The 57671-nt window shown below is 73.2% G+C and carries 50 protein-coding genes and 3 tRNA genes (1 of these 53 only partly in view); 45 read left to right on the top strand and 8 right to left on the bottom strand.

The window, feature by feature from the left end; genetic code table 11:
* From ACFW1I_RS08075 to ACFW1I_RS08060, 4 genes are all read left to right on the top strand, one after another.
* Positions 1 to 319, top strand: the 3' portion of a protein-coding gene (locus tag ACFW1I_RS08075; RefSeq protein WP_384667288.1) for a hypothetical protein. The gene continues 188 nt to the left of window position 1, outside the view; the window shows 319 of its 507 coding nt (coding positions 189-507); the start codon falls outside the window, past its left edge; its stop codon occupies positions 317 to 319.
* A 130-nt stretch (positions 320 to 449) separates the two neighbouring features.
* Positions 450 to 1733 (top strand): glutamate-5-semialdehyde dehydrogenase, encoded by a 1284-nt coding sequence (locus ACFW1I_RS08070; protein WP_384667285.1) that lies wholly within the window; start codon positions 450 to 452, stop codon positions 1731 to 1733.
* Positions 1734 to 1821: 88 nt separating this feature from the next.
* On the top strand, positions 1822 to 2466 hold the full coding sequence (locus tag ACFW1I_RS08065) for a hypothetical protein (protein ID WP_384667284.1): 645 nt from the start codon (positions 1822 to 1824) through the stop codon (positions 2464 to 2466).
* Between the two features lie 106 nt (positions 2467 to 2572).
* Positions 2573 to 3652, top strand: a complete 1080-nt coding sequence (locus ACFW1I_RS08060) for a hypothetical protein (RefSeq protein ID WP_384667282.1) — start codon at positions 2573 to 2575, stop codon at positions 3650 to 3652.
* A 7-nt stretch (positions 3653 to 3659) separates the two neighbouring features.
* On the opposite strand, the gene ACFW1I_RS08055 is transcribed toward ACFW1I_RS08060, so the two are convergent.
* The gene (locus ACFW1I_RS08055) at positions 3660 to 4793 is read right to left on the bottom strand and encodes a M48 family metallopeptidase (RefSeq protein WP_384667280.1); all 1134 of its coding nucleotides are present in this window, start codon (positions 4791 to 4793) and stop codon (positions 3660 to 3662) included.
* 132 nt (positions 4794 to 4925) lie between these two features.
* Here ACFW1I_RS08055 and ACFW1I_RS08050 point away from each other — a divergent pair, with 132 nt between their 5' ends.
* The 8 genes from ACFW1I_RS08050 (at position 4926) to ACFW1I_RS08015 (ending at position 9617) form a co-directional block, all read left to right on the top strand.
* Positions 4926 to 5246 carry a hypothetical protein gene (locus tag ACFW1I_RS08050; protein WP_384667331.1) on the top strand — a complete coding sequence of 107 codons (321 nt, stop codon included), beginning with the start codon at positions 4926 to 4928 and terminating at the stop codon, positions 5244 to 5246.
* Between the two features lie 84 nt (positions 5247 to 5330).
* Entirely contained in the window at positions 5331 to 5495 is a 165-nt protein-coding gene (locus tag ACFW1I_RS08045) for a hypothetical protein (protein ID WP_030494103.1), read from the top strand.
* Between the two features lie 64 nt (positions 5496 to 5559).
* Positions 5560 to 6180 carry a nicotinate-nucleotide adenylyltransferase gene (gene nadD, locus ACFW1I_RS08040; RefSeq protein ID WP_319013876.1) on the top strand — a complete coding sequence of 207 codons (621 nt, stop codon included), beginning with the start codon at positions 5560 to 5562 and terminating at the stop codon, positions 6178 to 6180.
* Positions 6181 to 6201: 21 nt separating this feature from the next.
* A complete protein-coding gene (locus tag ACFW1I_RS08035; protein WP_384667277.1) occupies positions 6202 to 7929 on the top strand; it encodes an LCP family protein in 1728 nt (575 codons plus the stop codon).
* 69 nt (positions 7930 to 7998) lie between these two features.
* On the top strand, positions 7999 to 8439 hold the full coding sequence (gene rsfS / locus ACFW1I_RS08030) for a ribosome silencing factor (RefSeq protein WP_031005117.1): 441 nt from the start codon (positions 7999 to 8001) through the stop codon (positions 8437 to 8439).
* Entirely contained in the window at positions 8436 to 9089 is a 654-nt protein-coding gene (locus tag ACFW1I_RS08025) for a histidine phosphatase family protein (RefSeq protein WP_384667325.1), read from the top strand. Before rsfS ends, ACFW1I_RS08025 begins: the two co-directional genes overlap by 4 nt.
* A 94-nt stretch (positions 9090 to 9183) precedes the next feature.
* Positions 9184 to 9256: transfer RNA gene (locus ACFW1I_RS08020), tRNA-Ala, on the top strand.
* Between the two features lie 127 nt (positions 9257 to 9383).
* Entirely contained in the window at positions 9384 to 9617 is a 234-nt protein-coding gene (locus ACFW1I_RS08015; protein WP_026277450.1) for a hypothetical protein, read from the top strand.
* Here ACFW1I_RS08015 and ACFW1I_RS08010 read toward each other — a convergent pair.
* On the bottom strand, positions 9596 to 10888 hold the full coding sequence (locus ACFW1I_RS08010; protein WP_384667274.1) for a glycosyltransferase 87 family protein: 1293 nt from the start codon (positions 10886 to 10888) through the stop codon (positions 9596 to 9598). The genes ACFW1I_RS08015 and ACFW1I_RS08010 overlap by 22 nt on opposite strands.
* A 132-nt stretch (positions 10889 to 11020) precedes the next feature.
* Between ACFW1I_RS08010 and ACFW1I_RS08005 the strand changes: the two genes are divergently transcribed.
* From ACFW1I_RS08005 to ACFW1I_RS07955, 11 genes are all read left to right on the top strand, one after another.
* Positions 11021 to 11093 (top strand) — tRNA-Ala (locus ACFW1I_RS08005).
* A gap of 71 nt (positions 11094 to 11164) precedes the next feature.
* A tRNA-Ala gene (locus tag ACFW1I_RS08000) sits at positions 11165 to 11237 on the top strand.
* 280 nt (positions 11238 to 11517) lie between these two features.
* A complete protein-coding gene (gene leuS / locus ACFW1I_RS07995) occupies positions 11518 to 14382 on the top strand; it encodes a leucine--tRNA ligase (RefSeq protein ID WP_384667272.1) in 2865 nt (954 codons plus the stop codon).
* A gap of 132 nt (positions 14383 to 14514) precedes the next feature.
* On the top strand, positions 14515 to 15303 hold the full coding sequence (locus tag ACFW1I_RS07990) for a hypothetical protein (protein WP_384667269.1): 789 nt from the start codon (positions 14515 to 14517) through the stop codon (positions 15301 to 15303).
* Positions 15304 to 15403: 100 nt separating this feature from the next.
* Positions 15404 to 16249, top strand: a complete 846-nt coding sequence (locus ACFW1I_RS07985) for a DegV family protein (RefSeq protein ID WP_384667266.1) — start codon at positions 15404 to 15406, stop codon at positions 16247 to 16249.
* A 371-nt stretch (positions 16250 to 16620) separates the two neighbouring features.
* The gene (locus tag ACFW1I_RS07980) at positions 16621 to 17346 is read left to right on the top strand and encodes a helix-hairpin-helix domain-containing protein (protein WP_384667264.1); all 726 of its coding nucleotides are present in this window, start codon (positions 16621 to 16623) and stop codon (positions 17344 to 17346) included.
* Positions 17343 to 19820: a ComEC/Rec2 family competence protein gene (locus tag ACFW1I_RS07975; RefSeq protein WP_384667261.1), complete on the top strand. Its 2478-nt coding sequence runs from the start codon at positions 17343 to 17345 to the stop codon at positions 19818 to 19820. Before ACFW1I_RS07980 ends, ACFW1I_RS07975 begins: the two co-directional genes overlap by 4 nt.
* 80 nt (positions 19821 to 19900) lie before the next feature.
* A complete protein-coding gene (locus ACFW1I_RS07970) occupies positions 19901 to 20527 on the top strand; it encodes a winged helix-turn-helix domain-containing protein (protein WP_384667258.1) in 627 nt (208 codons plus the stop codon).
* Positions 20524 to 21789 (top strand): MFS transporter, encoded by a 1266-nt coding sequence (locus tag ACFW1I_RS07965; RefSeq protein WP_384667255.1) that lies wholly within the window; start codon positions 20524 to 20526, stop codon positions 21787 to 21789. Before ACFW1I_RS07970 ends, ACFW1I_RS07965 begins: the two co-directional genes overlap by 4 nt.
* A 27-nt stretch (positions 21790 to 21816) precedes the next feature.
* A complete protein-coding gene (locus tag ACFW1I_RS07960; protein ID WP_384667252.1) occupies positions 21817 to 22644 on the top strand; it encodes an arylamine N-acetyltransferase in 828 nt (275 codons plus the stop codon).
* Positions 22645 to 22748: 104 nt separating this feature from the next.
* Positions 22749 to 23639 (top strand): YceI family protein, encoded by an 891-nt coding sequence (locus tag ACFW1I_RS07955; RefSeq protein WP_384667249.1) that lies wholly within the window; start codon positions 22749 to 22751, stop codon positions 23637 to 23639.
* Between the two features lie 12 nt (positions 23640 to 23651).
* Here the strand turns inward: ACFW1I_RS07955 and ACFW1I_RS07950 are convergent, their stop codons facing one another.
* Positions 23652 to 23894 carry a hypothetical protein gene (locus tag ACFW1I_RS07950; protein WP_319013888.1) on the bottom strand — a complete coding sequence of 81 codons (243 nt, stop codon included), beginning with the start codon at positions 23892 to 23894 and terminating at the stop codon, positions 23652 to 23654.
* A gap of 130 nt (positions 23895 to 24024) precedes the next feature.
* Between ACFW1I_RS07950 and holA the strand changes: the two genes are divergently transcribed.
* Entirely contained in the window at positions 24025 to 25020 is a 996-nt protein-coding gene (gene holA / locus ACFW1I_RS07945) for a DNA polymerase III subunit delta (protein ID WP_384667246.1), read from the top strand.
* 309 nt (positions 25021 to 25329) lie between these two features.
* Here the strand turns inward: holA and rpsT are convergent, their stop codons facing one another.
* Positions 25330 to 25596 (bottom strand): 30S ribosomal protein S20, encoded by a 267-nt coding sequence (gene rpsT / locus ACFW1I_RS07940; protein WP_030494120.1) that lies wholly within the window; start codon positions 25594 to 25596, stop codon positions 25330 to 25332.
* A 207-nt stretch (positions 25597 to 25803) separates the two neighbouring features.
* On the opposite strand from rpsT, the gene lepA reads away from it, so the two are divergent.
* The 4 genes from lepA (at position 25804) to hemW (ending at position 36792) form a co-directional block, all read left to right on the top strand.
* Complete coding sequence (gene lepA / locus ACFW1I_RS07935; protein WP_384667242.1) at positions 25804 to 27672, top strand: translation elongation factor 4; 1869 nt, start codon at positions 25804 to 25806, stop codon at positions 27670 to 27672.
* Positions 27673 to 27852: 180 nt separating this feature from the next.
* Entirely contained in the window at positions 27853 to 29730 is a 1878-nt protein-coding gene (locus tag ACFW1I_RS07930) for an AMP-dependent synthetase/ligase (protein ID WP_384667239.1), read from the top strand.
* Positions 29731 to 29856: 126 nt separating this feature from the next.
* Entirely contained in the window at positions 29857 to 35502 is a 5646-nt protein-coding gene (locus ACFW1I_RS07925; protein ID WP_384667236.1) for an AAA domain-containing protein, read from the top strand.
* Positions 35503 to 35559: 57 nt separating this feature from the next.
* Positions 35560 to 36792, top strand: a complete 1233-nt coding sequence (gene hemW, locus ACFW1I_RS07920) for a radical SAM family heme chaperone HemW (RefSeq protein WP_384667233.1) — start codon at positions 35560 to 35562, stop codon at positions 36790 to 36792.
* A 54-nt stretch (positions 36793 to 36846) separates the two neighbouring features.
* On the opposite strand, the gene ACFW1I_RS07915 is transcribed toward hemW, so the two are convergent.
* Both ACFW1I_RS07915 and ACFW1I_RS07910 read right to left on the bottom strand, forming a co-directional pair.
* Positions 36847 to 37653: a DUF3097 domain-containing protein gene (locus ACFW1I_RS07915; protein ID WP_384667230.1), complete on the bottom strand. Its 807-nt coding sequence runs from the start codon at positions 37651 to 37653 to the stop codon at positions 36847 to 36849.
* 95 nt (positions 37654 to 37748) lie between these two features.
* A complete protein-coding gene (locus ACFW1I_RS07910; RefSeq protein WP_384667227.1) occupies positions 37749 to 38486 on the bottom strand; it encodes an MBL fold metallo-hydrolase in 738 nt (245 codons plus the stop codon).
* 138 nt (positions 38487 to 38624) lie between these two features.
* Here ACFW1I_RS07910 and hrcA point away from each other — a divergent pair, with 138 nt between their 5' ends.
* The 9 genes from hrcA (at position 38625) to ACFW1I_RS07865 (ending at position 47554) form a co-directional block, all read left to right on the top strand.
* The gene (gene hrcA / locus ACFW1I_RS07905; protein ID WP_031005078.1) at positions 38625 to 39644 is read left to right on the top strand and encodes a heat-inducible transcriptional repressor HrcA; all 1020 of its coding nucleotides are present in this window, start codon (positions 38625 to 38627) and stop codon (positions 39642 to 39644) included.
* Positions 39645 to 40781: a molecular chaperone DnaJ gene (dnaJ, locus tag ACFW1I_RS07900; RefSeq protein ID WP_384667223.1), complete on the top strand. Its 1137-nt coding sequence runs from the start codon at positions 39645 to 39647 to the stop codon at positions 40779 to 40781. It abuts the gene before it with no gap.
* 105 nt (positions 40782 to 40886) lie between these two features.
* Positions 40887 to 41975 (top strand): nitronate monooxygenase, encoded by a 1089-nt coding sequence (locus ACFW1I_RS07895; protein ID WP_384667220.1) that lies wholly within the window; start codon positions 40887 to 40889, stop codon positions 41973 to 41975.
* Entirely contained in the window at positions 41972 to 42715 is a 744-nt protein-coding gene (locus tag ACFW1I_RS07890; RefSeq protein ID WP_384667217.1) for a 16S rRNA (uracil(1498)-N(3))-methyltransferase, read from the top strand. The genes ACFW1I_RS07895 and ACFW1I_RS07890 overlap by 4 nt, the downstream gene beginning before the upstream one ends.
* A 57-nt stretch (positions 42716 to 42772) precedes the next feature.
* The gene (locus ACFW1I_RS07885) at positions 42773 to 44107 is read left to right on the top strand and encodes an AAA family ATPase (protein ID WP_384667214.1); all 1335 of its coding nucleotides are present in this window, start codon (positions 42773 to 42775) and stop codon (positions 44105 to 44107) included.
* Complete coding sequence (locus tag ACFW1I_RS07880) at positions 44104 to 45222, top strand: tetratricopeptide repeat protein (RefSeq protein WP_384667211.1); 1119 nt, start codon at positions 44104 to 44106, stop codon at positions 45220 to 45222. Before ACFW1I_RS07885 ends, ACFW1I_RS07880 begins: the two co-directional genes overlap by 4 nt.
* 59 nt (positions 45223 to 45281) lie before the next feature.
* Positions 45282 to 45641, top strand: coding sequence for a histidine triad nucleotide-binding protein (locus ACFW1I_RS07875; RefSeq protein WP_384667208.1), 360 nt, complete (start codon positions 45282 to 45284; stop codon positions 45639 to 45641).
* A gap of 10 nt (positions 45642 to 45651) precedes the next feature.
* On the top strand, positions 45652 to 46554 hold the full coding sequence (locus ACFW1I_RS07870) for a ribonuclease Z (protein WP_384667205.1): 903 nt from the start codon (positions 45652 to 45654) through the stop codon (positions 46552 to 46554).
* A gap of 10 nt (positions 46555 to 46564) precedes the next feature.
* Complete coding sequence (locus ACFW1I_RS07865) at positions 46565 to 47554, top strand: adenosine deaminase (protein WP_384667202.1); 990 nt, start codon at positions 46565 to 46567, stop codon at positions 47552 to 47554.
* A gap of 448 nt (positions 47555 to 48002) precedes the next feature.
* On the opposite strand, the gene ACFW1I_RS07860 is transcribed toward ACFW1I_RS07865, so the two are convergent.
* Entirely contained in the window at positions 48003 to 49343 is a 1341-nt protein-coding gene (locus ACFW1I_RS07860; RefSeq protein ID WP_384667199.1) for an MFS transporter, read from the bottom strand.
* Positions 49344 to 49695: 352 nt separating this feature from the next.
* On the opposite strand from ACFW1I_RS07860, the gene ACFW1I_RS07855 reads away from it, so the two are divergent.
* From ACFW1I_RS07855 to ACFW1I_RS07835, 5 genes are all read left to right on the top strand, one after another.
* On the top strand, positions 49696 to 50760 hold the full coding sequence (locus ACFW1I_RS07855) for a PfkB family carbohydrate kinase (RefSeq protein WP_384667322.1): 1065 nt from the start codon (positions 49696 to 49698) through the stop codon (positions 50758 to 50760).
* A gap of 104 nt (positions 50761 to 50864) precedes the next feature.
* Positions 50865 to 51902 (top strand): PhoH family protein, encoded by a 1038-nt coding sequence (locus tag ACFW1I_RS07850; protein ID WP_384667196.1) that lies wholly within the window; start codon positions 50865 to 50867, stop codon positions 51900 to 51902.
* Between the two features lie 11 nt (positions 51903 to 51913).
* Entirely contained in the window at positions 51914 to 52411 is a 498-nt protein-coding gene (ybeY, locus tag ACFW1I_RS07845) for an rRNA maturation RNase YbeY (RefSeq protein ID WP_030494138.1), read from the top strand.
* A gap of 13 nt (positions 52412 to 52424) precedes the next feature.
* Entirely contained in the window at positions 52425 to 53732 is a 1308-nt protein-coding gene (locus ACFW1I_RS07840) for a hemolysin family protein (RefSeq protein WP_384667192.1), read from the top strand.
* Positions 53729 to 54082 (top strand): MmcQ/YjbR family DNA-binding protein, encoded by a 354-nt coding sequence (locus ACFW1I_RS07835; protein WP_031005054.1) that lies wholly within the window; start codon positions 53729 to 53731, stop codon positions 54080 to 54082. The genes ACFW1I_RS07840 and ACFW1I_RS07835 overlap by 4 nt, the downstream gene beginning before the upstream one ends.
* A gap of 1 nt (position 54083) precedes the next feature.
* Here ACFW1I_RS07835 and ACFW1I_RS07830 read toward each other — a convergent pair whose 3' ends face one another.
* On the bottom strand, positions 54084 to 55484 hold the full coding sequence (locus tag ACFW1I_RS07830) for an MFS transporter (RefSeq protein ID WP_384667188.1): 1401 nt from the start codon (positions 55482 to 55484) through the stop codon (positions 54084 to 54086).
* Between the two features lie 155 nt (positions 55485 to 55639).
* Between ACFW1I_RS07830 and ACFW1I_RS07825 the strand changes: the two genes are divergently transcribed.
* The 3 genes from ACFW1I_RS07825 to ACFW1I_RS07815 all read left to right on the top strand — a co-directional run bounded on the left by ACFW1I_RS07825 (position 55640) and on the right by ACFW1I_RS07815 (position 57533).
* Positions 55640 to 56461 (top strand): helix-turn-helix transcriptional regulator, encoded by an 822-nt coding sequence (locus tag ACFW1I_RS07825; RefSeq protein WP_384667320.1) that lies wholly within the window; start codon positions 55640 to 55642, stop codon positions 56459 to 56461.
* Between the two features lie 27 nt (positions 56462 to 56488).
* Positions 56489 to 56851 (top strand): cytidine deaminase, encoded by a 363-nt coding sequence (locus ACFW1I_RS07820; RefSeq protein WP_384667185.1) that lies wholly within the window; start codon positions 56489 to 56491, stop codon positions 56849 to 56851.
* A gap of 199 nt (positions 56852 to 57050) precedes the next feature.
* Complete coding sequence (locus tag ACFW1I_RS07815) at positions 57051 to 57533, top strand: hypothetical protein (protein ID WP_384667182.1); 483 nt, start codon at positions 57051 to 57053, stop codon at positions 57531 to 57533.
* The last annotated feature ends 138 nt before the right edge of the window (positions 57534 to 57671 follow it).

Here is a 57671-nt window from a genome sequence, read left to right as displayed (position 1 = left end):
CCTCAGCGTCTCCGGCGTCGAGTCACCGCTGAAGGAGGTGCGGCGCGGGCTCGAACAGCTGGCCCACGACCACCCCTTCCTGCTGACCAGCCGCTATGCCAACGACCACGCCGAGATCCGGTACTGGGAGGAGGCCCGCGACCTGCACGACGCGGCCGCCGTCGCCCTCCGGCTCTGGGGCGAGCACCGGCAGACCGCCAAGCTCCCCCCGTGGGAGATCGTCGGCCTGGAGGTCATCGACCGGGAGACCTACCACCAGCGGATCGCGGAGGGCTACGGCCCGCCGCCCGCCGCCCCCGTCGGAGTCCACCCCTACTGACCGGCCGGGGTCCCGGGCCCCGACGGACCGGGCCCCCGCCATCCGCACGCCGGCACGGGCGCGTCTCGCACTGCGGGATGCGCCCGTCGTACGTGCCGGGTCGACCCGCCCGTGCCAGTACCCTGCGGGCATGACCTCGCTCACGCCCCTCGACAACCTCTCCCCGGTCACCCGGGCCGCCTACCGGGCCCGTGGCGCCGCCGCACAGATCGCGCCACTGCCGCGCTCGGCCAAGGACGACGCCCTCCTCGCCATCGCGGACGCCCTCGAAGTCCGTACCGCGGAGATCGTCGAGGCGAACGCCGAGGACATCGCCAAGGCCCGCGAGGCCGGCACCAGCGAGTCGATCATCGACCGGCTCACCCTCACCCCCGAGCGGGTCCGCGCCATCGCCGCCGACGTCCGCCACGTCGCCGCCCTGCCCGACCCGGTCGGCGAGGTCGTCCGCGGCTCGACCCTCCCCAACGGCCTCGACCTCCGCCAGGTCCGCGTCCCCCTCGGCGTCGTCGGCATCATCTACGAGGCCCGGCCCAACGTCACCGTGGACGCCGCCGCCCTCTGCCTCAAGGCCGGCAACGCCGTGCTGCTCCGCGGCTCCTCCTCCGCCTACGCCTCCAACACCGCCCTCGTCACCGTCCTCCGCGACGCCGTCGGCGGCGCCGGGCTGCCCGCCGACGCCATCCAGCTCGTCCCCGGCGAGTCCCGCGACTCCGTCCGCGAGCTGATGCGCGCCCGCGGCCTCGTCGACGTCCTCATCCCGCGCGGCGGCGCCTCCCTGATCAAGACGGTCGTCGAGGAGTCCACCGTCCCGGTCATCGAGACCGGCACCGGCAACTGCCACGTCTACGTCGACGCCCAGGCCGACCTCGACATGGCCGTCGACATCCTGATCAACTCCAAGGCCCAGCGGGTCAGTGTCTGCAACGCCGCCGAGACCCTCCTGGTCCACCAGGACATCGCCGCCGCCTTCCTGCCCCGCGCCCTCGACGCGCTGGCCGAGGCCGGCGTCACCGTCCACGCCGACGAGCGGGTCCTCGCCCACACCGAGGGCACCAAGGCCACCGTCGTCCCGGCCACCCCCGAGGACTGGGAGACCGAGTACCTCTCCCACGACATCGCCGCCGCGGTCGTCGACTCCCTCGACAAGGCCGTCGAGCACATCCGCATGTGGACCTCCGGCCATACCGAGGCCATCGTCACCACCTCGCAGGCCGCGGCCCGCCGCTTCACCCAGCTGGTCGACTCCACCACGGTCGCCGTGAACGCCTCCACCCGCTTCACGGACGGCGGACAGTTCGGCTTCGGCGCGGAGATCGGCATCTCCACCCAGAAGCTCCACGCCCGGGGCCCCATGGGCCTTCCGGAGCTCACCTCCACCAAGTACATCGTGACCGGCGACGGTCACATCCGGTAACACCACCTCGCACACCTCCTTTCGGTACGGGCGGGGAGACTTCGCACTCTCCCTGCCCAAAACCACATCCCCGGTCTACTCTGAGACCGTGCCGGACGACGTGGGGGGCAGGCCGTCCCCGAACGGCTGGGAGCCCGACGACGAGCGCGGAGGCGCCGCCGAGGGCCGCTGGGACGTGGTCTTCGACGAGGAGTTCGTCAGGGCCGCCGCCATCCACGAGCCGACGGCCGTCGAACGCCTCCTCGCCGCCGCCCAGGCCCGCGCCGAGGCCGAATCGGCCCGCGCCCGCGCCCTCCGCGCCGCGGGCGACGACGACCTCTACGACGACGGCCGCGACCCCGTCGGCCTCACCTACGAACCCGACGACATCGGCGACGACGCCAGCCCCTACGGCCGCCACGGCGGCGCCCTGCGCCCCTACCGGGGCAGCGCCCGCTGGCACCGGCCCGTCGCCTGGCTCCTCGCCCTCCTGATGGGCATCGGCATGGTGGCCCTCGCCTTCACCGCCGTCTACCGCGGCGCCGCCGCCAACCGCCAGGACCAGGTCCCCCCGGCCTCCACCGGCGTCGACCAGCCCAACCCGGCCCCACCGGCCGCCTCCCCGGCCGCCGCGCCCCCGGTACCGGTGCTCACCGGCACCCCGGCCACCGCCGCCGCCCCGCCGGCCACCGGCAGCCCGGCGACCGCCGACCGGACGCCGCCCGCGGCCTCCGTCGCGCCCCGCACACCCTGACACCACCCGGACGGCCGTCCCGGCCACCACCCCGACGGCGGAAAACTTCCGAACTTGTCGTGTACCTGGGCGTTTACCGAAGCCCCCGCCGACCTACCCTGAAGGTATGGCAGGGCGTGGCGACCCGCCTGAGGGGACTCCCGAGGGACTCCCCGGCGGTGAGGACGAGTACCGATCCGTCGTCTTCGACGAGGCGTTCGTCCGCGCTGCCCACCTCCAGGAGTACTCGGCCCGGGAACGGATGGGCGAGCACGCGCTCGCCGTCCGCAACCGCCCCGGCCCCATCGGCCGCCGCGGCTCCGGCCAGGCCCTCCTCCTGGTCCTGCTGATCCTCCTCGCCTTCGGCACGGCCGTCTATCTCGGCCTGCGCAACCCCTACCAGCCGCCGCCCGACCAGCGCGCCGAGCCGCTCCGCACCACCGTCGTCCCGCTCGCCCCCCAGGGACCCGTCCCCGGCGGCGACCCCGCCCGGCTCCTCGCCCGCAGCCCCGCCGCCGAGTACCGCACCGGCGCCGCCGGCATCAACCTCCCCGTCGCCGCCCGCACCACCCACTTCTCCGAGGGCCAGGTCGTCACCGCCCTCAGCATCGCCAAGGACTACCTCGTGGCCTCCTCCCTGGAGCCCGACGTCCTCGCGAGCCAGACCGTCCGGCCCGCCCGGCTACTGCTCGACCCCGACCAACTGGCCCAGTTCGACCGCAGCGTCTCCGCCCCCGCCGACGACGGCCGGCACGCCGTCGCCGCCTGGGTGGTCCGCTTCGACCCCCGGCAGGTCACCGTGGCCGACGCCGCGCCCCGCGTCCAGGGCACCCTCCGCTTCGCCGAGACCACCCCCGACACCCTCGACGTCACCGCCGACCACACCTTCACCTACGCGCTGCGCCCCGCCGTCCAGGGCCCGGGCACCGACGCCGCCGCCTCCCTCTTCACGGTCCACCGCACCCTGCACTTCCGCTTCGACCGCGAGGACCTGCGCATGCACCGCGCCGAACTGCTGGTCAGCACCGTCGAGGCCGGGCCGCAGGCATGCGGAGCCGACACCGGAGGCGCACTCAGGCCGCTGCTGGCCGGGGCCGAGGTCCCGGCGGACGCCGGACCGGCCCTCACCGACCCCTACGCCGTCGACCGCCCGACGGCCCCGGCGCTCTGCGGAGCCCTCGCCCCGGCCGCCCAGCCCAAGCCCTGACGCCCGACTACTCCTGGGAGCCCCTGGCCTCGCCGCCACCCGTGCCGGAGTCCTTGCCCGGATCCCCGCCGGAGTCCTTGCCCGGCCCCTTCGGGGCGCCGCCGCCGAACACCGTCCGCAGCCGTCCGCCCAGGTCGCCCGCGAGCTCCCCGGCCCCGCCGGCTATGTCCCCGACGAGCTTGACCAGCGGATCCTTGCTGTCCTTCACGGTCTGCGCGTAGTGCCCGGCCGACTCCCGGAAGGAGTCCGTGACCGAGGTGTCCTTGTCCTCCGAACGCTTCGGGTAGTGGCCGTCCATCAGCCGCTGGTAGTCGCGGCTCTCCGACCACTTCTTCAGCTCGGCCGCCCGCACGGTGGTGAACGGGTGCGAGCGCGGCAGCACGTTGAGGATCTTCAGGACCGAGTCCCGCAGGTCACCGGCCTTCTCGTACTCGTCCGCCTGGGCGAGGAACGCGTCCACGTTCATCTCGTGCAGATGGTTGCCACCGGCGATCTTCATCAGACCCCGCATCGAGGCCCGCAGGTCCTGCCCCACGAGCAGCCCCGCCCGGTCGGCCGACAGCTCCGACTTGCGGAACCACTCGCGCAGCGCGGTCACGATCGCCATCACCGCCACGTTCCCCAGCGGGATCCAGGCGACCTTCAGCGCCACGTTCGTCAGGAAGAGCAGCACCGTCCGGTACACCGCGTGCCCCGACAGGGCGTGCCCGACCTCGTGGCCGACGACCGCCCGCATCTCCTCCTCGTCGAGCAGCTCGACGAGCCCCGTCGTCAGCACGATCACCGGCTCGTCCAGGCCCACGCACATCGCGTTCGGCACCGGGTTCTGCGTGACGTACATCGGCGGGACCTTGTCCAGGTCGAGGATGTAACAGGCGTCCCGCAGCATGTCGTTGAGGTGCGAGAACTGCGCGTCGCTCACCCGGACGGAGTCCGAGAGGTAGAGGAGCCGCAGACTGCGCTCCGGCAGCAGTCCGCTGAGCGCCTTGAACACCGTGTCGAAACCGCTCAGCTTCCGCAGCGCCACCAGCGCCGAGCGGTCCGCCGGGTGCTCGTAGGCCCGCGAGGAGATCCCGGGGAACCGCTTGCGCTGCCTGCTCGGCACGCTTTCCCGCTGGTTCCCGCCGTGGTTGTCGGTCATGAACGCCCCCTGTCCATCCGTACGAGTCGGTACTCGTCCCCCTGACACGACCCACCCTAGGCGAGGGCGCTATTTTGGGCGGAGGGCCTGTGGACAACTCGGGCCCTGTGGACAACGAGGGAGTACGACCGCATGCCGGACACCGCCGCAGCCACCACCGCCCTCACCGGGATCGCCGCGGCGGCGGAGCAGGGACCGGGCGACACGCTCCGCATCGTCCTGCTGGTCTCCATGGTCGGCGGCGCCCTCCTCGCCTGGTTCCTGCTCCGCGGCTACCGCAGCGACGCCACCACGGACGGCCCCACGCCCGACACCACGGACGGCACCACGCCCGACACCACGGACGGCACCACGCCCGACACCACGGACGCCACCACCGCCGGGACCGCGGACCGGTCCGCCGACACCCCCGCCCGAGGGGCGTCCGGGGACGCCGAGGACGCCAACGCCTGAGTCGGCGTGAGAGAGCCGCGACCGCCCGCATACGATGTGCGCGAAGTCTCCGCTCCCACCCCCGATCTGATAGGTCTGCCGAAGATGAGCCTCCACAGCACCGCCGCCAACCTCGTCACGCTTGCTTCCGAGGGCGCCGAGCACGGTGGCAACCACGACAGCCTCAACCCGTACGTCACCGGCGGTGGCGCCTTCCTCGCGCTGATGCTGCTGCTCTGGATCACCACCCGCTTCAACCGCGACCGCTGAGCCGGACGCGGACCGGGAGGCCGCTGAGCCGGCGTCCGCCGCCGTGCCAGTAGGCTCTGCACGCATGGGAGAGCAGGAAGTGCCTACTGGCGGCCGCGGCAAGCGCCGCCTCGGCGTGATGGGCGGGACGTTCGACCCGATCCACCACGGACACCTGGTGGCGGCCAGCGAGGTCGCCGCCCTGTTCCACCTGGACGAGGTGGTGTTCGTACCGACCGGTGAGCCGTGGCAGAAGAGCCACAAGGCGGTGTCGCCCGCCGAGGACCGCTATCTGATGACGGTCATCGCCACGGCCTCCAACCCGCAGTTCTCGGTCAGCCGCATCGACATCGACCGCGGCGGCGCGACCTACACGATCGACACCCTGAGGGAGCTGCGCTCCCTCAACAGCGACGCCGACCTCTTCTTCATCACCGGTGCCGACGCGCTCTCGCAGATCCTCACCTGGCGCGACGCGGAGGAGCTCTTCGCCCTCGCCCACTTCATCGGCGTCACCCGGCCGGGCCACGACCTCACCGACGACGGACTGCCCGAGGGCGGCGTCTCCCTCGTCGAGGTCCCCGCCCTCGCCATCTCGTCCACCGACTGCCGCGCACGGGTCGCCGAGGGCGACCCCGTCTGGTATCTCGTCCCGGACGGCGTCGTCCGCTACATCGACAAGCGCCAGCTGTACCGCGGCGAGTGACAGTCCCGGGGAGGGGCACCGGTGAACGATCAGCAGAACCCGTACGACCCGTACTACCCGCAGCCGCAGATCATCGGCTACGACGCGTACGGGCAGCCGGTGTACCAGCAGCAGGCCGAGCCCCCGCAGCAGTCCGCGTACGACCCGTACGCCGGACAGCAGCAGACGTACGGCTACGACCCCTACGCCCAGCCCCAGCAGCCGCAGGCCCCGCAGCAGCCCCAGGCGCCCCAGCAGCCCTCGTACGACCCCTACGCCGGCCCGTCGGGACACGGCCAGGCCCAGGGCGGCTACGCCCAGCCCGCGTACGACCCGTACGAGACCTACGGCGGCGCAGGACAGCAGTGGCAGGCCGCCGAGCCCGCCGCGCCCGTCGCCGCCGCCCCGGCCGGTGTCCCCGGCCAGCGGCCCGCCCCCGAGCCGCCCGCCGCCCCCGCGCCCCCCAGGGCCCCCCGCCGGGCCGACGCCGACGAGGACCGGGAGTACCGCACCGAGCAGTTCTCCTTCATCGAGGAGCCCGACGAGGACTCCGAGGACGTCATCGACTGGCTCAAGTTCACCGAGAGCCGGTCCGAGCGGCGCGAGGAGGCCCGTCGGCGCGGCCGCAACCGGGTGATCGCCCTGGTCGTCGTCCTCGTCCTCGCCGCCGTCGGCGGCGTCGGCTACCTGTGGTCGGCCGGTCTGCTCCCCGGTACCGGCGGCTCCGAGCAGACGCAGCAGGGCACCGCCACCGGCCCGCAGCAGCGCGACACGATCGTCCTCCACCTCCACGACATCCAGGGCGGCGGCACCTCCACCGCCCTCCTCGTGGACAACGCCACCACCAAGCAGGGCACCACCGTCCTGCTGCCCAACGCCCTCGCCGTCGCCGACACCGAGGGCGCCGCCACCACCCTCGGCAAGTCCGTCGAGGACGACGGCTCCAGCGGCACCCGCGAAGCCCTCGACACCCTCCTCGGCGCCAAGATCGCCGGCACCTGGCGGCTGGACAGCCCGTACCTGGAGAACCTCGTCGAGTACCTCGGCGGCATCGAGGTCGACACCGACGCCACCGTCCCCGACCCCAAGGCCAAGAAGGGCTCCGACCCGCTCGTCACCAAGGGCGAGAAGCAGACCCTCACCGGCCGCGCCGCCGTCGCCTACGCCACCTACCGGGCCTCCGGCGAGGCCGAGGCCAAGCAGCTCCAGCGCTTCGGCCAGGTCGTCAACGGCATGCTGCGCAAGATGCCCAGCGACGCCGCGAACGCCACGACCGCCATCGAGTACCTCCAGCAGATCGCCGACCCGTCCCTCCCCGAGAAGGACCTCGGCGCCTCCCTCGCGAAGCTCGCCGAGCACGCCAAGACCGGCGCCTACAAGACCGCGATGCTGCCCGTCGGCGAGGACGGCGCGCTCGCCGAGGGCGCCGGCGACAGCGTGGTCAAGGACATCCTCGGCGGCAAGGTCACCGCCCTCGACGCCGGCGGGGTGCCGCGCGTCTCGATCAAGGACGCGACCGGCGAGGACGCCGTCGAGGCGGCCAAGATCGTCCTGATCAACGGCGGCTACGCCTTCGTCGGCGGGACCAAGGCCGACAGCCAGGCGACGTCCGAGGTCGTCTACAAGGACGACGCCCAGAAGGCCACGGCCGTCGAGGTCGCCAAGACCCTCGGCCTGCCCGACGACTCCGTCACCAAGGGCAAGCCCTCCGGCACCGCCGCGATCACCGTCGTCCTCGGCCGGGACTACGAGATTCCGGGCGCCTCGTAATCGTTTGCGGGGTCGTCGGCGGTCCGTGAGACCCTGGAGGGGTACTGGACCGCCGACGAAAGCCTGCTTGTGACCGCCACGGATCGCTCCATCGAGCTCGTCAACGCTGCCGCCCAGGCGGCGGCCGACCGGCTCGCTCACGACATCATCGCGTACGACGTCAGCGACGTGCTGTCGATCACCGACGCCTTCCTGCTCGCCTCCGCGCCCAACGACCGCCAGGTCAAGTCGATCGTCGACGAGATCGAGGAGCGGCTCCAGAAGGAGCTCGGCGCCAAGCCGGTGCGCCGCGAGGGCGACCGCGACGCCCGCTGGATCCTCCTCGACTACGTCGACATCGTCGTCCACGTGCAGCACAGCGAGGAGCGGGTCTTCTACGCCCTGGAGCGGCTGTGGAAGGACTGCCCCGAGCTTCCGCTCCCCGAGGACGCCGTCAAGACCCGCGGCAAGGCCGCCGAGCACGCCGCGCTGACCGGCGCCGACACGGCGGCGGACGGTGAGCTGAGCTGAGCGCCGCCAAGGGCGGCACCGGCCGCCGTATCGTCCTGTGGCGCCACGGCCAGACCTCCTGGAACCTGGAGCGCCGCTTCCAGGGCTCGACCGACATCGAGCTCACGGAAGCCGGCGTCCACCAGGCCCGCCGGGCCGCCCGGCTGCTCGCCGCCCTGCGTCCCGACGCGATCGTCGCCTCCGACCTGAAGCGGACGGCGGCCACGGCCGCCGAGCTGGCCGCGCTGACCGGACTCTCCGTCGCCCACGACTCCGCGCTGCGCGAGACGTACGCAGGGGAGTGGCAGGGGCTCACGCACGACGAGATCGTCGCGCGGTTCGGCGAGCAGTACGCCGCCTGGAAGCGCGGCGAGCCGGTGCGCCGGGGCGGCGGCGAGCTGGAGACCGAGGTGGCCGACCGGGCCGCCCCGGTGATCCTGGAGCACGCCGACAAGCTCCCGCAGGACGGCACCCTGGTCGTGGTCAGCCACGGCGGCACCATCCGTACCGCCATCGGCCGGCTGCTCGGCCTGGAGCCGCACCACTGGGAGAGCCTGGGCGGCGTCTCGAACTGCTGCTGGTCCGTCCTCGGCCAGGGCGCGCGCGGCTGGCGCCTCCTCGAGCACAACGCCGGCTCGCTGCCCGAGCCGGTCCTCGGCGACGACACCTGACGGTCCGGACCGGGCCCCGCGCCCGGATTTCACTTTCCGGCAGGTCACAGGCTAAAGTTCTTCTTGTTCGCAGCGCTGAGCGTGAAGAACACGAGGGGCTATAGCTCAGTTGGTAGAGCGCCTGCATGGCATGCAGGAGGTCAGGAGTTCAATTCTCCTTAGCTCCACAGTCACCGGATCCCGTCCTCTGCAAAGGGGGGCGGGATCTGTCGTTTTGTCACTTCTGGGCCGCCGCCCGGCCATGGCAGAATCGGACGGCCGGAGGGGGACCAGGTCCGGACGGGAGGGTGGCCTTTGGGTGCGCACAGGCGGAAGTGCGACTGGTGCGGCAGCGGCACGCCCATCGTGCGGGACATGGACCCCGTCAACCCCGAGTACCAGTACTGGTGCGAGGAGTGCGCGCGGGCGCTGATCATAAAGGGCGACCCGATCGAGACCTACCGCGAACTGGAGGGGGAGCCGATCTACGGCCGGCTCCTCGACGAGCACTGCACCCTCAAACGGTTCTACTCCTTCGCCACGGCCTGAGGCTCCCGCACCACGACGGCCTCCTTCCGGGCCCCCGGGATCCGCGGCCGGCGCGGCGTCCGCCACACCAGCAGCGCGTACCCGGCGAAGACCGCCGTCGCCGTCAGCGGATAGACCGCCGACAGCAGCATCTGACCCGCGTTCTGGTCGAGTTCGGGACGGCCCGGGTCGTGCGGCACCCACCACAGTGCGAACGAGGCGAAGGCCAGTGCCACCGCGCCCGTCGTGAGCCACGCGCGCGTGGCGCGGTCGTACAGCAGGATCAGCAGGGGCACGCACCAGACCCAGTGGTGGGACCAGGAGATCGGGGAGACCATCAGCGCCGTGAAGGCGGTGACGACCACGGCCACCGCCCGGTCGCCGCGCACCGCCGCCCGTATCGCGAGCGCCATCGCCGCGCCGCCGAGCAGGACCGCCGCCGCCAGCCACCACAGGCCGGGCGCGTCCGTGTGCATCAGCCGCGCCAGGACCCCGCTGAGGGACTGGTTGGCGGTCTCCTCCGCGTGCCCGACCCGGCCCGTCTCGAACAGCGTCCGCGTCCAGAAGGTCCGCGAATCCGCCGGCAGCGCCACCACCATCGCCAGTGTCGTCGCCAGGAAGACCCCGGTCGCCGTCAGCGCCGTGCGCAGCCACTGGTTCATCCCCCGGTTCCGGCGCCACAGCAGCAGGCCGGCGGCGAGGAGCAGCACCACGAAGAGTCCGGGTGTGAGTTTCACCGCGGTCGCCAGGCCGATGCCGAGGCCGGCCCAGCGGTTGCCCTCGCGGCGCGTGAAGTCCCACAGCACGGCCACCGCGACCAGCAGGTTGATCTGCCCGTACCGGAGGGTCGTCCACACCGGCTCGGCCCAGACCACGGCCGCCGCGACCCACAGCGTCGTACGCCACAGGTCGGCCCGTCGTCCGGGCGCGGCCAGGGCCGGCCGGACCAGCTGGAGCGAGAGCCGGACCAGCGCCAGCACCAGCAGCAGGTTCCCCGCGGTGGAGAGCGTCCGCATCAGCGGGACGCCGACCAGCGTCAGCGGCAGGAACAGCACGGCGGCGAACGGCGGATAGGTCATCGCCAGGTTCGCCGAGGTGGCGCGCATCGCGTACAGGTCGCCGCCGGCCCGCAGGGTCTCGGCCTCGGCCCGGTAGACCATCACGTCGAGCATGTTCACGTGGGCGACGCGCTGCGCCACCCAGAAGGCCGCGAACGAGATCAGGCAGGTGACCGCGGCGGCGACCAGGGGCCACGGCCGGGTGCGGGACGGGGAAGGTGCGGAGGGGGACACAGGGGGCGACCCTACCCGGAGCCTCCGACAGTGCCGGAGAAACGGATTTGGAGTTCTGCCCGGCGGCCGGTTACTGTTCTGTCCGTCGCCGCGAGGAAGACCCGCCAGGGAGCCGGACGGAGACGATCACGAGGGGCTATAGCTCAGTTGGTAGAGCGCCTGCATGGCATGCAGGAGGTCAGGAGTTCAATTCTCCTTAGCTCCACAGAAGGCAGACGGGCCATCCACACCGGATGGCTCTCCGCACTTCTGCGGTACGCTGATATGCCGCAATGAGGGGCTATAGCTCAGTTGGTAGAGCGCCTGCATGGCATGCAGGAGGTCAGGAGTTCAATTCTCCTTAGCTCCACAGAAGAGAAGCGGGTCATCCGGATCGGATGGCCCGCTTCTTCGTGTCCCGGAAGACCGGTGTCGCCCCGTGGACATCGATGCGGCCCCTGTGGGCGCTGCGGTACCCTGGCGCCATGCGTGCCGTACGCCTCCTGCTTATCGAGCCGCGCTGATCAGTCCCGACGGGCGGAAGAGATCCCGTCGGAGTCGGCGCGGCGTCCCCTCCTGTGCGAGGGGATTTTTCATTTCGTGGCAGTTCGTGGCAGTGGGCAGAGACGATCGATGGAGCTTCTAGGACCATGACCGAGATCAACACGGCTGCCGAGACGGCGGCCCCGCATCGCTACACGGCGGCCATGGCCGCCGACATCGAGGCACGCTGGCAGGACGTCTGGGACGCCGAGGGCACCTACGAGGCGCCGAACCCCTCCGGTGACCTGGCGGGCGACCCCGCGGTCGCCGCCCGGCCCAAGAAGTTCATCATGGACATGTTCCCGTACCCCTCGGGTGCGGGCCTCCACGTCGGCCACCCGCTCGGCTACATCGCCACGGACGTCTTCGCCCGCCACGCGCGCATGAGCGGCCACAACGTGCTCCACACCCTGGGCTTCGACGCCTTCGGCCTGCCCGCGGAGCAGTACGCCGTGCAGACCGGCACGCACCCGCGCGTGTCCACCGAGGCCAACATGGAGAACATGAAGGCCCAGCTGCGCCGGCTGGGCCTGGGCCACGACAAGCGGCGGTCGTTCGCCACGATCGACCCCGAGTACTACAAGTGGACCCAGTGGATCTTCCTGCAGATCTACAACTCCTGGTACGACACCGAGGCCGCCAAGGCCCGCCCGATCGCCGAGCTGATCGAGCAGTTCGAGAACGGCACCCGCGAGGTCCCCGGCACGCGCGCGTGGGCCGACCTGACCGCCGCCGAGCGCGCCGACGTCCTGGGCGAGTACCGCCTGGCGTACGCCTCCGACGCGCCGGTCAACTGGTGCCCCGGCCTGGGCACCGTCCTCGCCAACGAGGAGGTCACCGCCGACGGCCGCTCCGAGCGCGGCAACTTCCCGGTCTTCAAGGCCAAGCTGCGCCAGTGGAACATGCGCATCACCGCCTACGCGGACCGCCTGCTGGACGACCTCGACGGCCTGGACTGGCCCGAGGCGATCAAGCTGCAGCAGCGCAACTGGATCGGCCGCTCCGAGGGCGCCCGCGTCGACTTCCAGGTCGGCGACACCGGCGCCATCACCGTCTTCACCACCCGCCAGGACACCCTGTTCGGCGCCACCTACATGGTCCTGGCCCCCGAGCACGACCTGGTCGAGAAGATCGTGCCGGCCGCCTGGCCCGAGGGCACGCACGCGGTGTGGACCGGCGGTCACGCCACCCCCGCCGAGGCCGTCGACGCCTACCGCAAGCAGGCCGCCTCCAAGTCCGACGTCGAGCGGCAGGCCGACGCCAAGGAGAAGACCGGCGTCTTCACCGGCGCGTACGCGACCAACCCGGTCAGCGGCGAGCAGGTCCCCGTCTTCATCGCCGACTACGTCCTCATGGGCTACGGCACCGGCGCCATCATGGCCGTCCCCGCGCACGACAGCCGCGACTTCGCCTTCGCGCGTGCCTTCGAGCTGCCGATGCGCTGCGTCGTCGAGCCGAGCGACGACCGCGGCACCGACCCCTCCACCTGGGACGACGCCTTCGGCTCGTACGAGGCGAAGCTGGTCAATTCCGCCAACGACGAGATCTCCCTGGACGGCCTGGGCGTCGTCGACGCCAAGGCGAAGATCACCGCCTGGCTGGCCGACCGCGGCATCGGCGAGGGCACCGTCAACTTCCGCCTGCGCGACTGGCTGTTCAGCCGCCAGCGGTACTGGGGCGAGCCCTTCCCGATCGTCTACGACGAGGACGGCGTCGCCCACGCGCTGCCCGAGTCGATGCTCCCGCTGGAGCTGCCCGAGGTCGAGGACTACTCGCCGCGGACCTTCGACCCGGACGACGCCGACACCCAGCCCGAGACCCCGCTCTCCCGCAACGAGGAGTGGGTCAACGTCACCCTCGACCTGGGCGACGGGCCGAAGAAGTACCGCCGCGAGACCAACACCATGCCCAACTGGGCCGGTTCCTGCTGGTACGAGCTGCGCTACCTGGACCCGCACAACAGCGAGAAGCTCGTCGACCCGGCCATCGAGCAGTACTGGATGGGTCCGCGCGAGGGCATGCCCACCGGCGGTGTCGACCTGTACGTCGGCGGCGCTGAGCACGCCGTGCTCCACCTGCTGTACGCCCGCTTCTGGTCGAAGATCCTCTTCGACCTGGGCCACATCTCCTCGGCCGAGCCGTTCCACAAGCTCTACAACCAGGGCATGATCCAGGCGTTCGTCTACCGCGACGCCCGCGGCATCGCCGTGCCGGCCGCCGAGGTCGAGGAGCGCGACGGCGCGTACTGGTACGAGGGCGAGAAGGTCAGCCGCGTCCTCGGCAAGATGGGCAAGTCCCTGAAGAACGCCGTCACGCCGGACGAGATCTGCGCCGAGTTCGGCGCCGACACCCTGCGCCTGTACGAGATGGCGATGGGCCCGCTGGACGTCTCCCGGCCGTGGGACACCCGCGCCGTGGTCGGCCAGTACCGCCTGCTCCAGCGGCTGTGGCGCAACATCGTCGACGAGGCGACCGGCGAGGCCACCGTCGTCGACGCCGCGCCCGACGAGGACACCCTGCGCGCCCTGCACAAGGCGATCGACGGCGTCGCCCAGGACATGGCCGGGATGCGCTTCAACACGGCCATCGCCAAGATCACCGAGCTGAACAACCACCTCACCAAGGGCGGCGGCGCGATCTCCCGCGCGGTCGCCGAGCAGCTGGTGCTGCTGGTCGCCCCGCTCGCCCCGCACATCGCGGAGGAGCTGTGGCACCGCCTCGGCCACACCGACTCGGTCGTCCACCAGGACTTCCCGGTCGCCGACCCGGCGTACGTGGTGGACGAGACCGTGACCTGCGTCGTGCAGATCAAGGGCAAGGTCCGGGCCCGCCTGGAGGTCTCCCCGTCGATCTCCGACGCCGACCTGGAGAAGCTGGCCCTGGCCGACCCGCACGTCGTCGCGGCCCTCGGCGGCGCCGAGATCCGCAAGGTGATCGTGCGCGCGCCGAAGCTGGTGAACATCGTGGCCTGAGTGCCACGGCAGGACTAGGGGTTTCCCCTACGGGCAGGTTGGGGGTTCCGATGGAACCTCCGGCCTGCCCGTTCCGTTTACCGTGGAAGAACCACACCCGTGGGACGCCGACGGAGCCGAGGAGCGACGCACATGGAAGCCACGATTGTCACGATCCTGGCGCTGCTCTTCCTTTCGTTCGTGGCGCTCGGGGTCTACGCCACGGTGAAGGTGGTCAAGGCGGCCAAGCGCGGCGTCGACCGCACCCTCGACCAGGCCCGCCGCACCGTCGAGGACACCACCCTGCGGGCCAAGAGCTTCGGCCAGGCCGGGGTCGCCGCCGAGCTGGCCAGGCTGCGGCTCTCGCTGCGCACCTCGATGCGCGCCACCCAGGACGCGCTCCAGGCGGGGGTCGCGGAGGACGCCTCGCTGAGGGAGTCGCTCGACCTGTTCGGCCGGCTCAGCGCGCACGGCCGTGAGCTGGACGAGGACCTCAAGCGCCTGGAGCGGGAGCCCGACAAGGCGTACGTGGCCGGGCAGCTGCCCGCGCTCACCGAGCGGACCGAGCGGATCACCGGCTCCGCCGACGCGCTGCGCCAGGCCGCCCGCGACCGCGCCCGGCGGTTCGCCGACGACGACCTGGACACGCTGAGCGCCCAGATCGACGTCGAGACGGGCGCGCTGCGCCACTGGACCACCACCGACCAGGGCACGGCCGCGCCGGGGGCCGCGCAGCCGGCCTGGTACGAGACGACGCCCGGGCCGCAGGGGCAGGGCCGGCCGCAGGCCCCGCACGGGCAGTCGCAGCCCTCGCACGGGCAGCAGCAGGCGCCGCAGGGGCAGTCGCCGGCCGCGGAGACGCCGCAGGCGATCACCGCGCCCGACCCCCGGACGACCGCCTACCCGTGGGAGAAGACGGCCCGTCCCGAGTCCGCCGGCTGACCCTCCGGGCGCACCGGCAGGGCTTCCTGTGGGATCGTCGGACCGGCTGTGAGCGGGGTCGGGCTGCCGAGCGGCGGTCGCGGCGGGTAACCTCCCGCTCATGTCCCGGCATGTCGCGATCGTCACCGATTCAACGGCCTACCTGCCACCCCAGACGATGGAGCGGCACGCCATCACCGCAGTCCCGCTGACCGTCGTCATCGGCGACCGCGCCCTCCTGGAGGGCACCGAGATCTCCGCCAGATCGCTCGCCGAGGCGCTGCAGAAGCGGCGGTCCGTCACCACCTCCCGGCCCAGCCCCGAGGTCTTCGCCGCCACCTACCGCGAGGCCGCGGAGGCGGGTGCGCGCGGGATCGTCTCCCTCCACCTCTCCGCCGAGGTCTCCGGCACCTACGACGCCGCCGTGCTCGCCGCGAAGGACGCCCCCATCCCCGTACGGGTCGTGGACACGCGCATGATCGGCATGGCCCTCGGCTTCTGCGCCCTCGCGGCGGCGGAGGTCGTGGAGGCCGGCGGCTCGCTCGACGAGGCGGTCGCGGCGGCCGAGAAGCGCGCCGGGGACACCTCCGCCTACTTCTACGTCGACACGCTGGACTATCTGCGCCGGGGCGGGCGGATCGGGACCGCGCAGGCGCTGCTGGGCTCCGCGCTCGCGGTGAAGCCGCTCCTCGAACTCGACGGCGGCCGCATCGAGCTGCGGGAGAAGGTGCGGACCGCTTCCAAGGCGATCGCACGGCTGGAGGAGCTGGCCGTCGCGCAGGCCGGCTCCGGCCCCGTCGACATCGCCGTCCACCACCTCTCCGCGCCGGAGCGGGCCGACGCGCTGGCCGAACGCCTGGGGGAGCGGCTGCCGGGCATCGCCGAGCTGCACGTCAGCGAGGTCGGCGCGGTCATCGGCGCGCACACGGGACCGGGGCTGCTCGCGGTGGTCGTCTCGCCGCGCTGAGACGGGGTCGCTCACCCTTGTGGGTGAGCGAGTTGTCCACAAGGCCGCGGCTGTCCACGGAAGTCGAAGGGCGACGGCACCGGGCGGTGGCGGACCCTACCGTCGCAGGTATGGATCTTCGTACGCATTCCTCGCTTTCCTCGTCCGCCGTCTCCGTTCCTTCCTCGTCCGCTCGTTCTTCGGGCGCCTCGGCCGGGCTCACCGGGCCGCGTCGGGGTGCGCCGCCCGGGCGTGCCCGTCGGCGGGCGCGGGTGCGGCGGGTGCTCGCGCCGCCGGGTCCGGGCGGGGGCGGGACGGGGGTCGTCCGGGAGCGGGGGGACGCGCTGTTTCCGCCGCCGGTTCCCGATCCGCCGCCGGTCGCGGAGCCGGTGGTGGTCGAGGAGGCCGTGGCCGCCGGCGCGGGGGAGCGGCGGTGGCGGCAGGCGGTGCGGGAGCGGCTGCCGTTGTGGGTGCAGACGCGGTGCGGGCTCGAACCGCGGTCGCTGGCGGCGCTGGCCGTGGTGCTGGGGGTGGCCGCCTGCGCGGCCGGGGGGTTCTTCTGGGCGGGACGGCCGGAGCAGGTCCGCGCGCCGGAGGCCGTCCGGGTCGCTCCGGCGGTGGCCTCGCCTCCGTCGGTGTCGGCGTCGCCGTCCGCCGCGGGGGGTGGCGCCTCGGCGAAGGTGGTCGTGGACGTGGGAGGGAAGGTGCGTCGGCCGGGGGTGCTGACGCTGCCGGCCGGGTCGCGGGTCGCGGACGCGCTGCGGGCCGCCGGAGGGGTGCGGGCGGGGGCGGATCTGACCGGGCTCAACCGGGCCCGCGTCCTCTTCGACGGTGAGCAGGTGCTCGTCGGGGTGCCCGGAACGGCGGCCGGTGGAGGGACGGCCGGTGGAGGGACGGGCGCGGGTGCGGGGGCGAGCGGGGGTGGTGTGCCGCTGAGCCTCAACACGGCGACGGTCGAGCAGTTCGACGGGCTGCCGGGGGTGGGGCCGGTGCTCGCCCGGCGCCTGGTCGACCACCGGACGGAGCACGGCGGGTTCCGTTCGGTGGAGGAGTTGCGCGAGGTCGACGGGATCGGCGAGCGGCGTTACGCGGACCTCCAGCCGCTGGTGCGGCCGTGAACCGGGGCGAGCGGGAGACCGCCGATCTGCGGCTGGTCCCGCCGGCGCTGGCCGCCTGGGCGGCCGCCGCCGTGGCGCTGGGCGTGGCGGGTTGGTGGGTCGTCGCCGGGGTGGGGCTCTGTCTCGCCGGGGCGGCGGCGCTGCTGACGCCGGCGGTGGCGCGGCGGCTGACCAGCGGGCGGGATCCCGTGCCGGGCGGTGGTGCCGGCGGGGCGGCGAGGTCGCCGGGATGGCGGCTGAGGGCCACGGCCTGGGGCGGGGTGCTGCTGTGCGCCGCGGCGGGGGCGGCGTCGGCGGGGCTGCACGCGGCGGACCTGCGGCGCGGTCCGGTGCCCGTGCTGGCGCAGGAGTACGGCAGGGCCTGGGCCGAGGTGACGGTCACCTCGGATCCCCGGCTCACCCGGCCCCGGGTGAGCGGGCGGGCGATGGTGCCGGTGTCGGTGGTGATGGACGCCGAGGTGGTGCGGGTGGAGCGGGCGGGCGGTGCGGCCGTGCGGACCCGGGCGCCGGTGCTGCTGATCGTGCCGCCGGGGGAGGGGCGGGACGCGTGGCTCGGGCTGCTGCCGTCGACGCGGCTGCGGGTCGGTGCGCGTTTCGCGCCGCCGAGGGAGTCCGGGGATCCGTACGCGGCCGTGCTCAAGGCCGGGGCGGGGCCGCCGAGGATCGTGGGGCCGCCGAGCGCGCTCCAGCGGACCGCCGGCGATCTCCGGGCGGGGCTGCGCGCGGCGACCGACGGGCTCGCCCCGGACGCGCGGGCGCTGCTTCCGGGCCTGGTCGTCGGGGACACCTCCCGGATCGGCACCGAGTTGCGGGACGCCTTCGAGGCGACCGATCTCACGCACCTGCTGGCCGTCTCAGGGAGCAATCTGTCGATCGTGCTGCTGCTGCTCGTCGGGCGGCCGGGGCGGGCGCGGCAGGTGGAGCGGGGTGGGCTCGCTCCCCGGATCGGGCTCTCGCTGCGCGGGACGGCGCTGGCGGGGGCGGGGCTCACGCTGGCGTTCGTGGTGGTGTGCCGGCCGGAGCCGAGCGTGCTGCGGGCGGCGGCCTGCGGGCTGGTCGCGCTGCTGGCCGTCGCGACCGGCCGCAGGAGGTCGCTGATTCCGGCGCTGGCCGCGGTCGTGCTGCTGCTGGTGCTGTACGACCCCTGGCTGGCGCGGAGTTACGGGTTCCTGCTGTCCGTGCTGGCCACCGGGGCGCTGTTGGTGGTGGCGCCGGGATGGAGCGAGGCGCTGCGGCGGCGCGGGGTGCCGGGGCGGCTCGCGGAGGCGCTGGCGGCCGCGCTCGCGGCGCAGGCGGTGACGGCGCCGGTGGTGGTGGTCTTCGCGGGCCGGATGAGTCTGGTGGCGATTCCGGCGAACCTCTTCGCGGAGCTGGCGGTGGCGCCCGCGACGGTGTTCGGGTTCGCGGCGCTCGCGCTGGCGCCGGTGTGGGCGGCGGGCGCGGCAGGGGCGGCGTGGGTGGCGGGGTGGCCGGCCGGGTGGATCGCCCGGGTGGCCCGGACGGGTGCGGAGCTGCCCGGCGCGGAGCTGGCCTGGCCCGGCGGCTGGTGGGGCGGGGCGGCGCTGGCGCTCGTCACGGCTGCGGTGGTGGCCGGGGTGCGGCGGGTGCGGCACCGGCGCCGGCTGGTGGTCGGGGTGGTCGTGGCGCTGCTGCTCGTGGTGGTGCGGCCGGTGCCGCTGGTGCGCTGGGTCACCGGATGGCCGCCGCCGGGCTGGCTGTTCGCGATGTGCCAGGTGGGGCAGGGGGACGCCCTGGTGCTCGCGGCGGGCGAGGGCGCGGGGGTGGTGGTGGACGCGGGACCGGATCCGGCGGCGGTGGACCGCTGTCTGCGGGAACTGGAGGTGAGACAGGTGCCGTTGCTGGTGCTGACCCACTTCCACGCCGACCATGTGGCCGGTCTGCCGGGGGTGTTGAAGGGGCGGGCCGTGGGGGCGGTGCAGGTGACGGGGCTCGACGAGCCGCCCGGGCAGGCGGAGTTCGTCCGGCGGGTGGCCGGGGCCGCGGGGGTGCCGGTGGTGCGGGCGGAGCCGGGGGAGCGGCGGCGGGCCGGGGCGCTGGAGTGGCGGGTGCTGTGGCCGCCGGCCGGGCCGGGGCCACCGGACGGCGGGCCGAACGACGCCAGCGTCACGCTGCTGGTCCGGGGGCCGGGCGGGGTGACGCTGCTGCTCCTCGGCGATCTGGAGCCGCCGGCCCAGCGGGCGCTGTGGCGGGCGCATCCGGAGCTGGGGGCGGTGGACGTGCTGAAGGTGGCGCACCACGGGTCCGCGCACCAGGACCCGGGGCTGACGGCGGCGGTGCGGCCGCGGCTGGCGCTGGTGTCGGCGGGGAGGCAGAACCCGTACGGGCATCCGCACCCGAGGACCCTGGCGGCGCTGCGGGCGGGCGGGGCGCGGGTGCTGCGGACCGACCGGGACGGGGCGATCGCCGTGGCGGGAGCGGGGAGGGAGCTGGTGGCCGTGGCGCGGGGGTGGTGAGGCCGACGCGGGACGGCTTGTAGAGAAACACTTGTAAAGAAACGCTTGTAAAGGAGTCTTTCTATAGATAGCTTTACATCATGCCGGAGAGCAGCGCACCACCCCCCGAGGGCGAGCAGCCCCGCAGCATCCAGCTGACCGACCCGCTGGCCCTGCGGGCCTACGCCCACCCGCTGCGGATGACCCTGGTCGGGCTGCTCCGCCGGCACGGGCCCTTCACCGCCACCCGGGCCGCCGAGCTGACCGGCGAATCGGTGGCCAGCTGCTCGTACCACCTGCGGATACTCGCCAAGTACGGGCTGGTGGAGGAGGCGCCGGGCGGGCGCGGCCGGGAGAAGCCCTGGCGGGCCACCGCCCGGTACACCGAGTGGCCCGGCTACAGCGACGACCCGTCGGTCGCGCAGGCGGCCGACGAGCTCAACGTGGCCGTCGCCGAGCGCTACTTCGGACGGTTCGCCCAGGTGCTGGAGAACCGGGCGGGCGTGTCGAAGGAGTGGCGGGAGGCCGAGCTGTTCGGGGACGCCCTGGTCTACCTCACCCCCGAGGAGCTCGCCTCCCTCGGGAAGCGGATCGATGAGCTGCTCGGGGCCTACGCGGACCGCGAGGAGGATCCCGCGCTCCGCCCTCCGGGCGCCCAGCCCGTCAGCTTCCTGAAGATCGCCTATCTGGACCCGGACACCGACGAGAACGGGGAACGACAGAGATGAGCCTCACCGCACGGGTTCCGGCGCTGCTGCGCGAGCGGACCTTCCGCCGCTACTGGACGGGACAGAGCGTCTCGCTCGTCGGCGACCAGATCTCCCTCATGGCGCTGCCGCTCGCCGCCGTGCTCGTGCTCGGGGCCGACGCGGCCCAGATGGGCTGGCTCAAGACCCTCGAACTCCTCCCGGCCCTCCTGCTCAACCTGCCCTTCGGGGCCTGGGCCGACCGCCGGGCGAACCGCCGCCGGATCATGATCGCCACGGATCTGGGCCGGGCCGCCCTGCTGGTCACCCTCCCCGTCGCGTACGCCCTCGACATGCTGACCCTCGGTCAGCTCTACGTCGTCGCCCTCGGCGTGGGCTCGCTGTCGGTGCTCTTCGAGGTCTGCAACTCCACGATCTTCGCGACCCTCGTCCCCACCGATCGCTTCGTGCAGGCCAACTCGCTGGTCAACGGCAGCCGTTCGATGGCCTGGCTCGCCGGGCCCAGCATCGGCGGCATGCTGGTGCAGGTGCTCACCGCCCCGCTGGCGCTGCTCGCCGACGCCGTCACCTACCTGGTGTCGGCCGGCTACCTGGCGAAGATCCGGCCGGTCGAGCCCGCCCCGGCGCCCGTGACCAAGGGCCACTTCAGCGAGGGGATGCGCTGGGTGGTGCGGGAGCCGTCGATGCGGGCGCTCTTCGCCGCCTCCGGCACCGTGCAGTTCTTCAACTACATGTTCCACACCCTCTTCGTCCTCTACGTGACCAAGGACCTCGGCCTCGGCGCCGGACTGCTCGGCCTGGTGCTCGGCACCGGGGCCGTCGGCGGTCTGATCGGAGCGGCGGTCAGCGGTGCGGTCGTCCGCCGGATCGGCATCGGCGGCTCCCTCGTCGCCGGCTTCATCGGCTTCACCCTGCCGCTGGTCCTCATACCCGCCGCCGACGGGCCGCTGCCGCTCGTCGTGGGCGTGCTCTTCGTCGCCGAGTTCCTGTCCTGCGCCGGCGTGATGATCGTCGACGTGGCCGCCGGCTCGTTCCAGATGGCCCTCATACCCGAGACCATGCGGGCCCGGGTCATGGGCGCCTTCCGCACCCTCAACCACGGATTCCGTCCGGTCGGCGCCCTCGTCGGCGGGGTGCTGGGCACCGCGATCGGCGTCCGCCCCACCCTCTGGGTCGCCACCGTGGGCGCGGTCTTCGCGGTCCTGTGGCTGCTGCCCTCACCGCTCCCGCGCATGCGCGAACTGCCCACCCAGGAGCGGGAAGAGGCCGCCGCCACCCCGTGACGCCGGGCGAGCGGGCAGACTGCCCCCATGACCGATCATGAAAAGCCGTCCGCGCTGCCGGAGGCCGTCGTGGAGCGGTACCTGGAGCGCATCGGCGCCGGACGGCCGGACCGGGCCGACGCCGGGGCGCTGCGGGAGCTGCACCTGCGGCACCTGCTGACCGTGCCCTTCGAGAACCTGTCCCTGCACCTCGGGGAGGACGTCGTCCTCGACGAGAAGGCGCTGGTCGACAAGGTGACCGTGGCCCGGCGGGGCGGGTTCTGTTACGAGCTGAACACCGCGTTCGCCGCGCTGCTGCGGGCGCTCGGCTACCGGGCCGAACTGCTCCAGGCACGGGTCTTCGGCCCGGACGGGCGGGTGGGGATCCCGTACGACCACATGGCGCTGCTGGTGGAGGCCGAGGACGGGGGCCGCTGGCTGGCCGACGTGGGGTTCGGGGACCACAGCCACCATCCGCTCGCCTTCGACGAGCGCGGGGAGCAGGCCGATCCCTCGGGGGTCTTCCTGATCCAGGAGGCCCCGGGGGCCGACGGGGACCTCGACGTGGTGCGGGACGGCAGGCCGCGGTACCGGCTGGAGCCGCGGCCACGGGCGCTCGCGGACTTCGAGGCCGGTGCCTGGTACCACCGGACGTCGCCGGAGTCGCACTTCACCCGCGGGGTGATCTGCTCGCTGCTCACCGAGGACGGCCGGGTCAGCATCGGCGGCCGGAAGCTGTACCGGACCGTCGCCGGCGAGCGCACCGAGCGGGAGCTCGGCACGGACGAGGAGCTGTGCGAGGCGTACCGGGAGCTGTTCGGGATCGTTCTGGACGCGCTGCCGGCCGTACCGGAGGCGGGAAAGCGGAATCCGTAATTCGGACTCGTCGGTAATAAGGGCGCGTTTGCCTCGAACACCTCAGGGATGATCGAATGCCGACTCGTTGCATAGTGAACGAGTCGCACGGGGGTGCGTTGAGGATGTTCGGTGGTCTCTTCGGGAAGCGCGGGAACGGCGCGGCCGGCGGCCGGGGCGGTGCCCTCGCCGGCGTCGCCGTGCCGGCCTCGGCCGGGGTGCTGAGCTGCCGGGTGCTCGACCCCGTGCACGAGCCGCTGCGGCAGGCGGAGTTCGCCCTCACCGACACGGCGGGCCGCCGGGTGCTGGGCGGGGAGACCGACCCGTACGGCACTCTCCTCGCCACCGTCCCGGCCGGCGAGTACCGGATCGCCGTCACCTCCGACGGGTACACCCCCCACCACGCCACCGCCGTGGTGGCCCAGGGTGCCCACGCCGACCTCGGGGACGTCATGCTGCAGGTCGCCCCGCAGCCGCCGCTGCCCGAGCCCGGCGACTGGGAGATCGACCCCGCCCACTCCCAGATCGGCTTCACCGCCCGGCACATCGGGCTGGCGCGGATCCACGGACGGTTCAACAGCTTCGCCGGCGCGATCCGGATCGCCGACCGCATGGAGCACTCCGCGATGCACGTCGTCATCGACGCGGCCTCCATCGACACCGGCGTCCAGATGCGCGACGACCACCTGCGGTCCGGGGACTTCCTCGACGTCGGTGTCCACCCGACCATCGAGTTCTTCAGCGAGCGCTTCACCCACCGCGGCGGCACCCGCTGGAACGTCACCGGCGCGCTCAGCCTCCACGGCGTGAACCGCACCGTCACCCTGGACACCCAGTACCTCGGCCTCGGCAGCGGCCTGGAGGGCGAGACCCGCTGCGCCTGCCGCGCCACCACCGAACTCCACCGCGAGGACTTCACCCTCACCTGGCAGACGCTGCTCGCGCGGGGCATCGCCGTCGTCGGTTCCAGCATCTCCATCGACCTGGACGTCCAGATCGTGCAGAAGGCCGGCTGAGCGGGGCCGCCGCTACGGGGCCTCCAGCCAGCCCTCGTACTCGGCGGCGAAGGCGTCGAGCGCGGCCGGGTCGAGCCGGCCGTCCGGGTCCTCGACCACCACCAGCCACTGGGCGTCCTCGGCGTCGTCCTCGCCGGCCAGCGCGTCCCGGACCAGCTGCGGCTCCTCGGCCACGCCGAAGCGGCCGGCCAGTTCCTCGGCCACCTCCTCGGCGGCGTCGCGGTCGGGGAGCACCAGTACGTGTCGTTCACTCACCGGGCCATTCTCGCCCGGGCGGCGCCGGAGCCTCGACGGGGTCCGCCGCGTTGCAGGGGTCCGCCGCCTTGCAGGGGTCCGTCGCCTCGCCGGGGTCCGCTGTCGGTGGGCCGTGGGATGCTGGATCGCGATGGCCACCAGAAAGACTTCCAGCGACGATCTCCTCGGCCCCGTCACGCTCGCCGTGGGCCAGGAGGACCTGCTCCTCGACCGTGCCGTCCGGGAGGTGGTGGCGGCCGCGCGGGCCGCCGACGCCGACACGGACGTACGGGACCTCACCCCCGACCAGCTCCAGCCCGGGTCCCTCGCCGAGCTCACCAGCCCCTCGCTCTTCGCCGAGCGCAAGGTGCTGATCGTGCGCAACGCGCAGGACCTCTCGGCGGAGAGCGTCAAGGACGTCAAGGGGTACCTCGACGCGCCCGTCGAGGACATCACGCTCGTCCTCCTCCACGCCGGCGGCGCCAAGGGCAAGGGGCTGCTCGACGCGGCGCGGAAGGCGGGGGCGCGGGAGGTGGCCTGCCCCAAGACCACGAAGCCCGCGGAGCGGCTGACCTTCGTCCGGCAGGAGTTCCGGGCGCTCGGGCGGTCCGCCACGCCCGAGGCGTGCCAGGCGCTCGTCGACGCCATCGGCAGCGACCTGCGGGAGCTGGCCTCGGCGGTCACGCAGCTGGTGGCGGACGTCGACGGGACGATCGACGAGGCGGTCGTCGGGCGGTACTACACCGGGCGGGCCGAGGCGTCCTCCTTCAACGTGGCCGACCGGGCCGTGGAGGGGCGGGCGGCGGAGGCGCTGGAGGCGTTGCGCTGGTCGCTGTCGACCGGGGTCGCGCCCGTCCTGATCACCAGCGCCCTCGCACAGGGCGTACGGGCCATCGGCAAGCTCTCGTCCGCGCGGGGCGGGCGCCCCGCCGACCTCGCGCGCGAGCTCGGCATGCCGCCGTGGAAGATCGACCGGGTGCGGCAGCAGATGCGGGGCTGGACCCCGGACGGCGTCGCCCTGGCCCTGCGGGCCGTCGCGGAGGCGGACGCGGGGGTGAAGGGCGGCGGGGACGACCCCGAGTACGCCCTGGAAAAGGCGGTCGTCGCGGTGGCCCGCGCGGCGCGGGCGGGACGCGGGGGGCGCTGAGCGCCGACCGCGCATTGCCGCCGACCGCTGAGGCGGGCGGGTGGGCCGGTTGCCTGCTGGGCACCCCGCCCAGTCCCCACGGCGCTACCGTCCACCCCACCCCACCCCACCCCGCCCCCAGGCAAGGCGAAGGCCCCGGTCGCCTCCTGGGGAAGGAGGGGGCCGGGGCCTTCGTGTTACTGCTCTGTGGTCCCGTACACGCGTGGCGAACGCGTCTCGCGTACGGGCCGGGGGGCCGGGCGGGAGCGGTAGAGAGGGTCCGCTGGGTCCCGTACGGCCGGGTACAGCCTGAGATCAGGAGATCCGGACTCAGCCCTGGAGGGAGGCAACCTTGATCGCCAGCGCCGACTTCTTGTTGGCGGCGGCGTTCTTGTGGATGACACCCTTCGAGACGGCCTTGTCGAGCTGACGCGAGGCGGCACGGGCGGCCACGGTGGCCTTCTCGAGGTCGCCGGCGGCGACAGCCTCACGGGCCTTGCGGATCGCGGTCTTGAGCGACGACTTGACGGCCTTGTTGCGCAGGCGCGCCTTCTCGTTGGTCTTGTTCCGCTTGATCTGGGACTTGATGTTCGCCACTGAAAGAGCCTTTACAGGTTCGATGTTTCTTCAGGTATGTGCCACGCAGCTGAGAGGGCACACGAGACACAGCTGTCCACGGTATCAGGCGTCGTCGCGGCCCCCCAAACGGGGAGCGGGAGCGCCCGAACCGGACGCCCGGCGGCGGGCATGGGACGATGGGGGCTACGTATCCGTTCCGAACACCGCCCGAGACGAGAACCCTGCGTGCCCGCGACTCCTACCAACGTGCCCGAGCCGAGCCGTACCGACCCGGCTCTGATCCGCAACTTCTGCATCATCGCGCACATCGACCACGGCAAGTCCACGCTCGCCGACCGGATGCTCCAGCTGACCGGTGTGGTCGACCAGCGGCAGATGCGCGCCCAGTACCTCGACCGGATGGACATCGAGCGTGAGCGCGGCATCACGATCAAGTCCCAGGCGGTCCGGCTGCCCTGGGCCCCCACCGAGGGGCCGGAGCAGGGGCGTACGCACATCCTCAACATGATCGACACCCCCGGGCACGTCGACTTCACCTACGAGGTGTCGCGGTCGCTGGCCGCCTGCGAGGGCACGATCCTGCTGGTCGACGCGGCCCAGGGCATCGAGGCGCAGACCCTCGCCAACCTCTACCTGGCGATGGAGAACGACCTCACCATCGTCCCGGTCCTCAACAAGATCGACCTGCCGGCCGCCCAGCCGGAGAAGTTCGCCGAGGAGCTGGCCAACCTCATCGGCTGCCAGCCGGAGGACGTCCTCAAGGTCTCCGCGAAGACCGGCATGGGCGTCGAGGCGCTGCTCGACCGCGTCGTCCGGGACATCCCGGCCCCGGTGGGCGTCGCCGACGCCCCCGCCCGCGCGATGATCTTCGACTCCGTGTACGACTCGTACCGGGGCGTCGTGACGTACGTCCGTGTCGTCGACGGCCAGCTCAACAAGCGCGAGCGCATCCGCATGATGTCGACCGGCGCCACCCACGAGCTGCTGGAGATCGGCACCAACTCGCCCGAGATGCTGCCGGCCGACGGTCTCGGCGTCGGCGAGGTGGGCTACCTCATCACCGGTGTGAAGGACGTCCGGCAGTCCAAGGTCGGTGACACGATCACCTCACAGTCCAAGGGGGCGACCGAGGCGCTCGGCGGGTACAAGGACCCGAAGCCGATGGTCTTCTCCGGTCTCTACCCGCTGGACGGCTCGGACTACCCCGAGCTGCGCGACGCGCTCGACAAGCTGCAGCTCAACGACGCCGCGCTGGTCTACGAGCCGGAGACCTCCGCCGCCCTCGGCTTCGGCTTCCGCGTCGGCTTCCTCGGCCTGCTCCACCTGGACGTGATCCGCGAGCGCCTGGAGCGCGAGTTCGGCCTCGACCTGATCGCCACCGCCCCCAACGTGGTCTACCGCGTGGTCATGGAGGACGGCAGCGAGCACACGGTCACCAACCCGAGCGAGTTCCCCGAGGGCAAGATCGACGAGGTGTACGAGCCGGTCGTGCGCGCCACGATCCTCGCGCCCACCGAGTTCATCGGCTCGATCATGGAGCTGTGCCAGAACCGGCGCGGCACCCTCCTCGGCATGGACTACCTCTCCGAGGACCGGGTCGAGATCCGCTACACCCTCCCGCTGGCCGAGATCGTCTTCGACTTCTTCGACCAGCTGAAGTCCAAGACCCGCGGCTACGCCTCGCTCGACTACGAGCCCACCGGCGAGCAGTCCTCCAGCCTGGTCAAGGTCGACATCCTGCTGCACGGCGACAAGGTGGACGCCTTCTCGGCGATCACCCACAAGGACGCCGCCTACGCGTACGGCGTGCGGCTGGTCGCCAAGCTGCGCGAGCTCATCCCGCGGCAGGCGTTCGAGGTGCCGATCCAGGCCGCCATCGGCTCCCGGGTCATCGCCCGCGAGACCATCCGCGCCATCCGGAAGGACGTCCTCGCCAAGTGCTACGGCGGTGACATCTCCCGTAAGCGGAAGCTGCTGGAGAAGCAGAAGGAAGGCAAGAAGCGCATGAAGATGGTCGGCTCGGTGGAGGTCCCGCAGGAGGCGTTCATCGCCGTCCTGTCGAGCGACGAATCCGCCGGCAAGGGCAAGAAGTAGTCGGCTCGGCCGACAGGAACGGGTCCGTGTGCCACCGGCGCGCGGACCCGTTCGTTATCCACAGGCTCTTACGCGCCGGACGTCGGCGCTCTAATCTGAAGCCCCCCGAAGGTTACTCGTGAGTTAGTTACGCATCCGTAGTTGCACCCCAACAGGCACCGCCGCCGCCCGGAGGACGACGTGAGCGACAACCAGACCCAGATCGACAACCGGCCGCCCTCCGTCGCGGCGCTCTTCCTCGAACGGGTCGAGCGCACTCCCGACGCGGAGGCGTACCGCCATCCGGTCCCCGCCGCCTCCGGCGCCGGACCGGACGACTGGAAGTCGCTCAGTTGGGGTCAGGCCGCACAGCGCGTCTACGCCATCGCCGCCGGTCTGATCGACCTCGGCGTCCGGCCCGAGGAGCGGGTCGCCCTCGCCTCCTCCACCCGGGTCGAGTGGATCCTCGCCGACCTCGGCGTCATGTGCGCCGGCGCCGCGACCACCACGGTCTACCCGCAGACCAACGCGGAGGAGTCCGCCTTCATCCTCTCGGACTCCGAGTCGAAGGTGCTCATCGCCGAGGACGCCGCGCAGCTCGCCAAGGCGGTCGAGCGCCGGGCCGACCTGCCCGGACTCCACCACGTCGTGGTCGTCGACCCCGAGGGCGCCGACACCTCCGAGGAGTGGGTGCTCACCCTCGCCGAGCTGGAGGCGCGCGGAGCGGCGTACCTGGAGAAGCACCCGGAGGCGGTCAAGGAGCGGGTCTCCGCGATCACCGCCGACCAGCTCGCCACCCTCATCTACACCTCCGGCACCACCGGCCGCCCCAAGGGCGTCCGCCTGCCGCACGACAACTGGTCGTACATGGCCAAGGCCATCGCCGCCACCGGTCTCGTCACCCGGGACGACGTCCAGTACCTGTGGCTGCCGCTCGCCCACGTCTTCGGCAAGGTCCTCACCTCGGGTCAGATCGAGGTCGGCCACGTCACCGCCGTCGACGGCCGCGTCGACAAGATCATCGAGAACCTGCCGGTGGTCCAGCCGACCTACATGGCGGCCGTCCCCCGCATCTTCGAGAAGGTCTACAACGGGGTCGCCGCCAAGGCCCGGGCCGGCGGCGGCGCCAAGTACAAGATCTTCCAGTGGGCCGCCGGCGTCGCCCGCGAGTACGCCAAGGTCACCCAGGACAACTTCCGCCGCACCGGCACCGCCTCCGCGCCCTTCGGCCTCTCGGCCAAGCACAAGGTCGCCGACGCCCTCGTCTACGCCAAGATCCGCGAGGCGTTCGGCGGCCGGCTGCGCGCCTGCGTCTCCGGCTCCGCCGCCCTCGCCCCCGAGATCGGCTACTTCTTCGCCGGCGCCGGCATCCACATCCTGGAGGGGTACGGCCTCACCGAGTCCTCCGCCGCCTCCTTCGTCAACCCCGGCGAGGCGTACCGCACCGGCACCGTCGGCAAGCCGCTCCCCGGCACCGAGGTCCGCATCGCCGACGACGGCGAGATCCTGCTCCGCGGCCCCGGCATCATGGAGGGCTACCACGGCCTGCCCGAGAAGACCGCCGAGGTCCTGGAGGCCGACGGCTGGTTCCACACCGGCGACATCGGCGAGCTCTCCGCCGACGGCTACCTCAAGATCACCGACCGCAAGAAGGACCTGATCAAGACCTCCGGCGGCAAGTACATCGCCCCGGCCGAGGTCGAGGGCCAGTTCAAGGCCGTCTGCCCGTTCGTCTCCAACATCCTCGTCCACGGCGCCGACCGGAACTTCTGCACCGCCCTCATCGCCCTCGACGAGCCCGCCCTCCTCGGCTGGGCCGCCGAGCACGACCTGGCCGGCAAGACGTACGCCGAGGTCGTCGCCGCCCCGGAGACGGTGAAGCTCATCCAGGGCTACGTCGACCGCCTCAACGAGGGCCTCCAGCGCTGGCAGACGATCAAGAAGTTCCGCCTGCTGCCGCGCGACCTCGACATCGAGCACGGCGAGCTCACCCCGTCCCTGAAGCTGAAGCGCCCGGTCGTCGAGCGCGAGTACAAGGACCTCATCGAGGAGATGTACGCGGGCTCGCGCGAGGCGTGATCCCGACCGTCCGGGGCATATCGCCCGGGCAGGCGGCGGGATCGGACAACCGGAACCCGGCTGTCACAGCCGACGCTTAGGATCTCCGCAGGATCTTCACGTCGGTCGTCCGTCAGCGAGGTAACCGTGTCCGAATCCGCCGCCGTGCCCGAGGACGCCGCGCGCGTCCGGCAGATATTCCGTTACCTCGCCGAGGTGGGCGGAAGCCGGACGAAGCCCGTGCGCCACGACGACGGTGCGCGGCACGCCTTCTGGTTCGGCGAACTCCCGCCGCAGTTCCAGGACTTCCTCCGGGGGCCGGTCGGGGGTGACCGGCCCCTGTGGCTGAGCGCGGAGCGGCCGACGCGCAGTCAGCCGCCCGCCCCGCCCCAGCCCCTCGCCGCCTGGCTGGAGGCGGCCCACGTACGGGACTCGGAGCGCGACGAGGCACCGCGGACACGCCCCGCCGCGGACGTGTCCGTCTCCGAGGTGACCCCCGACGGCAGCACCACCACCCGCCTGGTCACGACCACCCTCGACGACTACCACCGGCGGGACGAAGTGCTGGCGCAGCACGAGGAGTGGGTGCCGCGCTGGGACGCCTGGGCCCGGCACGACCGCCTCATGAGGCCCCTGGTGCGGGCCTACGACCGGCTCTACCGCATCCACGAGGACGTCAGCGACCTCGGCGAGAGCTTCGAACTCCTTCTCGGCCTCGGCCACCTGACCTGGCAGTCGGGCGACGAACCCGTCCGGCGCCACCTCATCACCTGCCGCGCGGTCATCGCCCTCGACCCGGACACCGGCGCCCTCTCCGTCGGCCCGGACCCCGAGCACGGCGCCTTCGTCCTCGACGAGTCCATGCTCGACGCCGATCAGAAGGCCCGTGCCCACACGCGGGAACTGGTTCTCAAAGACCTCGAAGCGGCCGGCGACGCCACCGAGCCGGACGGCCTCGACCTCCTGCACCGGGCCCTCAACACCTGGGCCATCGCGGCCCACCAGTCGGGCGAGTACGTTTCCGACCCCGCCCGCCCCGTCCGAAGCGGCCCCAGGACCGCACCCGTCGTCCACTTCGCCCCGGTCCTCCTCCTGCGCGAGCGCACCCGCCGCAGCATGCAGGAGGCCCTCCAGAACGTCGCCCGCCTCATCGAGCACGGCGCCGAGCCGACCCGGCTGCTGAGGGCGATCGCGGGCACGGACGACACCGCCCGGCTCGACGGCCCAGGCCACCCCGATGGCCGGGACGAGGCCGGAGACGGCGCCCTGCCGCAGGAGCTCTACTTCGCCCTGCCCTCCAACGACGAGCAGCGCACCATTGCCGAACGGCTGCGGGACCGCAGCCTCGTCGTCGTCCAGGGACCGCCCGGCACCGGCAAGACGCACACCATCGCCAACCTCGTCACCGATCTGCTCGCCCACGGACAGCGCGTGCTGATCACCAGCCATACCTCACGCGCCCTCAGGGTCCTCAAGGAGAAGCTTCCCCCCTCCGTGCGGGAGCTCTGTGTGAGCCGCACGGACGAGCTGACGGCCCAGCAGGAGCTGGAGCAGTCGGTCAAGGCGATCCTCGACCGGCAGGGCGAGTTCTCGCCGCGGGACTACGAGCGGCGCATCAAGAGCCACGGAGAGAAGCTGCGCACCGCCCGCTCCCTTCAGGCCGGCTCGCTCAAGGAACTCCGCGCCATCCGGGAGCGGGAGACCTACCGCCACCCCAGGGACATCGGCGACTACCACGGCACCCTCGCGCAGATCGCGAGCCGCCTCCACGCCGAGCGCCCCGCCCACGCGTGGATCGGCGCCGTCCCCGCCCCGGAACCCGTCATCGGCGCCGAGGCACTGGCCGAACTCCGGCGGGCCTCCCTCGCCTTCACCTCGCGGCACCGCGCCCTGGCGGCCTCCGTCTCCGCGAAACTCCCCACGGTGCAGCAGCTCCTGTCCGGGCCTGAGTTCGCCGAGGCCGTGGCCTCCGTCCGGACCGCGGAGGCCGACCTGGCGGCCCTGCGGGAGGCGCCGCAGGCGTCCGGCTTGGACGGCGTCGTCTCGGGCCTCCCCGTGGACCGGCAGGAAGGCCTGGCCCGCGCCTTGGACGACTTCCTCACGGCCCTGGCCGAGACTGCGCAGGAGCGGACGGAGTGGTTCGTCACGCTGCGCGGGGAGGCGCTGGACGGCAAGGAGCACGAACTCAGGGACCGGTCCGACCGTTCCCGCACAGCCCTGTCCGCGGCCCGGGAGGCTGCGGATTCCTGCGGGAACGCCCTGGTCAGCGGTTTGGAGGCGCTGACCGTGGCGGACGCGCTCGGCCTTGCGACCACCCTCCGCGACGGCCTGGCCGCGGGCGACAGGCTCCGCGGCCCCCTCGGCCTCAAGACCCGTCTGCGCAAGGCGGTGGGGGACTTCCCGGAGACCGTGAAGGTCGACGGACAGGCCCTGCAGACCCAGGCCGCCGCCGAGACCGTGCTCCAGCGCGTACGCCTGGAGCGCCACCTCCAGGAGACCGAGGAGGAGTACGGGACCGCCGAGCCCTGGCAGTCGCCCTCCCGCAGACTGGCGCGGCTGCGGCAGCAGGTCCAGGCCCTGGAGACCCTGGTGGCCCTGGCCGACCGCCGCGCGGCGCTCGTGCGGGCGGCAGCGGGCGTCCCCGCCCTCGCGGGCCTCGCCTGGCAACAGGAGGAACCCCGGACGACCTTGGCGGCGCTGATGCGCGCCCACGCCACCAGCCGCAGGGCCGCCGCCCCGCGCCGGCGGCTGGAGGAGACCACTACTGTCCTCGGCGCCGCCGCCCTGCTGCGGGGCGCCCCGCCCGCCGTGGACCGGGCCCGGCGGGCGGCCGAGGAGCGGGACGTGAAGGCGTACGCCGAGGCGACCGGGGAGCTGGAGGAGCTGCGGGAGGCGCTGGCGCGCAAGCACGCCTGCGACCTGGCCTACTCCGTGGTCGCCGACCACTTGCCCGAGCTCGCGGACCGGCTGGAGGTGGAGGCTGAGCTTTCCGTCTGGGACGAGCGGCTGCGCCGCTACGAGGAGGCGTGGGCCTGGTCGGCCTGGAGCGCCCGGATGGAGGAGCTGACCGACCCCGCCGCCGAGCGACGGGCCCTGGCACGCCTCTCCCAGGCCGACACCGACATCCGCATCGGTCTGGAGCGGCTCGCGGCGGACAAGGCGTGGTACGGCTGCCTCTCCCGGCTCACCGACGACCAGGCGGTCGCCCTCACCTCGTACCAGCAGAGTGTCAGACGGCTGGGCAAGGGGACCGGGAAGCACGCGCACCAGTACCGGCAGCAGGCCCGGGAGAGCCTCAAGGCGAGCCAGGAGGCCGTCCCGGCGTGGATCATGCCGCTGCACGCGGTCACGGACACCGTCCCGATGGACCGGTCCGGCCGCTTCGACGTGGTCATCATCGACGAGGCGAGCCAGTCCGGCCCCGAGGCGCTGCTCCTGGCCTGGCTCGGCGCCAAGATCGTCGTGGTGGGTGACGACAAGCAGGTCAGCCCGGCCAACGTGGGAATCGACCACGACGAGCTCTTCGCCATCCAGCGCCGGGTGCTCAGCGGCCTTCCCGACTTCCGGCGCAACCTCTTCGCGCCCACGGCGAGCTTCTTCGACATCGCCTCCGGCCTCGCCGGCGGGCGCGGACGCCTCATGCTGCGCGAGCACTTCCGCTGCATGCCCGAGATCATCGGTTTCTCGAACGAGCTCTGCTACGGCGGCAAGCTCCAGCCGCTGCGGCAGTACGGCGCCGACCGGCTGCCGCCGCTGCGTCCGGTCCACGTGGCCGACGGCTATGTGGAGGGCACCGGACAGAAGCAAGTCAACCGGCCGGAGGCCGAGCGCCTCGTGGAGGAGGTGGTCCGGTGCATCGAGGACCCCGCCTACGCGGGCCGCACCATGGGTGTGATCACGCTCCTCGGGCAGGGCCAGAAGTACCTCGTCGAGGACCTCCTCGCCGACCGCGTCCCCCTCGACGAACGGCAGCGCCGCCGTCTGAGGGTGGGCAGCGCGGAGGAGTTCCAGGGCGACGAGCGGGACATCGTCTTCCTCTCCACGGTGGCCTCGCTGACCGGTCCCGACGGGCCGCGCAGGATCGGCCCCTACAGCAGCACGCTGTCTCAGCAGCACATCAACGTGGCGGCTTCCAGGGCGCGGGACCAGGTCTGGCTCTTCCACAGCCTCGCGCTGACCGAACTCGCCGAGTCGGACTTCCGCCGGCGCTACCTCGACTGGTTCTCCCGTCCCGCCGAGCAGCTGGACGGCTCGGACCTCGGCGTCGTCACGGCCGACGAACCCCACGAGGCCTTCGACAGCCTCTTCGAGCAGCGGGTCTTCCTGGCCCTGCGGCGGAAGGGCTACCGGGTCCGCCCGCAGTACCCCGCCGGGCGATACCGGATCGACCTCGTCGTCGAGGGCGGTACGCGACGGCTCGCCGTCGAATGCGACGGGGACGCGTACCACACGGAGGAGAACGCGGACGCGGACGCGGCCCGCCAGCGCGAGCTGGAGCGGGTCGGGTGGACTTTCGTACGGATCAGGGGCAGTCGCTTCTTCTTCGACCCGGACATGGCACTGGAGCCGCTCTGGGCGGAACTCGACCGGCTCGGCATCGAGAAGGCGGGTGGCGAAGCCCAGGCCGCCGGGGGCATGCGGGACGGTTCGGTCCCGGCTTCCGTGCGGGACACCGTCCGGGAGCCCGACCCGGAGCCGAGACAGGAGACGCGACCCGACCCGGCGCCCGAGCCCGACCCGGCTCCCAAGCCTGACCCGGCTCCCGAGCCCGACCCGGCTCCCGAACCCCGGTCCGTCGCTTCGGCGGCGGTAGCGGGTCGGCGGTCCGAGGCGGCGAAGACCGCTGCACCCGCCCGGGGCGCGGTGGACGTGGCCACAGGACGCCCGACGGAACAGGGTTGGACACTGGACCGGGCGGGCTTCCGCAGCATCGCGTGGCTGACCCGCGGGGAGGTGAACGCGGCCCAGCACGCCTTCAGCAGGCGGACGACAGCACCCAGGGCTCGGTTCCTGCCGGGCGCGGGGCCCGAGGGAAGCGATGCGGTGGAGGTCGTGCGTCTCGGGCGCACGCTCGTCCGGCTGTCCCACGAGGAGGTGGAGGGGCTCATCAGGGCCGTCGTGGCGCGCACGGACGTGCCCGTCCTCGTGGGGGCTCGCCAGGTCGCACTCGTGTGCCACCACGACTCGCGGTCTCCTGAATCGAAGCAGCAGAAGGGGCACATCGAGCTTCTGCGTCCCGTCACGCCCGCACCGGGGGAGGCGCTTGGGCCGCCTGAGAAGGGCTCCGCTCCGCCTCGGCCCGAAGCGAAGCCGGACCGGCCCGCAGAGGGGGTGCGCCGCCCGCACGTGAAGCGGCTTTCCCTCATCGCCTACCGCAGGGTTCAGCGTGAGCTCAATCTCATCAGGGACGAGCTGGAGACCCCGGAGCCCGAGGTCGTGGCCGTCGACTCCGCCTCCTGGCGCGCCCAGCGGTCCGATCGTGACCAGCGGCGCAGGTTGCTCCAGGACCGCAAGGAGTTCCTGCGGGCGGTACTGGACGGCGTGGAGGTCGACCCCGAAAGCGGTGGAGGAGCCCTCGTCGTCCCGGGGTGTCTCGTCGGCGTCGAGGAACCGGGCGAGGACGGCATCACCACATACGAGATCGCTCTGCGTGCAGGGGACGAGGCGGAGCGGCTGAGCCCGTACACCCCGCTCGCGGCTGCGCTGATGTGGCGGGAGGTCGGCGACACCGTGCGGTGGAGCACGGAGGACGGGTGTGCGCACAGTGTGATCGTCCGGTTCGTGGACGGCTGAACGCACGGGACCGGTGACACGGACGCCCACCTCGGGCAGTACGGGACAATGGGGCTCATGCCTTCCGTACTGCCCGATGGTGAGCCCGTGCCCGACGACGGGGCGCTGCCCCCGCGTGCCCTCGAAGGGGCCGGGGAGCGGCCGCTCGGGTTCTACCTGCACGTGCCGTACTGCGCGACGCGCTGCGGCTACTGCGACTTCAACACGTACACCGCGAGCGAGCTGCGCGGTACGGGCGGTGTGCTCGCCTCCCGCGACAACTACGCCGAGCAGGTCGTCGAGGAGATCCGGCTCGCCCGGAAGGTCCTCGGGGACGACCCGCGGCCCGTGCGGACCGTCTTCGTCGGCGGCGGCACGCCGACGCTGCTCGCCGCCGGGGACCTCGTACGGATGCTGGGGGCGATCCGGGACGAGTTCGGGCTCGCGGACGACGCCGAGGTGACGACGGAGGCCAATCCGGAGTCCGTGGACCCGGCCTACCTCGCCGAGCTCCGGGAGGGCGGCTTCAACCGGATCTCCTTCGGCATGCAGAGCGCCAGGCAGCACGTCCTCAAGATCCTCGACCGCACGCATACGCCCGGGCGGCCCGAGGCCTGCGTCGGTGAGGCGCGGGCCGCCGGGTTCGAGCACGTCAACCTCGACCTCATCTACGGCACGCCCGGGGAGTCCGACGACGACTGGCGGGCCTCGCTGGACGCGGCGATCGGCGCCGGGCCCGACCACGTCAGCGCGTACGCCCTGATCGTCGAGGAGGGGACGCAGCTGGCGCGGCGGATCCGGCGCGGTGAAGTGCCCATGACGGACGACGACGTGCACGCCGACCGCTACCTGATCGCCGACGCGGCCTTCGAGGAGGCGGGCTTCTCCTGGTACGAGGTGTCCAACTGGGCCACCTCCGAGGCCGGGCGCTGCCTCCACAACGAGCTGTACTGGCGCGGCGCCGACTGGTGGGGCGCGGGGCCCGGCGCGCACTCGCACGTGGGCGGCGTCCGGTGGTGGAACGTCAAGCATCCCGGCGCGTACGCCGCCGCGCTCGCGGGCGGGAAGTCGCCGGGGGCCGGGCGGGAGATCCTCGCGGAGGAGGACAGGCGGGTGGAGCGGATCCTCCTCGAACTGCGGCTTCGGGAGGGCGTCGAGCTCTCGATCCTCAAGCCGGCGGGCCTCGCCGCGTCCCGCCAGGCGCTGCGGGACGGGCTGCTCGATGCCGGCCCGTACGAGGCGGGGCGGGCGGTCCTGACCCTGCGCGGCCGGCTGCTGGCGGACGCGGTGGTGCGGGACCTGGTGGACTGACGGGCGCGGCGCGGCCGTGGCGCGGGCCGGCGCGCGCGGCCCCCACGGAGGCGGCTAGCCGACCGTCACGAAGTCGATCAGGTGCTCGACCTTGCCGAGCAGTTCCGGTTCCAGGTCCTTGTAGGACGTGACCCGCTTCAGGATCGCCTGCCAGATCGCGCCCGTGTTGTCGGCGGGCCAGCCGAGGGCCCGGCAGGTGCCCGTCTTCCAGTCCTGGCCCCGGGGGACCTCCGGCCAGGCCCGGATGCCCAGGACCGCGGGTTTCACGGCCTGCCAGATGTCGATGTAGGGGTGGCCGACGACCAGGACGTGGTCCGAGGCGACCTGGGCGGCGATGCGGGACTCCTTGGAGCCGGGGACCAGGTGGTCGACCAGGACGCCCAGGCGGGCGTCCGGGCCCGGGGCGAAGTCGGCGACGATCTGCGGGAGGTGGTCGACGCCCTCCAGGTACTCGACGACCACGCCCTCGACGCGCAGGTCGTCGCCCCAGACCCGTTCGACCAGCTCGGCGTCGTGGCGGCCCTCCACGTAGATGCGGCTCGCCCGGGCCACCCGGGCCCGCGCGCCCGGGACGGCGATCGAGCCGGAGGCCGTACGGGCCGGGCGGGCCGGGCCGCCGGACGACGGGCGGACCAGGGTGACGACCTTGCCCTCCAGCAGGAAGCCGCGCGGCTCCATCGGGAAGACCCGGTGCTTGCCGAATCGGTCCTCCAGCGTCACCGTGCCCGCCTCGCAGCGGATCACCGCCCCGCAGAAGCCCGTCGCGACCTCCTCCACGACCAGATCGGGATCGGCCGGGACCTCGGGGACGGGGGCCGTGCGCTTCCACGGCGGGGTGAGGTCGGCGTCGTAGCTACGCACGGGTTCCAGTCCTCCGGGTGCGCTGTCGGTGGGTCCTGCCGGGGGATGCGGCCAGGGGGGCTTCAGGTCCGGGTCGCGGCCGCATTCCGGGGACGCTACGACACCTGGAAGCGGCGTGCCAGTTCATCGCGCTGGCGTCGGACGAAAGCCGCGTCGACGGTCGCGCCGTGGCCGGGGACGTACAGGGCGTCCTCGCCGCCGAGGGCGAGGAGGCGGTCGAGGGCGTCGGGCCAGCGGGCGCCGACCGCGTCCGGGCCTGCCTGGGGCTCGCCGGACTCCTCGACCAGGTCGCCGCAGAAGACGACCTCGCGCTCGCCCGGCACGCAGACGACCAGGTCGTGCCCGGAGTGGGCGGGGCCCAGATTGGCCAGGAGGACCTGCCGGCCGCCCAGGTCGAGGGTCCACTCGCCGGTGACGGTGTGGCGGGGGGCCACCAGCGCCTCCGCCGCCTCCGCCGCGGCCCGCTCGTCGACGCCCTGGCGCACCGCGTCCGTGTACAGCTCCTCGCGGCCGTGCGCGGAGCCGAGGAGCTCGTCCGTGCCGACCGCGCCGAAGACCTCCGCGCCGGCGAAGGCGGCCGTGCCGAGGACGTGGTCGAAGTGGGGGTGGCCGAGTGCGATGTGCGTCACGCGCCGGCCGCCGGTGATCGCCTCCGCCTGGGCCCGGATCCCGGCGCCCTCGGCGAGCGTGGAGCCCGTGTCGTAGAGCAGAACCGCCTTGTCCCCCACGACCAGACCGGTGGTCGCGTCCCAGCCCGGGAGGCGCCGTCGGCCCACCCCGACCGCGAGCCGTTCCCACCCCTGAGCCGCCCATACCGCTTCGTCGATGTCCATGTCGCCGACGCTAGCGGGTCCGCCTCCTTGCCAGGAGCGACGGCCCCGGCCGTACACTGGCCGGGGGTTTCCTGGCACTCGGACAGGGCGAGTGCCAAAAGCGGAGCAACCGGAACGGCCGGAACGGGAGGTGTGCGCGTGCTGAGCGAACGCAGACTCGAGGTACTGCGCGCCATCGTCCAGGACTACGTCGGGACGGAGGAACCGGTCGGTTCCAAGGCGCTCACCGAGCGCCACAAGCTCGGCGTCTCTCCCGCCACCGTGCGCAACGACATGGCGGTGCTGGAGGAGGAGGGGTACATCGCCCAGCCCCACACCAGCGCCGGCCGGATCCCCACGGACAAGGGCTACCGCCTCTTCGTGGACCGGCTGGCCGGCGTCAAGCCGCTCTCGACCCCCGAGCGGCGCGCCATCCACAACTTCCTCGACGGCGCCGTGGACCTCGACGACGTCGTGGGCCGCACGGTGCGGCTGCTCGCGCAGCTGACCCGGCAGGTCGCCGTCGTGCAGTACCCGTCGCTGACCCGTTCGTCCATCCGGCACGTCGAGCTGCTGTCGCTGGCCCCGGCCCGGCTGATGCTCGTCCTCATCACGGACACCGGACGGGTCGAGCAGCGGGTGATCGACTGTCCCGCGCCGTTCGGCGAGACCTCCCTCGCCGATCTGCGGGCCCGGCTGAACAGCCGGGTCGGCGGCCGTCGCTTCGCCGACGTGCCGCAGCTGGTGCAGGACCTCCCCGAGTCGTTCGAGGAGCCCGAGGAGCGCGCCACGGTCTCGACCGTGCTGGCGACCCTCCTGGAGACGCTCGTGGAGGAGCACGAGGAGCGGCTGATGATCGGCGGCACCGCCAATCTCACCCGCTTCGGACACGACTTCCCGCTGACGATCAGGCCCGTCCTGGAGGCCCTGGAGGAGCAGGTCGTGCTCCTCAAGCTGCTGGGCGAGGTCAAGGAATCGGGCATGACCGTACGCATCGGGCACGAGAACGCCTACGAGGGACTGAACTCCACGTCCGTCGTCTCGGTCGGCTACGGTTCGGGCGGCGAGGCAGTCGCCAAACTCGGCGTGGTCGGACCGACCCGCATGGACTACCCCGGAACGATGGGAGCGGTACGCGCAGTGGCACGTTACGTCGGACAGATCCTGGCGGAGTCGTAAGTGGCCACGGACTACTACGCCACACTCGGCGTGCGCCGCGACGCTTCCCAGGACGAGATCAAGAAGGCCTTCCGCCGCCTCGCCCGCGAGCTTCACCCGGACGTCAATCCGGACCCGAAGACGCAGGAGCGGTTCAAGGAGATCAACGCCGCCTACGAGGTCCTGTCGGACCCGCAGAAGAAGCAGGTCTACGACCTCGGCGGCGACCCGCTGTCCAGCTCCGGCGGGGGCGGCGCGGGCGGCTTCGGAGCCGGTGGCTTCGGCAACTTCTCCGACATCATGGACGCCTTCTTCGGCACGGCCTCGCAGCGCGGACCGCGCTCGCGGACCCGCCGCGGCCAGGACGCCATGATCCGCCTGGAGATCGACCTCAACGAGGCGGCCTTCGGCACCACCAAGGACATCCAGGTCGACACGGCCGTCGTCTGCACCACCTGTTCGGGTGAGGGTGCCGCGCCCGGCACCTCCGCGCAGACCTGTGACATGTGCCGCGGCCGCGGCGAGGTCTCGCAGGTCACCCGGTCGTTCCTCGGCCAGGTCATGACCTCCCGGCCCTGCCCCCAGTGCCAGGGCTTCGGCACCGTCGTCCCGACCCCGTGCCCCGAGTGCGCGGGCGACGGCCGGGTCCGGTCCCGCCGCACGCTCACCGTCAAGATCCCCGCCGGTGTCGACAACGGCACCCGGATCCAGCTCGCGGGCGAGGGCGAGGTCGGCCCCGGCGGCGGCCCCGCCGGCGACCTGTACGTCGAGATCCAGGAGACCCCGCACGAGGTCTTCCAGCGGCGCGGCGACGACCTGCACTGCACGGTCACCCTCCCGATGACGGCGGCGGCGCTCGGCACGAAGGTGCAGCTCCAGACGCTGGACGGGCTGGAGGAGATCGACATCCGGCCGGGCACCCAGTCCGGCCAGTCGGTCCCGCTGCACGGCCGGGGCGTCACGCACCTGCGGGGCAACGGGCGCGGCGACCTGATCGTCCACGTCGAGGTCCAGACCCCGGGCAAGCTCGACGCCGAGCAGGAGCGCCTGCTGCGCGAACTGGCCAAGCTGCGCGGCGAGGAACGGCCCACGGGCCAGTTCCAGCCGGGTCAGCAGGGGCTGTTCTCGCGGCTGAAGGATGCCTTCAACGGGCGCTGACGGGGCCGGGCCCGTCGGGGCCCGTGTGATCTGTGCGTGAGAGGGGCGGCACTCTGAGTGCCGCCCCTTTCCCGTGCCCGGCAAGGGGCATGACACGATGCCCATATGTCCACCACCGCACTGAACGATCTCTTCCGGTATCCGATCGTGCAGGCCCCCATGGCGGGTGGCGCTTCCAGTCCCGCGCTCGTCGGAGCCGTCGGCGCGGCCGGCGCGCTCGGCTTCCTCGCCGCCGGGTACAAGACGGCCGGCGGTCTCTACCAGGAGATCAAGCAGGTCCGCGGGCTGACCGGACAGCCCTTCGGCGTCAACGTCTTCATGCCGCAGACCGGCCCCTCGGCCGACCCCGCGGCCATCGAGGTCTACCGCCACCAGCTGGCCGGGGAGGCCGGCTGGTACGGCACCCGGCTCGGTGAGACCGACGACTCGCGCGACGACGGGTACGAGTCCAAGCTGGCGATCCTGCTGGAGGACCCCGTCCCCGTCGTCTCCTTCACCTTCGGCTGCCCGAAGCCCGAGACCTTCGAGGCGTTCGCCCGCGCCGGTACGTACACGATCGTCACCGTCACCACCGCCGAGGAGGCCCGTACGGCCCAGGCGGCGGGCGCCGACGCGCTGTGCGTCCAGGGCGTCGAGGCGGGCGGCCACCAGGGCTCGTACCGCGACGACCCGGCCGACGAGCAGCCCGGCACCGGCGTCCTCGCCCTCCTCGCCCAGGTCCGGGAGACCACCGCGCTGCCGCTGGTCGCCGCCGGAGGGCTGATGCGCGGCGCGCAGATCGCCGCCGTGCTCGCCGCCGGGGCCGCCGCCGCCCAGCTCGGCACCGCCTTCCTGGTCTGCCCCGAGTCCGGCGCCCACCCGCTGCACAAGCGGGCCCTCACCGACCCGCTCTTCACCCGCACCGCCCTCACCCGGGCGTTCTCCGGCCGCCCGGCCCGCGGGCTCGTCAACCGCTTCATGCGCGAGCACGGCCCGTACGCCCCCGCCGGCTACCCCGAGATCCACCACCTCACCGCCCCGCTGCGGAAGGCCGCCGCCGACGCCGGCGACGCCCAGGGCATGGCCCTGTGGGCGGGCCAGGGCCACCGGCTGGCCCGCGAGCTGCCCGCCGGGGAGCTCGTCGAGGTGCTCGCCGCCGAACTCGACACCGCCCTCACCGACCTCGCCGACCCGGCCCTCAGGAGTGCCTCATGACCGCCCCCGTCTTCGTCGTCGACGCCGTCCCCGGCGTCGGCACCTTCGTCCTGGAGGGCCCCGAGGGGCGGCACGCCGTCTCCGTGAAGCGCCTCCAGGCCGGCGAGGAGCTCGTCCTCACCGACGGCCGGGGCCGCTGGGCCGAGTGCGTGGTGCGGGAGACCGAGGGCAAGGACCGGCTGACCGTGGAGGTGACGGGGGACCACGAGGAGCCGGCGGAGGAGCCGCGGATCACCGTCGTCCAGGCGCTCCCCAAGGGTGACCGGGGCGAACTCGCCGTCGAGACCATGACCGAGACCGGCGTCGACGCGATCGTGCCGTGGGCGGCCTCCCGCTGCATCACCCAGTGGCGCGGCGACCGCGGCCTCAAGGCGCTCGCCAAGTGGCGCTCCACCGCCCGCGAGGCCGGCAAGCAGTCCCGCCGCACCCGCTTCCCCGAGGTCGCCGACCTGATGACCACCAAGCAGGTCGCCCAGCTGCTCGCCGCCGCCGACTTCGCGGCCGTCCTGCACGAGGACCGCGACCACCCGAGCGGCGCCCTCGCCACCGCCGAACTCCCCGCGAAGGGTTCGGTCGTGCTGGTCGTCGGCCCCGAGGGCGGGGTCTCCCCGGAGGAGCTGGCGGCCTTCGAGGCGGCGGGAGCGAAGCCGTACCGGCTCGGCCGGAGCGTCCTGCGCACCTCCACGGCGGGCACGGCGGCCACCGCCCTCGTCCTCGGCCGCACCGGCCGCTGGGGCTGAACCACCCAGGGGGGACCCGCTGTCCGGGCGCCACGGGTCTTTTCTAGGCTGGCCCCCATGGCCGACGAGTCCCCCCTGATCCGCAGTCTGCGCGCCGCGGTCGCCGCCGCGCCCGGCGACGTGCCCCTGCGCCTCCACTTCGCCGAACTCCTCCTCGCCGAGGGGCGGAACGACGAGGCCGTCACGGAGGCGGCCGTCGCCCTCCAGCACGCGCCGGGGGACGCCGCCGCCCGGGCCCTGATGGTCCGCGCCATGGGGATGCCGCCGGTCGCGCCCGCACCCGCGCCCGCGCCGGAGCCTCCGGTGGCGCCCGCGCCCGTACCGGAGCCTCCGGTGGCGGGGATTCCGCCCGTATCGGAGACCCCGCCCGCCCCCGACCGGCCCGAGGCGAAGCCGGCCTTCGATTGGGCCGCCGCCGAGGAGCAGGTGTCCGACCTGGTCGGGCCGCGGTTCCTGGACGAGCCGCAGGCCGACGGCGGGGACGGGCTCGCCGGGGACGCCGCCGCCTGGGACGTGGACGCGCCCGGGGCCGTACGCCTCGCCGACGTCGGCGGCATGACCGACGTCAAGGAACGGCTCGAAGCCGCCTTCCTCGCACCCATGCGCAATCCCGAACTCCGCCGCCTCTACGGCAAGTCGCTCCGCGGCGGACTGCTCCTCTACGGCCCGCCCGGCTGCGGCAAGACCTTCATCGCCCGGGCCGTCGCCGGCGAGCTCGGCGCCAACTTCCTCACCGTCTCCCTCTCCGACGTCCTCGACATGTGGATCGGGGCCTCCGAGAAGAACATCCACGACATCTTCGAGACCGCCCGCCGCCAGGCCCCCTGCGTGGTCTTCCTCGACGAGCTGGACGCCCTCGGCGGCAAGCGCTCCCGCACCCACAGCAACGGCCTCCGCAACGTCGTCAACCAGCTCCTCACCGAACTCGACGGCATCGCCTCCGGCGCCGGCAACGAGGGGATCTTCGTCCTCGCCGCCACCAACGTGCCCTGGGACGTCGACATCGCCCTGCGCCGCCCCGGCCGCCTCGACCGCACCCTGCTCGTGCTGCCGCCGGACGCCGCCGCCCGCGAGGCGATCCTCCGCTACCACCTGCGCGAACGGCCGATCGAGGCCGTCGACCTCGGCAAGCTCGTCAAGGCCACCGAGGACTTCTCCGGCGCCGACCTCGCCCACCTGTGCGAGACCGCCGCCGAGTCCGCCCTCCTCGACTCCGCCCGCACCGGCAAGGTCCGGCTCATCACCACCAAGGACCTGCTCGGCGCCGCCAAGCAGATCCGGCCGTCCACCGAGCCCTGGTTCGCCGCCGCCCGGAACGTCGCCATGTTCGCCAACGAGGGCGGTCTCTACGACGACCTCCTCGCCTACCTGAAGCGGAAGCGCAAGCTGTGACCACCCCCGCCACCCCCTCCACACCCTCCGCGCTCGCCAGGGCCGAGGCGCTGTACGAGGCCGGCCGGTACGAGCAGGCCGGGGAGCTCGCCGCCCGGCACCTCGCGCAGGAACCCGAGGACGCCGACGCCCTCACCCTGCTCGCCCGCTGTCAGCACCGGGCGGGGAACCACGCCGCCGCGCTCGTCGCCGTCGAGCAGGCGCTGCGCGCCGAGCCCGAGCTGATCATGGCGCACCTGATGCGCACCCAGATCCTGCTCGCCCTCAAGCGGTACGGGGACGCCGAGGCCGCCGCCCACCGCTCGGTCCAGCTGGCCCCGCAGTTCTGGGGCAGCCACTACGCGATGGGCACCGCGCTCGCCGCGACCGCCGAGGCGGGCGGCGGACGCGACCGGGCCCGGCTCGCCGCCGCCTACGAGGCCGCCAGGACCGCCGTCGCCCTCGGCCCCGAGGAGGACGCCGCCCACTTCCTCGTCGGTCTCACCGCCCAGCGGCGCGGCGACCACGCCACCGCCCGGCAGGCGTACGAGACGACGCTGCGGCTCAACCCGCAGAGCAGCGAGGCCCACAACAACCTCTCCCTGATCCGGCTGCGCCGCCGCTGGTTCCGGCGCGGGGCCTGGACCCAGGCCGCCGAGGGCTTCGTCGCCTCCGCCGCGCTCGACCTCACCGACCGCAAGGCCCGCTTCAACCTGGAGGCGATGGCCTGGGGCACCGCCGCCGGCGCCCGCTGGGTCGCCCTGGTCGGCTTCCTCGCCTCCGCGGTCGGCGCCGCCCCGGTCAGGACCGGCGCGACCGGCGCCGACGCGATCGTGCCCTTCGTCATCGGGGCGGCCGTGCTCGTCGGCGCCTGGGGCGGCTGGGCCGTCTGGATGGCCCGCCGGGTGCCGCCGCGGCTGCGCCGCCCGCTGCTCCTGGTCGCCCGCAGCTGCCGGCCGGTGCTCGCGATGGCCGCCGCGGTGGGGCTGCTCGGGCTGTACTCGGCGGTGTCCATGGCGCTGTGGTCCTTCGACGCCGGGGTGGTCGCGGGGCTCGGCACACCGCTCTTCTGGGCCGTGGTCCTCACGTACTGGATCAGCCGGTCCGCCCTCAACCGGCGGATGCCGAAGGACTGACCGGGGCCGCCGGATAGCATGCGCAGGTACTGATCCACGGAGGCGAGGAGGCCCGGAGCATGGCCGGAGAGCCGCAGAGCGACTGCCTGTTCTGCAAGATCGCGGCAGGGGAGGTGCCGGCGACGATCGTCCGCGAGACGGAGACCACGCTGGCGTTCCGCGACATCAACCCGCAGGCGCCCACCCACGTGCTCGTCATCCCGCGCCTCCACTACCCGGACGCCGCCTCGCTCGCCGCCGCCGCGCCGACCGTCGCCGCCGACGTGCTGCGCGAGGCCGGCGAGGTCGCCGAGCAGGAGAAGGTGGACGGCAGCGGCTACCGGATCATCCTGAACACCGGCGCCGGCGCGGGCCAGACCGTCTTCCACGCGCACGCGCACGTGCTGGGCGGTCGCGGCCTCAACTGGCCCCCCGGATAGGACCGCGCCCGTGTCCGTCCGCGAACTGGTCGTCCTCGGTACCGCCAGCCAGGTCCCGACCCGCCACCGCAACCACAACGGGTACCTGCTCCGCTGGGACGGCCACGGCCTGCTCTTCGACCCCGGCGAGGGCACCCAGCGGCAGATGCTGCGGGCCGGGGTCGCCGCGCACGACCTGAACCGGATCTGCGTCACGCACTTCCACGGCGACCACTCGCTGGGCCTGGCCGGGGTGATCCAGCGGATCAACCTCGACCAGGTCCCGCACCAGATCACCGCCCACTACCCGGCGAGCGGGCAGCACTTCTTCGAACGGCTGCGGTACGCCACCGCCTACCGCGAGTCCGTGGAGCTGACCGAGGCGCCGGTCGCGGAGGACGGCGTGCTCGCCGTCACCGGCGCGTTCACGCTGGAGGCCCGCCGGCTCTCCCACCCCGTCGAGTCCTTCGGCTACCGGCTGGTCGAGCCCGACGGGCGCCGGCTGCTGCCGGAGCGGCTCGCCGCACACGGCATCAAGGGCCCGGACGTCGGCCGCATCCAGCGCGAGGGCAGCCTCCGCGGGGTCGCCCTGGAGGAGGTGAGCGAGGTCCGGCGCGGGCAGCGCTTCGCCTTCGTCATGGACACCCGGCTCTGCGACGGCGTGCACGCCCTCGCGGAGGGCACCGACCTGCTCGTCATCGAGTCGACCTTCCTCGACGAGGACGTCCGGCTCGCCCGGGACCACGGCCACCTCACCGCGGGTCAGGCCGCCGCCGTCGCCCGGGACGCGGGCGTGCGGCACCTCGTCCTCACCCACTTCTCGCAGCGCTACTCCGATCCGTCGGAGTTCGAACGGCAGGCGAGGGCCGCCGGATTCGAGGGCGAGCTGAGCATTGCCCAGGACCTCATGAGGGTCCCCGTACCGAAGAGATAGAGCACCACCCATGCCCCTCCCCACGGCAGAACTGCACCTCCACATCGAAGGCACCCTCGAACCCGAGCTGGCCTTCGCCCTCGCCGAGCGGAACGGCGTCACCCTGCCGTACGCCGACACCGAGGCGCTGCGCGAGGCGTACCGCTTCAGCGACCTCCAGTCCTTCCTGGACCTGTACTACGCCCTGATGGCGGTCCTGCGGACCCCCGAGGACTTCACCGCGCTCGCCGACGCCTATCTGGAGCGGGCCGCCGCGCAGGGCGTCCGGCACGCCGAGATCTTCTTCGACCCGCAGGCGCACACCTCGCGGGGCGTCCCGATCGGCACCGTCGTCGAGGGGCTGGCCGCCTCCCTCGACCGGGCCGAGGAGCGGTACGGGATCTCCACCCGGCTCATCCTCTGCTTCCTGCGCGACGAGTCCGCCGAGTCGGCGCTGGCCACGCTGGAGGCCGCGAAGCCGTACCTCGACCGGATCACCGGCGTCGGCCTCGACTCGGCCGAGGTCGGCCACCCGCCGGCCAAGTTCCGCGCGGTGTACGAGGAGGCCGCCCGGCTCGGCCTGCGGCGGGTCGCGCACGCGGGCGAGGAGGGCCCGGCGTCGTACGTCCGCGAGGCGCTGGACGTCCTCGGCGTGGAGCGGATCGACCACGGCCTGCGCTGCATGGAGGACCCGGAGCTGGTCGAGCGACTGGCCCGCGAGCGGATCCCGCTGACGCTGTGCCCGCTGTCGAACGTGCGGCTGCGGGTGATCGACACGCTGGCGGACCATCCGCTGCGGGCGATGCTGGACGCGGGGCTGCTGGTGACGGTCAACTCGGACGACCCCGCGTACTTCGGGGGGTACGTGGGCGACAACTACGACGGCGTCCGCGACGCGCTCGGCCTCACGCCGGAGCAGCTGCGGACGCTGGCGCGGCACTCCTTCGAAGCGGCCTTCCTGGACGACGACGAACCCCGCCGCGCGCGCTACCTCGCGGAAGTAGAAGCGCACACCTTCTAGCCCCCGCACCGCACCGCACCGCTGCGGGCCGCGCCCGCGCCGCTCCGTTGTGGGCAATCGTTCCGCTGGGGCGGTGCCCACCCCCCCCGGCCCGGCGGGGGCGTCGCGGGCGGCCGCCGCCGTTTCGTTGTGGGCAATCGTTCCGCTGGGGCGGAACGGGTGGGCACAACGGAACGGCACCGTTGCGGGTGCCTCCGCTCATGGGCCTGGACCCGCACCGCATGTGCGCCGTGCACGGGGTGCGGGTTCAGGCGCGGGAGCCTGGGCGCGGCACGGGGCGCCGTTCCGTGTGCCCACCCGTTCCGCCCCTTGCGGAACGCCTGCCCACACGGAACGGAGGTGCGGCGAACGGCGCCGCCCGGAAGCCGGGGCCTGGCGGGTGGGCACCGGCCTGCTGGACGTCTGTCTGCACGGGGGTGCGGGGACGGGGGCCGCCCGGAGGGTGGGGTCAGGTGGGGTTGGTGGGGCGGGCGAGGTGGAAGGTGGATCTGGCGGGGCGACGGGCGGCCGCGGGGGCCGGGATCGGGGCGATCTGCTGCTCCGGGGCGCCGACCTGGGGCAGCAGGGCCGTCGTCGTGGGGGCCGCACCCGCCACGAACGCCGCCGGCGCGCCGCCGCGGCGGCGGACGGAGCCGGGGACCAGGGGGCGGCCCGAGGCGTGGCGGGCGACCGCCGCCATGGGGGCGGCCACCAGGAGGAGGAGCGCGGCGAGGACCGCGCCCATGCCCGGGTAGCCGGCCGTCTCCGAGAGGACGCTGCCGGCGAGCGGGCCGCAGGCCGTGCCCAGGGAGGACGCCGAGCCGACCAGGACCGCCCAGCGGCCGCGCGGGTCGAGGGAGGCGGCGAGGCCGAGCAGGTAGGAGAGGACGACCGGGTAGACCGCGTTCCAGAGGATCTCGCCGGTCGCGAAGGAACCGAGCCCGTCGGCGGACGCGCTGAGCAGGACGCAGCACGCGATCAGCGCCGTGCCCGCGCCGATCGGGACCGCGCGCCCCAGCCGGGAGCCGAGCGCCCCGGCCGCCGTGACCCCCGCCAGACCCGCGCCGAGCGCCACCGCGAAGACCGCGCCGACCGTCACCTCGGAGAGCCCCGCCTGGCCGGTGCCGATCCGGCCGCTGACGCCCCAGAGGGCGTTCTGGGCGAGGGACCAGCACAGGACGCAGCCGGCCAGCACCGCGCCCGCCCGCCGGTACGGCAGCGGTCCGGTGGCCTCCGGGAGCGGCGACGCGCCCCGCCACGCGCGCGTGGCGCCCGGCAGCCGGCCCGTCACCGGCCACACCAGGACCGCCGCCGCGGCCAGCGCGAGCAGCGGCGGGGCGTGGCCGCCGCCGAGCCTCGGCAGCGTCAGGTAGAGCGCGCCGGCCGCGGCCGAGACCGACAGCAGGCCCAGGGTGGAGGCCCGCTGCGGATCCGGCTGCCCGGCGATCCCGGAGGCCGCCACCGCCGTCGCCGTACCCGAGCCGAAGCCGCCGAGGACCACCCCGGCGACCACCAGCGGCAGGCTGCCGGTCGCGGCGGCGGAGCCGTATCCCAGGGCCATCGCGAGCAGTCCGAGGCGGGCGGCCCGGCGCGGGCCGATCCGTTCCACGCGCGCGGCGAGCGTGAAACCGGCGGAGGCGGAGCCGAGCAGCAGCACCGAACCCGTCAGCCCGGCCTGGGACGGGCCGAGGCCGAGTCCGGCGGCGAGCCGGCCGACGACGGTCGGCAGCAGGTACGGGGCGAGATAGCCGGCCGTGAAGAGGGCGACGAGGGCGGCGAGGGGCCCCCGGGCGCGCGGGCGCGCAGACATGGGCGTTCCAGGAACCGAACGGGGAAATGAGACGGCGCCCCGGTGATCCACGGGGTCGCGGCACCATGTGTATCAAGCAACCGAATGGGCGGAGAAGGCACTCTCCCCCGATTCGTCCTGTGAGACGGGTCACCATCGGTTTGGGTGGGGTGATCCGGGGTAGCGACCGGCGATCCGCCGCGTCACCCCCGTCACCCCGACCCCATCGGGCACACTGTCCGGATCGGCACCCGGGTGCCGATCCCGCCGCACCACGACCGGGGAGTTCGCCGTGAGCACAGCCAGCGGAGACCAGCGCGCAGAGCCGTACGGGGAGGACGCGCGGCCCCGTCCCGCGGCCGGCGTCGACCCGCTGGAGACCGTCCGCGAGGCCGCCGACCCGGCCTGCGACGTCTTCCTCACCGGCACCGTCTTCCTGGACATCATCTTCACCGGCCTCGACAGCGCCCCCGTCCGCGGCACCGAGTCCTGGGCCCGCGGCATGGGCTCCAGCCCCGGCGGCGTCGCCAACATGGCCACCGCCCTCGCCCGCCTCGGCCTGCGCACCTCCCTCGCCGCCGCGTTCGGCGCCGACCACTACGGCGAGTACTGCTGGGACGCCCTCGAACAGGGCGAGGGCATCGACCTCTCGCTCTCCCGCACCGTCTCCGGCTGGCACTCCCCGGTCACCGTCTCCATGGCCTACGAGGGCGAGCGCACGATGGTCTCGCACGGCCACGAGGCGCCCCGCCCCGACGGGCCCGCCGTCCGCCCGCCGCGCGCCCGCGCCGCCGTCGCCTCCCTCGTCCCCGGCCGCACCGAGGAGTGGGTGGCCCGCGCCGCCCGCGACGGCGCCCGGGTCTTCGCCGACGTCGGCTGGGACGACACCGGCCGCTGGGACCTGGCGGCCCTGACCGACCTGGAGCACTGCGAGGCGTTCCTGCCCAACGCCGCCGAGGCGATGCGCTACACCCGTACCGACTGCCCCCGCGCCGCCGCCCACGCGCTCGCCGACAAGGTCCGCTACGCCGTCGTCACCCTCGGCGCCGAGGGCGCCTACGCCGTCGACGGCGCCACCGGCGAGACCGCCGAGGTGCCCGCCATCCGCGTCGAGGCCCTCGACCCCACCGGCGCCGGCGACGTCTTCGTGGCCGGCTTCGTCACCGGCACCCTCGCCGACTGGCCGCTCGCCGACCGGCTCGCCTTCGCCGGCCTCACCGCCGCGCTCTCCGTCCAGGAGTTCGGCGGCTCCCTCTCCGCCCCCACCTGGACCGAGATCGCCGCCTGGTGGCAGCACGTCCAGCACGACGACCGGCAGGACCCGGAGGCGCTGCGGGCCCGCTACGCCTTCCTCGAAGCCCTGCTCCCCGCCCCCGCCCGCCCCTGGCCGCCGCGCCGCGCGGTGCCCACCATCGGCTTCCGGGCGGCCGTCCCGTAAACCGCTTCGGGCACACCGGCACCAGGTCGTAGGCTGGGAGCGAGAGGTTGTCGAGCAGCGAGAACCCCGCAGCAGGAGGTATGCGCAGGCCAGAGGGCCGGCCCATGACGCAGACACCCACAGCCCCCAACGGAACGCCGGGCGAGGCCCGTGCCCACTTCGCGGTGCCCGCCAAGCACCCCATGGTGACCGTCCTCGGTTCCGGCGACTCCCTGCTCCGCGTGATCGAGCGGGCGTTCCCCCGGGCGGACATCCACGTCCGGGGCAATCAGGTCAGCGCGGTCGGCGACGCCGGAGAAGTCGCCCTCATCCAGCGCCTGTTCGACGAGATGATGCTGGTGCTCCGCACCGGACAGCCGATGACGGAGGACGCAGTGGAACGCTCCATCGCCATGCTCAAGGCGAGCGACGACGGCGAAGGCGCCGACGAGACCCCGGCCGAGGTGCTCACCCAGAACATCCTCTCCAGCCGCGGCCGCACCATCCGCCCCAAGACCCTCAACCAGAAGCGGTACGTCGACGCGATCGACAAGCACACGATCGTCTTCGGCATCGGCCCCGCCGGCACCGGCAAGACCTACCTGGCCATGGCCAAGGCCGTCCAGGCCCTCCAGTCCAAGCAGGTCACCCGGATCATCCTGACCCGCCCGGCGGTCGAGGCCGGCGAGCGCCTCGGCTTCCTCCCCGGCACCCTCTACGAGAAGATCGACCCCTATCTGCGCCCGCTCTACGACGCGCTGCACGACATGCTCGACCCGGACTCCATCCCCAAGCTGATGGCGAACGGGACGATCGAGGTCGCGCCGCTGGCGTACATGCGGGGCCGGACGCTCAACGACGCCTTCATCATCCTCGACGAGGCGCAGAACACGAACCCCGAGCAGATGAAGATGTTCCTCACCCGCCTCGGCTTCGACTCGAAGATCGTCATCACCGGTGACATCACCCAGGTCGACCTCCCGGGCGGCACGAAGAGCGGTCTGCGGCAGGTCCGGGACATCCTCGACGGCGTTCCCGACGTGCACTTCTCGACGCTCACGTCGCAGGATGTCGTCCGGCACAAGCTCGTCGGCCGTATCGTCGACGCGTACGAGAAGTACGACAGCGCCAACGAGCAGCGCACCGGCCGCAACGGGAAGTAGAAGCACCGCACATGTCGATCGACGTCAACAACGAGTCCGGCACCGAGGTCGACGAGCAGGCGATCCTGGACATCGCCCGCTACGCCCTCGGCCGCATGCGCATCCACCCGCTCTCCGAGCTCTCGGTGATCGTGGTCGACGCGGAGGCGATGGAGCAGCTCCACATCCAGTGGATGGACCTCCCCGGACCGACGGACGTCATGTCCTTCCCGATGGACGAGCTGCGCCCGCCGGCCAAGGACGACGAGGAGCCCCCGCAGGGGCTCCTCGGCGACATCGTGCTCTGCCCCGAGGTCGCCAAGAAGCAGGGCGAGGACGCCCCCACCAAGCACTCCATGGACGAGGAGCTCCAGCTGCTCACCGTCCACGGCGTCCTCCACCTGCTCGGCTACGACCACGAGGAGCCGGACGAGAAGGCCGAGATGTTCGGCCTCCAGGCGGCGATCGTCGACGGCTGGCGCGCCGAGAAGGGCCTCACCGGCCCGTCGCCCGCCCCCACCGTCAACTGACCCCGCGCGCCCGATGAGCATCCAGCTGATCCTCGGCGCGGTCGCCCTGGTCGTCGTCGCCTGGCTGGCCGCCTGCGCCGAGGCCGGGCTCGCCCGCGTCTCCGCCTTCCGCGCCGCCGAGGCCCTCCGCTCCGGACGGCGCGGCGCCGAGAAGCTCACCCAGGTCGCCTCCGACCCGACCCGCTACCTCAACGTGGCGCTGCTCGTCCGGGTCGCCTGCGAGATGGCGGCCGGCGTCCTCGTCACCTACGCCTGCCTGGAGTACTTCCCGGAGACCTGGGAGGCGCTGCTGGTCGCGATCGCCGTGATGGTGCTGGTCTCCTATGTGGCCGTCGGCGTCTCGCCGCGCACCATCGGCCGCCAGCACCCGCTGAACACGGCCACCGCCGCCGCGTACGTCCTCGTCCCGCTGGCCCGGATCATGGGCCCGATCCCGCAGCTGCTGATCCTCATCGGCAACGCGCTCACCCCCGGCAAGGGCTTCCGCAAGGGCCCCTTCGCCTCCGAGGCGGAGCTGCGGGCCATGGTGGACCTGGCCGAGCAGGAGTCGCTGATCGAGGACGAGGAGCGCCGGATGGTGCACTCGGTCTTCGAGCTGGGCGACACCCTGGTCCGCGAGGTGATGGTGCCGCGCACGGACCTCGTCTGCATCGAGCGGTACAAGACCGTCCGGCAGGCCCTCACCCTCGCGCTGCGCTCCGGCTTCTCCCGCATCCCGGTGACGGGGGAGAACGAGGACGACGTCGTCGGGATCGTGTACCTGAAGGACCTGGTCCGCAAGACGCACATCAACCGCGACGCCGAGGCCGACCTGGTCTCCACCGCGATGCGCGCGGCGGCCTTCGTCCCCGACACCAAGAACGCCGGCGACCTGCTGCGCGAGATGCAGCAGGAGCGCAACCACGTCGCCGTCGTCATCGACGAGTACGGCGGCACGGCCGGCATCGTCACCATCGAGGACATCCTGGAGGAGATCGTCGGCGAGATCACCGACGAGTACGACCGGGAGCTGCCGCCGGTCCAGGAGCTCGGCGACGAACGCCACCGGGTCACCGCCCGCCTCGACATCGGCGACCTCGGCGAGCTGTACGGCTTCGGCCCCGACGAGTTCGACGACGAGGACGTGGAGACCGTCGGCGGGCTGCTCGCCAAGGCCCTCGGCCGGGTCCCGATCGCCGGCGCCGCGGCCGTCGTCGCCCTGCCGGACGGGCGGGAGCTGAGGCTGACCGCCGAGGCCCCGGCCGGCCGCCGGAACAAGATCGTCACCGTGCTCGTCGAGCCGGTCGCCCCGGCCGGAGCGGAGGGGGCGGACCAGGAATGACCCCGGACCGGCTGCGCGCCTTCTGCCTGGAGTTCAACGACGCCACGGAGGAGTTCCCCTTCGGGCCCGACACCTCGGTCTTCAAGGTGGCGGGGAAGATGTTCGCGCTCTCCTGGCTGGACGGCGAGCCGCTGCGGGTCAATCTGAAGTGCGATCCGGAGGACGCCGTACGGCTCCGCGAGGAGCACCCGGCGATCACCCCCGGCTACCACATGAACAAGCGCCACTGGAACACGGTGGAGGTGGCCGGGCTCCCGGACCGGATGGTCCGGGAGCTCATCGAGGACTCGTACGACCTGGTCGTCGCCGGCCTGCCGAAGGCGGTGCGGCTCCGCCTCGACCGGCCGTGACTCACCGCGCGCGCCGCAGGCCGAGGGCGAGGACGGCCGCCGCCGCCAGCACGATCGCCGCGTCCAGCGCGAGGACCGTGCGGACGCCCCCGTAGAGGCTGTCGCCGGTGGTGGCGAGGACGCCGAGCAGCGGGATGCCGACGGTGATGCCGACCTGCTGGGTCGTGGTGACGAGTCCGGTCGCCAGACCCTGCTCCTCGTCCGGGACGCCGGAGGTGACGGTCACGCCGTACGAGATGATCGCGCCGAGGTGGCACATGGAGGCCAGCGAGACGGCGACGGCGGCGAGGAGCGCGCCCGACTCCGCGCCGATGCCCAGGAGCGCCGCCACGAACACGCCCTGGCCCGCGAGCGAGAACACCAGGGTGCGGCGGGCTCCGAACCGGCCGATCACCCGGGGGACCACGGACCCGGTGAAGACCGAGACGACGCCCTGCGCCCCGAAGATCAGGCCGGTGAGGAAGCCGGAGAGCCCCAGGGTCCGCTGCAGGTACAGGGTCAGCACGAAGACGACCACCGACATCATCGAGAAGGTCACGAGCCCGCCCAGATTGCCGAGGGCGACGGTGCGCCGCTTCAGCATCGGCAGCGACACCAGGGGCGACGGGCTGCGGGACTCCACGACCACGAAGGCCACCAGGAGCACCACGCCGGCGACCAGGCCGACGAGCACGTCGGTGCCGCCGAAGCCGCGCTCGGCCGCCGTCGACAGGGCGTAGATCAGGGAGAGCAGACCGCCGGTGACCGTCACCGCGCCCGGCACGTCGAGCCGGGGCCGCTCCGCGGTGCGCGACTCGGGCAGCAGGCCCGGCGCGAGCGGGAGCACGATCAGGGTGAAGACGGCGAGCAGCCCCATGGTGGACCGCCAGCCCAGGGTGTCGGTCATGACCCCGCCGAGGACCATCCCGATGGTGAAGCCCAGGGACAGCAGGGTGCCGGAGATGCCGAGCGCCCGGTCGCGCTGCGGGCCCTCCGGGAAGGAGGTCGTCAGCAGGGACATGCCGGTCGGCACGATCGCGGCCGCGCCGAGGCCCTGCAGGGCGCGCCCGGTGAGGAAGGAGGCCGGGTCCCAGGCGAGGGCGGCGAGCAGCGAGGCGGCGCCGAAGAGGGCGAGGCCCGCCAGGAACAGCTTCCTGCGCCCGTACAGGTCGCCGAGCCGGCCGGACAGCAGCAGGAAGCCGCCGGACGGCAGCGCGAAGGCGGTGACCGCCCACTGGAGGGCCGACGGGCCGAGGCCGAGGTCGGCGCCGAGCACCGGCAGCGCCACGTTCAGGACGGAGAAGTCCAGGGCCACCATGAACTGGGCGGCGCACAGCACCACGAGGACGAGCCGGGCCCGTCCGGAGAAGGCGGGGGAGGCCGGACCGGTGCCGGGAGTCGGGGGAGAGGACAGAGTCGTCATGGTCACGACTCTCACGGCGCGGGAACACGGCTGGGGAGCGGGAACTTATCCTGTTGGTCGCACCACCACGCATCCAGGGGGAGGCACACGTGGCCACGGCACTGGGGAGCGCCACCGCCAAGGCGCACCGACTGTCCGAACTGCGCGAGTTCCTGATGAGCCGTCGCGCCCGGGTGACCCCCGCCGAGGCCGGCCTGCCCGACGGCGGTGCCCGGCGCCGCACCCCGGGGCTGCGCCGCGAGGAGGTCGCGGTCCTCGCCGGCGTGGGGGTCTCCTGGTACCAGTGGCTGGAGCAGGGGCGGGACATCACCGTCTCCCCGCAGGTGATCGACTCGGTGGCGCGGGTGCTGCGGCTCAGCCCGGCGGAGCGGCGCCATCTGTACCTGCTCGCGGGGCTCAACCCGCCCGCGCCGGAGGTGGCCCCGGACGCGCGGGACATGTGCCACGGGCTGCGCCGGCTCATCGACGCGTGGATGCCGTTCCCGGCGCACATCATGGACGTGTACTGGAACACGATCATGTACAACGACTCGGCGTCCATCGTCCTCGGCATGCGCCCGGAGATCGTCCAGAACTGCCTGATCTCGTTCTTCACCGATCCGATCTACCGCTCGCGGGCGGAGGACTGGGAGCAGCTGGCGCCCAAGGTCGTCGCCCAGTTCCGGGCCGCCTGCTCGGAGCACCCGGACGACGAGGGGTTCCGGGCCGTGGTCGAGGACGCCAGGGCGGCCAGCCCCGAGTTCGCGGAGCTGTGGGACCAGCGGGACGTCATGCCCGGCGGCCAGACCCGCAAGATCCTGGACCACCCGCTGGCCGGTCCGCTGCACGTGGAGGCCACCCAGCTGCGGGTGCCGGCCCGCCCGGACCTGGTGATCGTGCTGCACGCCCCGCTCCCGGAGGCGGACACCGAGGCGAAGCTGGCGTGGCTGGTCTCGCCGGAGGGCCGCCGGGGGGCGATGTACCCGCTGGCGGGCTGACCGGGAGCCCCGACCTATGCTCGGTCCATGACACTCAGCAGTGAGCACGGCGACCTCGGCGCCGAGGACCTGAAGATCATCACGCTGGCGCGCAGCGCCCGCGCCCGCAACGGCGTGCCCGAGGGCGCGGCGGTACGGGACGAGACCGGCCGCACCTATGTGGCGGGCACGGTGGAGCTGGAGTCGCTGAAGCTGAGCGCGCTGCGGACGGCCGTGGCGATGGCCGTCGCGAGCGGCGCGCAGTCGCTGGTGGCGGCGGCCGTGGTGTCCGCCGCCGAGGCCGCGTCCGACGAGGACCGGGCGGCCGTCCGGGACCTGGGCGGACCGGAGACGCCGGTGCTGCTCGCGGGCCCGGACGGGCAGCTGCGGTCGGCCGTCACGGCGGGCTGAGCACCGTACGCCCGAGGCGCGGGGTCCGGCCACGGCCGGGCCCTTGCGCGTTTGTGAAGGATCTCCGCGACTTCTCTTGCCTTCCCGTGCCGTCTGCGCGTCAATAGGCGGCGAACGGTCCGACGGGCCGTCAGATCTCCGCCATTCCACGCAGTGCCCGCACCCCTGCGTTCGTCATCGGAAGGGGTACGAACTCGCCATGAGAAGAAGCACCTTGGGGGCGGCCGGAGCACTCGCCGCGGGCCTCGCCGCGACCTCGCTCGCCTTCGCCCCCACGGCCTCCGCCGCCGTCTCGCCCGGCTCGGTCACGGCGTCGTACGACTGCGGCTCGTGGGGCGGCGGCCCCGCCACCCTCACCATGACCCACTCGGGGACCACCGCCCAGGTGTGGATCGACTCGCCCGTGACCTCGCCGATCTCGGTCGGCGCGGACACGATCAGCTCCACGCTGATCCTGGACAACTCCACCGGACCCGACCGGGTCTTCACCGGCAAGAAGAACCCGGCGATCCCGGCCGGCGGGGCCGCGAAGCTGGGCCCGCTGACCGCGACGAACGTGGTGGCCGGCGACAGTCTCAACTCGTACTTCGCCGGGGTCGCCCTCAAGCTGGTCATCTTCGGCGTCACGGTGAACTGCGACGCGGTCACGTCGCAGTCCCCGGGCCCGTTCGTCATCAGCTGATCCACCGCTGATCCACCGCTGATCCACCGCGCACGTCACGACCGGGGGGGGGGGGGGGGGGGGCCGCGCCCCGGGGCGGCGCCCCCCCCCCCGCAGAGAGGCGGGCGCGAGCGCGCGCGGGCGCGAGAGCGAGAGTGG

The sequence above is a fragment of the Streptomyces sp. NPDC058955 genome (assembly GCF_042741435.1).
GTDB lineage: Bacteria > Actinomycetota > Actinomycetes > Streptomycetales > Streptomycetaceae > Streptomyces.
Note: the sequence above shows the minus strand (reverse complement) of the source record. Positions and strands in the feature narration are given on the sequence as shown.

Bases quoted from the DNA above. Each gene is read 5' to 3' on its own strand.
- leuS (WP_384667272.1), top strand. From the start codon at position 11,518: ATGACCGAGATCAACACGGCTGCCGAGACGGCGGCCCCGCATCGCTAC.
- ACFW1I_RS07955 (WP_384667249.1), top strand. From the start codon at position 22,749: ATGTTCGGTGGTCTCTTCGGGAAGCGCGGGAACGGCGCGGCCGGCGGC.
- ACFW1I_RS07820 (WP_384667185.1), top strand. From the start codon at position 56,489: ATGACACTCAGCAGTGAGCACGGCGACCTCGGCGCCGAGGACCTGAAG.
- ACFW1I_RS07885 (WP_384667214.1), top strand. From the start codon at position 42,773: ATGGCCGACGAGTCCCCCCTGATCCGCAGTCTGCGCGCCGCGGTCGCC.
- nadD (WP_319013876.1), top strand. From the start codon at position 5,560: ATGGGAGAGCAGGAAGTGCCTACTGGCGGCCGCGGCAAGCGCCGCCTC.
- ACFW1I_RS07865 (WP_384667202.1), top strand. From the start codon at position 46,565: ATGCCCCTCCCCACGGCAGAACTGCACCTCCACATCGAAGGCACCCTC.
- ACFW1I_RS08045 (WP_030494103.1), top strand. From the start codon at position 5,331: ATGAGCCTCCACAGCACCGCCGCCAACCTCGTCACGCTTGCTTCCGAG.
- ACFW1I_RS07840 (WP_384667192.1), top strand. From the start codon at position 52,425: ATGAGCATCCAGCTGATCCTCGGCGCGGTCGCCCTGGTCGTCGTCGCC.
- ACFW1I_RS07960 (WP_384667252.1), top strand. From the start codon at position 21,817: ATGACCGATCATGAAAAGCCGTCCGCGCTGCCGGAGGCCGTCGTGGAG.
- ACFW1I_RS08055 (WP_384667280.1), bottom strand. From the start codon at position 4,793: ATGACCGACAACCACGGCGGGAACCAGCGGGAAAGCGTGCCGAGCAGG.
- ACFW1I_RS07830 (WP_384667188.1), bottom strand. From the start codon at position 55,484: ATGACGACTCTGTCCTCTCCCCCGACTCCCGGCACCGGTCCGGCCTCC.
- ACFW1I_RS07965 (WP_384667255.1), top strand. From the start codon at position 20,524: ATGAGCCTCACCGCACGGGTTCCGGCGCTGCTGCGCGAGCGGACCTTC.
- ACFW1I_RS07990 (WP_384667269.1), top strand. From the start codon at position 14,515: ATGGAAGCCACGATTGTCACGATCCTGGCGCTGCTCTTCCTTTCGTTC.
- holA (WP_384667246.1), top strand. From the start codon at position 24,025: ATGGCCACCAGAAAGACTTCCAGCGACGATCTCCTCGGCCCCGTCACG.
- ACFW1I_RS08060 (WP_384667282.1), top strand. From the start codon at position 2,573: ATGGCAGGGCGTGGCGACCCGCCTGAGGGGACTCCCGAGGGACTCCCC.
- ACFW1I_RS07910 (WP_384667227.1), bottom strand. From the start codon at position 38,486: ATGGACATCGACGAAGCGGTATGGGCGGCTCAGGGGTGGGAACGGCTC.
- ACFW1I_RS07970 (WP_384667258.1), top strand. From the start codon at position 19,901: ATGCCGGAGAGCAGCGCACCACCCCCCGAGGGCGAGCAGCCCCGCAGC.
- ACFW1I_RS07890 (WP_384667217.1), top strand. From the start codon at position 41,972: ATGACCGCCCCCGTCTTCGTCGTCGACGCCGTCCCCGGCGTCGGCACC.
- ACFW1I_RS07835 (WP_031005054.1), top strand. From the start codon at position 53,729: ATGACCCCGGACCGGCTGCGCGCCTTCTGCCTGGAGTTCAACGACGCC.
- ybeY (WP_030494138.1), top strand. From the start codon at position 51,914: ATGTCGATCGACGTCAACAACGAGTCCGGCACCGAGGTCGACGAGCAG.
- ACFW1I_RS07850 (WP_384667196.1), top strand. From the start codon at position 50,865: ATGACGCAGACACCCACAGCCCCCAACGGAACGCCGGGCGAGGCCCGT.
- ACFW1I_RS07985 (WP_384667266.1), top strand. From the start codon at position 15,404: ATGTCCCGGCATGTCGCGATCGTCACCGATTCAACGGCCTACCTGCCA.
- ACFW1I_RS07815 (WP_384667182.1), top strand. From the start codon at position 57,051: ATGAGAAGAAGCACCTTGGGGGCGGCCGGAGCACTCGCCGCGGGCCTC.
- ACFW1I_RS07825 (WP_384667320.1), top strand. From the start codon at position 55,640: ATGAGCCGTCGCGCCCGGGTGACCCCCGCCGAGGCCGGCCTGCCCGAC.
- ACFW1I_RS08070 (WP_384667285.1), top strand. From the start codon at position 450: ATGACCTCGCTCACGCCCCTCGACAACCTCTCCCCGGTCACCCGGGCC.
- ACFW1I_RS07860 (WP_384667199.1), bottom strand. From the start codon at position 49,343: ATGTCTGCGCGCCCGCGCGCCCGGGGGCCCCTCGCCGCCCTCGTCGCC.
- ACFW1I_RS07875 (WP_384667208.1), top strand. From the start codon at position 45,282: ATGGCCGGAGAGCCGCAGAGCGACTGCCTGTTCTGCAAGATCGCGGCA.
- hemW (WP_384667233.1), top strand. From the start codon at position 35,560: ATGCCTTCCGTACTGCCCGATGGTGAGCCCGTGCCCGACGACGGGGCG.
- ACFW1I_RS08050 (WP_384667331.1), top strand. From the start codon at position 4,926: ATGCCGGACACCGCCGCAGCCACCACCGCCCTCACCGGGATCGCCGCG.
- ACFW1I_RS07895 (WP_384667220.1), top strand. From the start codon at position 40,887: ATGTCCACCACCGCACTGAACGATCTCTTCCGGTATCCGATCGTGCAG.